The 57671-nt window shown below is 67.8% G+C and carries 44 protein-coding genes (1 of these 44 only partly in view); 18 read left to right on the plus strand and 26 right to left on the minus strand.

Going from position 1 to position 57671, the window contains the following annotated elements; genetic code table 11:
- Positions 1–66: 66 nt before the first annotated feature.
- The 7 genes from PV764_RS07835 to betA all read left to right on the plus strand — a co-directional run bounded on the left by PV764_RS07835 (position 67) and on the right by betA (position 8681).
- The gene (locus tag PV764_RS07835) at positions 67–864 is read left to right on the plus strand and encodes a c-type cytochrome (RefSeq protein ID WP_019183738.1); all 798 of its coding nucleotides are present in this window, start codon (positions 67–69) and stop codon (positions 862–864) included.
- Between the two features lie 129 nt (positions 865–993).
- The gene (locus PV764_RS07840; RefSeq protein WP_019183737.1) at positions 994–1638 is read left to right on the plus strand and encodes a thiol:disulfide interchange protein DsbA/DsbL; all 645 of its coding nucleotides are present in this window, start codon (positions 994–996) and stop codon (positions 1636–1638) included.
- A 122-nt stretch (positions 1639–1760) separates the two neighbouring features.
- Positions 1761–2588 (plus strand): thiol:disulfide interchange protein DsbA/DsbL, encoded by an 828-nt coding sequence (locus tag PV764_RS07845; protein ID WP_070425927.1) that lies wholly within the window; start codon positions 1761–1763, stop codon positions 2586–2588.
- A 50-nt stretch (positions 2589–2638) separates the two neighbouring features.
- Positions 2639–3376: an endonuclease/exonuclease/phosphatase family protein gene (locus PV764_RS07850; protein WP_026069860.1), complete on the plus strand. Its 738-nt coding sequence runs from the start codon at positions 2639–2641 to the stop codon at positions 3374–3376.
- Between the two features lie 122 nt (positions 3377–3498).
- Positions 3499–5478, plus strand: coding sequence for a choline BCCT transporter BetT (gene betT / locus PV764_RS07855; RefSeq protein ID WP_421116406.1), 1980 nt, complete (start codon positions 3499–3501; stop codon positions 5476–5478).
- A 34-nt stretch (positions 5479–5512) separates the two neighbouring features.
- Entirely contained in the window at positions 5513–6985 is a 1473-nt protein-coding gene (gene betB, locus PV764_RS07860; protein WP_421116407.1) for a betaine-aldehyde dehydrogenase, read from the plus strand.
- A 25-nt stretch (positions 6986–7010) separates the two neighbouring features.
- On the plus strand, positions 7011–8681 hold the full coding sequence (gene betA / locus PV764_RS07865; RefSeq protein ID WP_019183732.1) for a choline dehydrogenase: 1671 nt from the start codon (positions 7011–7013) through the stop codon (positions 8679–8681).
- Between the two features lie 167 nt (positions 8682–8848).
- Here the strand turns inward: betA and PV764_RS07870 are convergent, their stop codons facing one another.
- A complete protein-coding gene (locus PV764_RS07870) occupies positions 8849–9727 on the minus strand; it encodes an EamA family transporter (protein WP_046274420.1) in 879 nt (292 codons plus the stop codon).
- 72 nt (positions 9728–9799) lie between these two features.
- Between PV764_RS07870 and PV764_RS07875 the strand changes: the two genes are divergently transcribed.
- Positions 9800–10279 carry an Lrp/AsnC family transcriptional regulator gene (locus tag PV764_RS07875; RefSeq protein ID WP_019186256.1) on the plus strand — a complete coding sequence of 160 codons (480 nt, stop codon included), beginning with the start codon at positions 9800–9802 and terminating at the stop codon, positions 10277–10279.
- Between the two features lie 6 nt (positions 10280–10285).
- On the opposite strand, the gene PV764_RS07880 is transcribed toward PV764_RS07875, so the two are convergent.
- From PV764_RS07880 to PV764_RS07890, 3 genes are all read right to left on the minus strand, one after another.
- The gene (locus PV764_RS07880; protein ID WP_421116408.1) at positions 10286–11374 is read right to left on the minus strand and encodes an alpha/beta hydrolase family protein; all 1089 of its coding nucleotides are present in this window, start codon (positions 11372–11374) and stop codon (positions 10286–10288) included.
- Positions 11365–12216, minus strand: coding sequence for an AraC family transcriptional regulator (locus PV764_RS07885; RefSeq protein WP_319624726.1), 852 nt, complete (start codon positions 12214–12216; stop codon positions 11365–11367). Before PV764_RS07885 ends, PV764_RS07880 begins: the two co-directional genes overlap by 10 nt.
- Before the next feature lie 103 nt (positions 12217–12319).
- Positions 12320–12799, minus strand: a complete 480-nt coding sequence (locus PV764_RS07890; RefSeq protein ID WP_046274407.1) for a VOC family protein — start codon at positions 12797–12799, stop codon at positions 12320–12322.
- A 374-nt stretch (positions 12800–13173) separates the two neighbouring features.
- Between PV764_RS07890 and fhuE the strand changes: the two genes are divergently transcribed.
- The gene (gene fhuE, locus PV764_RS07895; RefSeq protein WP_399616968.1) at positions 13174–15339 is read left to right on the plus strand and encodes a ferric-rhodotorulic acid/ferric-coprogen receptor FhuE; all 2166 of its coding nucleotides are present in this window, start codon (positions 13174–13176) and stop codon (positions 15337–15339) included.
- A gap of 133 nt (positions 15340–15472) precedes the next feature.
- Here the strand turns inward: fhuE and PV764_RS07900 are convergent, their stop codons facing one another.
- From PV764_RS07900 to PV764_RS07910, 3 genes are all read right to left on the minus strand, one after another.
- A complete protein-coding gene (locus PV764_RS07900; RefSeq protein WP_046274409.1) occupies positions 15473–16099 on the minus strand; it encodes a LysE family translocator in 627 nt (208 codons plus the stop codon).
- Positions 16100–16313: 214 nt separating this feature from the next.
- Complete coding sequence (locus tag PV764_RS07905; RefSeq protein ID WP_421116409.1) at positions 16314–19187, minus strand: TonB-dependent receptor; 2874 nt, start codon at positions 19185–19187, stop codon at positions 16314–16316.
- 135 nt (positions 19188–19322) lie between these two features.
- Complete coding sequence (locus PV764_RS07910) at positions 19323–19547, minus strand: hypothetical protein (RefSeq protein ID WP_421116410.1); 225 nt, start codon at positions 19545–19547, stop codon at positions 19323–19325.
- A gap of 43 nt (positions 19548–19590) precedes the next feature.
- Here PV764_RS07910 and PV764_RS07915 point away from each other — a divergent pair, with 43 nt between their 5' ends.
- Together PV764_RS07915 and PV764_RS07920 are read left to right on the plus strand one after the other, a co-directional pair.
- Positions 19591–21579: a transglycosylase SLT domain-containing protein gene (locus PV764_RS07915; RefSeq protein WP_019186230.1), complete on the plus strand. Its 1989-nt coding sequence runs from the start codon at positions 19591–19593 to the stop codon at positions 21577–21579.
- 59 nt (positions 21580–21638) lie between these two features.
- The gene (locus PV764_RS07920) at positions 21639–22859 is read left to right on the plus strand and encodes a multifunctional CCA addition/repair protein (RefSeq protein WP_070471859.1); all 1221 of its coding nucleotides are present in this window, start codon (positions 21639–21641) and stop codon (positions 22857–22859) included.
- Positions 22860–22962: 103 nt separating this feature from the next.
- On the opposite strand, the gene PV764_RS07925 is transcribed toward PV764_RS07920, so the two are convergent.
- Genes PV764_RS07925 through PV764_RS07945 form a run of 5 tightly spaced genes read right to left on the minus strand, consistent with a single transcriptional unit; the run spans position 22963 to position 30706 of the window.
- On the minus strand, positions 22963–24897 hold the full coding sequence (locus PV764_RS07925) for a sialate O-acetylesterase (protein ID WP_421116412.1): 1935 nt from the start codon (positions 24895–24897) through the stop codon (positions 22963–22965).
- Entirely contained in the window at positions 24894–26345 is a 1452-nt protein-coding gene (locus PV764_RS07930; RefSeq protein WP_080341584.1) for a 2-dehydro-3-deoxy-6-phosphogalactonate aldolase, read from the minus strand. Before PV764_RS07930 ends, PV764_RS07925 begins: the two co-directional genes overlap by 4 nt.
- Positions 26342–27265, minus strand: coding sequence for a 2-dehydro-3-deoxygalactonokinase (locus tag PV764_RS07935; RefSeq protein ID WP_052727581.1), 924 nt, complete (start codon positions 27263–27265; stop codon positions 26342–26344). The genes PV764_RS07930 and PV764_RS07935 overlap by 4 nt, the downstream gene beginning before the upstream one ends.
- Entirely contained in the window at positions 27262–27999 is a 738-nt protein-coding gene (locus PV764_RS07940; protein WP_421116413.1) for an SDR family NAD(P)-dependent oxidoreductase, read from the minus strand. The genes PV764_RS07935 and PV764_RS07940 overlap by 4 nt, the downstream gene beginning before the upstream one ends.
- A 31-nt stretch (positions 28000–28030) precedes the next feature.
- On the minus strand, positions 28031–30706 hold the full coding sequence (locus PV764_RS07945; RefSeq protein WP_421116414.1) for a TonB-dependent receptor: 2676 nt from the start codon (positions 30704–30706) through the stop codon (positions 28031–28033).
- 290 nt (positions 30707–30996) lie between these two features.
- Here PV764_RS07945 and PV764_RS07950 point away from each other — a divergent pair, with 290 nt between their 5' ends.
- Together PV764_RS07950 and PV764_RS07955 are read left to right on the plus strand one after the other, a co-directional pair.
- Positions 30997–31929: a dihydrodipicolinate synthase family protein gene (locus tag PV764_RS07950; RefSeq protein WP_046274415.1), complete on the plus strand. Its 933-nt coding sequence runs from the start codon at positions 30997–30999 to the stop codon at positions 31927–31929.
- Complete coding sequence (locus PV764_RS07955) at positions 31926–33095, plus strand: mandelate racemase/muconate lactonizing enzyme family protein (RefSeq protein WP_046274416.1); 1170 nt, start codon at positions 31926–31928, stop codon at positions 33093–33095. Before PV764_RS07950 ends, PV764_RS07955 begins: the two co-directional genes overlap by 4 nt.
- Before the next feature lie 49 nt (positions 33096–33144).
- Here the strand turns inward: PV764_RS07955 and PV764_RS07960 are convergent, their stop codons facing one another.
- From PV764_RS07960 to PV764_RS07995, 8 genes are all read right to left on the minus strand, one after another.
- Complete coding sequence (locus PV764_RS07960) at positions 33145–34467, minus strand: MFS transporter (protein ID WP_421116415.1); 1323 nt, start codon at positions 34465–34467, stop codon at positions 33145–33147.
- Between the two features lie 96 nt (positions 34468–34563).
- The gene (locus PV764_RS07965; protein WP_046274418.1) at positions 34564–35283 is read right to left on the minus strand and encodes an IclR family transcriptional regulator domain-containing protein; all 720 of its coding nucleotides are present in this window, start codon (positions 35281–35283) and stop codon (positions 34564–34566) included.
- A 101-nt stretch (positions 35284–35384) separates the two neighbouring features.
- Positions 35385–38216 carry an autotransporter domain-containing protein gene (locus tag PV764_RS07970; RefSeq protein WP_421116416.1) on the minus strand — a complete coding sequence of 944 codons (2832 nt, stop codon included), beginning with the start codon at positions 38214–38216 and terminating at the stop codon, positions 35385–35387.
- 279 nt (positions 38217–38495) lie between these two features.
- Positions 38496–39563: an acyltransferase family protein gene (locus tag PV764_RS07975; RefSeq protein ID WP_421116417.1), complete on the minus strand. Its 1068-nt coding sequence runs from the start codon at positions 39561–39563 to the stop codon at positions 38496–38498.
- Entirely contained in the window at positions 39560–40708 is a 1149-nt protein-coding gene (nagA, locus tag PV764_RS07980) for an N-acetylglucosamine-6-phosphate deacetylase (protein WP_046274269.1), read from the minus strand. The genes PV764_RS07975 and nagA overlap by 4 nt, the downstream gene beginning before the upstream one ends.
- Positions 40708–41736 carry an SIS domain-containing protein gene (locus PV764_RS07985; protein ID WP_046274268.1) on the minus strand — a complete coding sequence of 343 codons (1029 nt, stop codon included), beginning with the start codon at positions 41734–41736 and terminating at the stop codon, positions 40708–40710. Before PV764_RS07985 ends, nagA begins: the two co-directional genes overlap by 1 nt.
- A gap of 6 nt (positions 41737–41742) precedes the next feature.
- Complete coding sequence (locus PV764_RS07990) at positions 41743–42810, minus strand: LacI family DNA-binding transcriptional regulator (RefSeq protein WP_019186013.1); 1068 nt, start codon at positions 42808–42810, stop codon at positions 41743–41745.
- Between the two features lie 42 nt (positions 42811–42852).
- Entirely contained in the window at positions 42853–44145 is a 1293-nt protein-coding gene (locus tag PV764_RS07995) for a sugar MFS transporter (protein ID WP_421116419.1), read from the minus strand.
- 414 nt (positions 44146–44559) lie between these two features.
- Between PV764_RS07995 and PV764_RS08000 the strand changes: the two genes are divergently transcribed.
- From PV764_RS08000 to PV764_RS08010, 3 genes are all read left to right on the plus strand, one after another.
- Positions 44560–45531: a glucokinase family protein gene (locus PV764_RS08000; RefSeq protein WP_421116434.1), complete on the plus strand. Its 972-nt coding sequence runs from the start codon at positions 44560–44562 to the stop codon at positions 45529–45531.
- A 155-nt stretch (positions 45532–45686) separates the two neighbouring features.
- Entirely contained in the window at positions 45687–48392 is a 2706-nt protein-coding gene (locus tag PV764_RS08005; protein WP_019186016.1) for a TonB-dependent receptor, read from the plus strand.
- A 93-nt stretch (positions 48393–48485) separates the two neighbouring features.
- Positions 48486–50822: a family 20 glycosylhydrolase gene (locus PV764_RS08010; protein WP_421116420.1), complete on the plus strand. Its 2337-nt coding sequence runs from the start codon at positions 48486–48488 to the stop codon at positions 50820–50822.
- Positions 50823–50976: 154 nt separating this feature from the next.
- On the opposite strand, the gene PV764_RS08015 is transcribed toward PV764_RS08010, so the two are convergent.
- Positions 50977–51366, minus strand: a complete 390-nt coding sequence (locus tag PV764_RS08015; RefSeq protein WP_019186018.1) for a VanZ family protein — start codon at positions 51364–51366, stop codon at positions 50977–50979.
- Between the two features lies 1 nt (position 51367).
- Entirely contained in the window at positions 51368–52552 is a 1185-nt protein-coding gene (locus PV764_RS08020) for a class I SAM-dependent methyltransferase (protein ID WP_046274279.1), read from the minus strand.
- A 56-nt stretch (positions 52553–52608) separates the two neighbouring features.
- On the opposite strand from PV764_RS08020, the gene PV764_RS08025 reads away from it, so the two are divergent.
- A complete protein-coding gene (locus tag PV764_RS08025; RefSeq protein WP_019186020.1) occupies positions 52609–53346 on the plus strand; it encodes a pteridine reductase in 738 nt (245 codons plus the stop codon).
- A gap of 31 nt (positions 53347–53377) precedes the next feature.
- Here the strand turns inward: PV764_RS08025 and folK are convergent, their stop codons facing one another.
- Complete coding sequence (folK, locus tag PV764_RS08030) at positions 53378–53869, minus strand: 2-amino-4-hydroxy-6-hydroxymethyldihydropteridine diphosphokinase (RefSeq protein ID WP_421116421.1); 492 nt, start codon at positions 53867–53869, stop codon at positions 53378–53380.
- A gap of 84 nt (positions 53870–53953) precedes the next feature.
- Between folK and PV764_RS08035 the strand changes: the two genes are divergently transcribed.
- On the plus strand, positions 53954–54688 hold the full coding sequence (locus PV764_RS08035; protein WP_019186022.1) for a proteasome-type protease: 735 nt from the start codon (positions 53954–53956) through the stop codon (positions 54686–54688).
- On the opposite strand, the gene PV764_RS08040 is transcribed toward PV764_RS08035, so the two are convergent.
- The 3 genes in view from PV764_RS08040 to PV764_RS08050 are tightly spaced (at most 4 nt apart) and all read right to left on the minus strand, a layout consistent with a single transcriptional unit that may run on beyond the window.
- On the minus strand, positions 54689–56203 hold the full coding sequence (locus PV764_RS08040; RefSeq protein WP_019186023.1) for an ATP-binding protein: 1515 nt from the start codon (positions 56201–56203) through the stop codon (positions 54689–54691).
- A gap of 4 nt (positions 56204–56207) precedes the next feature.
- Positions 56208–56648: a response regulator gene (locus PV764_RS08045; protein ID WP_019186024.1), complete on the minus strand. Its 441-nt coding sequence runs from the start codon at positions 56646–56648 to the stop codon at positions 56208–56210.
- A protein-coding gene (locus PV764_RS08050) for a sensor histidine kinase (protein WP_046274260.1) crosses the window boundary here: on the minus strand, positions 56645–57671 show its 3' portion. 794 nt of this gene lie beyond the right edge of the window; only the last 1027 of its 1821 coding nucleotides appear in the window; its start codon lies off the right edge, out of view — the gene reads right to left on this strand; the stop codon is at positions 56645–56647. Before PV764_RS08050 ends, PV764_RS08045 begins: the two co-directional genes overlap by 4 nt.

Below are 57671 nucleotides of genomic sequence, written 5' to 3' on the forward strand. Positions count from 1 at the left end.
GATAATCGGGCGATCCCCGTGGTTGCGGTCCCGCAACCGCCAGGCCGGTCCACACGGAGCTTCCGCATGCGCCATGCTCGCGTTCTTGCCGTTTCCGCACTTGCTGTCTCGCTGCTCGCCGCCGTTGCCGTTGCCCAGACCTCGATCACCCCGTTGCCGGACAACGGGCCGATCAGGACCGCCTCGCTGGAGGTCGATTTCAGCAAAACCACCTGGGGCGATCCCAAGGCCGGGCAGACCAAGGCCGCGGCCTGCGCAGCCTGCCACTCGGCCGATGGCAACTCCACGGTGGAGATGTACCCGAGCATCGCCGGCCAGAGCGAGCGTTACAGCGCCCAGCAGATGGCCCTGATCGCCAATGGCCAGCGCACCTCCGGCGCGTCGGCGGCAATGGTGCCGTTCGTGCAGGACCTCACCCCGCAGGACATGCGCGACATCGGCGCCTATTTCGCCACGCAGAAGGCCACGGCCGGCATCGCCGACGATGGCGCGGTCACCGAAGGCCCGTATGCCGGCAAGAAGTTCTATGAGATAGGCCAGCAGCTGTATCGCGGGGGTGATGCCGAGCGTGGCATCCCTGCCTGCATGGCCTGCCACGGCCCCACCGGCGCCGGCAACCCGGGCCCGGCCTACCCGCATATCAGTGGCCAGCACGCGGCCTATGTCGCGCGTCGCCTGCAGGAGTACCAGGCCGGGACCACCCAGGAAACCGACAAGGCCCACTTCCAGATCATGGCCACGATCGCCAAGTCATTGACCGAGCAGGAAATCCAGGCCTTGGCCAGTTACCTGCAGGGCCTGCACAACCGGGCCGATGACGTGGCTGCGGCAACGCCGGTCGCGGGGGGCGCGCAGGCACCCTGACCACCGCCCACACCGCAGCGCATCCCCTTGGTCGGATGACAGATGCGGCCGCCTTGGCTGGCGGGGTATGTTCACTGCCACGCCGGCGACTGGGCCGGCGTCGTTTTTTCTGTATGGAGATGGATGTAGATGACGTTGATGCCCCGCCTGATGCTGTTGCTGCTGGCCCTGAGCCCGTTGAGCACCCTCGCTGCCCCCCCGGCCCCGCTGGTGGAGGGCAAGGATTACGACCGCATCGCCGACGCCGGACCGTTCGCGCCGCTGGCCGGCAAGATCGAAGTCGTGGAGATGTTCGGCTACACCTGCCCGCACTGCGCGCATTTCGAGCCGCAGTTGGAAGCCTGGGCCGCCAAGCTGCCCAAGGACGTCCGTTTCACCCCGGTGCCGGCCGCCTTCGGCGGTGTGTGGGATTCGTTTGCCCGCGCCTACTACGCCGCCGATCAGCTGGGCGTGGCCAAGCGCAGCCACCGCGCGATGTTCGATGCCCTGCATGAGAAGGGCTCGCTGCCGATGCAGAACGTCTCGCCGGACGAACTGGCCGCGTTCTACCAGGGCTTCGGCGTGGCGCCGCCGCAGTACATCGCCGCGCTCAGGAGCGATGCGGTGGATGCCAAGGTCAAGGCCGCCCGCGCCTTCGCCCTGCGCACCAAGGTGCCGGGTACGCCGACGCTGATCGTCAACGGCGTGTACCTGGTCAAAGGCGACTCGTTCGAGTCCATGCTGCGCAATGCAGATGCCCTGATCGCCCGCGCGCGCAGCGGCAAGGCGCTCTGACAGCGCTCGCTGAACCATCACGCACCGTGCACGCGGGACGCTCGTTTCCGCGTGTCATCATGCTTCCCTGGCCGACGCTCCCAGCGTCGGCCCCAACATGCTCATCCGCTGGAGATGCTTCGATGAAGACCCGTTTCGCCATTACGCTCATGGCCCTGCTGCCGATCCTGGCCGCCTGCAAGGCCCAGGACGGTACCGCCAACACCACCGCCCCGGCCGAACCGGCCGCCCCGAGCAGCACCCCGGCTACCGAAACGGCTACGCCGACCGAGCAGGCCCCGGCCGCCAGCGGTGAAACCGCCGCCGCCGAGACCGCCGCTGCCGAAGCCACCACCCCGGCGCCCGCCCCCGCCTCCTCGCGCCCGACCGGCCCGGAACCGGTCGCCGGCACCGACTACGTGGTGATCGAAAACGGCCAGCCGTTCCAGCCGGCCACCGGCAAGATCGAAGTCGCCGAGATCTTCGGTTACGTGTGCCCGGCCTGCGCCGCGTTCCAGCCGCTGATCGGACCGTGGAAGGCCGGCCTGCCGAGCGACGTCAGCTTCGTCTACGTGCCGGCCATGTTCGGCGGTACCTGGGATGACTACGGCCGTGCGTTCTATGCCGCGCAGGCCATGGGCCTGCAGGAAAAGACCCACGAAGCCATGTACGCGGCGATCCACGCCGAGCAGAGCCTGAAGGGCGAGCGCGGCCGTGATTCGGTCGAAGACATCGCCAACTTCTACGGCAAGCACGGCGCCGACCCGAAGCAGTTCGCCGCGATGATGGGCAGCTTCGCCATCAACGCCAAGACCAACTCGGCCAAGCAGTTCGCCCAGCGCAGCAAGATCAGCGGCACCCCGTCGGTGATCGTCAATGGCAAGTACCTGGTCAAGGGCAAGGGCTTCCCGGACATGCTGCGCATCGCCGATCACCTGATCGCGCGCGAACGCGCGGCCAAGGCCAACTGATCCTGCGATAGCCAACCGTCGTGACCTCCCCCCACACGCGGACCCTGCGCCTGCTGACGGCCAACATCCAGGCCGGTTCGAGCACCCGCCGTTACAGTGACTACGTGACCCGCAGCTGGTCGCACGCACTGCCGGCCGGGCGCAAGCGAACCAGCCTGGATGCCATCGCGCAGATGGCCCGCGAACACGACATCGTCGGCCTGCAGGAGGCCGACCCGGGCAGCCTGCGCTCGGGCTTCACCAACCAGACCCACTATCTGGCCGAGCGTGCCGGCTTCAATTACTGGAGCCACCAGCCCAACCGCCGCATGGGCGGGGTGGCCTCCAGCGCCAACGGCCTGCTCAGTAAGCTGGAGCCGGTCGAGGTGCAGGACCACGCCCTGCCCGGCCGGATCGGTGGGCGCGGCGTGTTGCTGGCCAAGTTCGGCGAAGGCAGCCAGGGCCTGGCGGTGGCGGTGGCGCATCTATCCCTGGGGACCAATTCGCGAATGTCGCAATTGGCCTTCATTGCCGATCTGCTGTCCGACCACCCCAACGCCGTGCTGATGGGCGATTTCAATTGCCTGGCCGAGCGGCCGGAAATGCAGGTGCTGTACCAGAAGACGACGCTGCAGCCGCCGGGCTGCGTGGTGCCGACCTTCCCCAGCTGGCGCCCGGACCGGGCGATCGACCACATCCTGCTCAGCGATGGCCTGCAGCAACGCAGCGCCGAAGCCGTGCCGGCCGCGTTCTCCGATCACCTCGCACTGGCGATGTCGATCGATGTGCCGACCAGCGCGCTGCGCTGACCCCCTGGTCACCCGCCGCCCTTGCGCGGCGGGCATCGTGAGCGTGTAAACAGGCTGTCCACAGCGCCTGTGCGATAAATCCCGCCGTCTGCCGCTCCGGCACCGGGAGTATCCCCCACCCCATGAGTACCGTGGAGCCGCCTCTGTCCGAGGTGCGCACGCTTCGACCCGTGTTCCTGCTTGCCGCCACGATCGTGGCGGCATTCGCCATTCTGGTCACCGTGTTTCCGATCGATGCCGGCGTGATGCTGCTCGATGCCCAGACCTGGGCCTCGCGCAATGTCGGCTGGTATTACCTGTTGGCGATGACCGTGTACCTGGTGTTCGTGGTCGGCGTGGCGTTGTCCGGCTATGGCAGCGTCAAGCTGGGCGCGGACCATGACGAACCGGAGTTCAGCTATCTGTCCTGGGCCGGCATGCTGTTCGCCGCCGGCATCAGCATCACCCTGTTCTTCTTCTGCGTCTCCGAGCCGCTCACCCATTACCTGCTGCCGCCGCAGGGCGGCACCGGCAGTGGCGAGGCCAGCGCGCGCCAGGCGATGCAGCTGCTGTTCCTGCACTGGGGCCTGCATGGCTGGGGCGTGTTCGCGCTGGCGGCGATGGCGCTGGCCTACTTCGCCTACCGCCACAACCTGCCGCTGGCACTGCGCTCGGCGCTGTATCCGCTGATCGGCAAGCGCATCAACGGGCCGATCGGCTACACCGTGGATGCGCTGGGGATCGTGGCCACCGTGTTCGGCCTCGGCGCGGATATGGGCTTTGGCGTGCTGCATCTCAACGCGGGCCTGAACACCTTGTTCCCGGTGCCGCACGCGGCCTGGGTGCAGGTCGGGCTGATCGTGCTGATGATGGGCGCGGCGATCACCGTGGCCGTCTCCGGGGTGGAGAAAGGCGTGCGCTGGATGTCCAACATCAACATGCTGCTGGCGATCTCGCTGCTGCTGTTCATGCTGTTCGCCGGACCCACCCAGTACCTGCTCAACGCCTTCATCCAGAACATGGGCGACTACCTGGGCAACGTGGTCGGCAAGAGTTTCGATGTGTACGCCTACGGCGGGCGCCCGGACTGGCTGGGCAACTGGACGGTGTTCTACTGGGCCTGGTGGATTGGCTGGGCGCCGTTCGTGGGCCTGTTCATCGCGCGCATCTCGCGCGGGCGCACCATCCGTGAGTTCGTGCTCGGCGTGCTGCTGATCCCGCTGGGGTTCACCCTGGCTTGGCTGTCGATCTTTGGCAACAGCGCGCTGGACCAGATCCTGCACCATGACCAGGTGCAACTGGCGCAGATGGCGGTGGAGAACCCACCGACCGTGCTGTACGCGCTGCTGGAAAGCTACCCGTGGAGCCGCGCCGTCATCGCCGTCACGGTGATCGTCAGCTTCATCTTCTTCGTCACCTCGGCCGATTCCGGCACGGTGGTGCTGTCCACGCTGTCCTCGCAGGGCGGCAATCCCGAAGACGACGGCCCGCGCTGGCTGCGCGTGTTCTGGGGGGTGATGACCGGTCTGGTCACCGCCGGGCTGCTGCTGGCCGGCAGCATGGACGCGCTCAAATCCGCCGTGGTGCTGGCTTCGCTACCGTTCTCGGTGGTGCTGCTGCTGATGCTGTGGGGGCTGACCCGTGCGCTGGGCGAGGAGTCGCAGCGCAAGAAGGCCTCGCAGTACTCCCCGATCCCGTTGATCGGGCAATCGCGGCATCAGCGCGGCTGGCGCCAGCGCATCACCCAGGCGGTGCATTTCCCGGTACGCGACGAGGTGTACCGGTTCATGGATACCGATGTGAAGCCGGCGATCGAAGCGGTTGCCGCGCAGCTGCTCGAACAGGGCCTGGACGTGCAGACGAAGTTCGAGCCGGGCCACATGGAACTGCTGGTGGACCATGGCGAACAGCAGGTGTTCACCTACCAGGTGATCATGCGCGGCTACCTCACGCCTTCGTTCGCCGCGCAGCGCTTCCGCAACCAGCGTTACTACCGCGCCGAAGTGCACCTCTATGAAGGTGGACAGGACTACGAGCTGTTCGGCTACAGCCGCCAGCAGATCATCAACGACATCATCGATCAGTACGAGCGTCACCTGCAGTTCCTGCATCTCACGCGTTGACGCACTGATCTCCCGCTGCAAAGGAGTCATCGACATGCCTACCCTCCCCGACCAGCTGCTGTACATCGGCGGCCGCTACGTTCCCTCACAGGGCGGAAAGACCTTCGAGGTCATCAACCCGGCCAATGGCGAGCTGCTCGCCAACGTCCACAGCGCCAACAGCGACGATCTCGACGCTGCCGTGGAGAGCGCCCAGGCCGGCCAGAAAGTGTGGGCCGCGCTGACCACGGTGGAGCGCTCACGCGTCCTGCTGCGTGCGGTGGCACTGCTGCGCGAGCGCAACGACGCGCTGGCCGAGCTGGAATCGCGCAACACTGGCAAGGCCCTGAGCGAGACGCTCAGCGTGGACGTGGTCACCGGCGCGGACGTGCTGGAGTACTACGCCGGCGTCATGCACGGGCTGGAAGGCAGCCAGGTGCCGCTGCGCGAGAGCAGCTTCTTCTACACCCGGCAGGAGCCGCTGGGCGTGGTCGGCGCGATCGGCGCCTGGAACTATCCGATCCAGATCGCACTGTGGAAGGCCGCCCCCGCGCTGGCCGCCGGCAACGCCATGATCTTCAAGCCCAGCGAAGTCACGCCGTTGACCGCGCTGAAGCTGGCAGAGATCTTCACCGAGGCCGGCCTGCCCGACGGCGTGTTCAACGTGTTGCCGGGCGATGGCGCCGGCGTCGGCTCGGCGCTGACCGAGCATCCCCTGATCGAGAAGATCTCCTTCACCGGCGGCACCGCCACCGGCCGCAAGGTCATGGCCAGTGCCTCCAGCTCCACGCTCAAGGACGTCACCATGGAGCTGGGAGGCAAGTCGCCGCTGATCATCTGCGCCGACGCCGATCTGGACCTGGCCGCCGACGTGGCGATGATGGCCAACTTCTACAGCTCCGGTCAGGTGTGCACCAACGGCACCCGCGTGTTCGTGCCACGCAGCACCCTGGCCGCGTTCGAAGCCAAACTGATGGAACGGGTCAAGCGCATCCGCATCGGCGACCCGCTGGCCAAGGACACCAACTTCGGCCCGCTGGTCAGCGCCGCGCACATGCAGCGCGTGCTTGAGCACATCGCCAGCGGCAAGGCCGAGGGGGCACGCCTGGTCTGCGGCGGCGAACGGCTGACCGACGGCGCGCTGGGCAAGGGCTGCTATGTGGCACCGACGATCTTCAGCGATTGCCTCGATGACATGCGCATCGTGCGCGAAGAGATTTTCGGACCGGTGATGAGCCTGTTGGCGTACGACGACGAAGACGAGGCCGTGCGCCGCGCCAACGACACCGATTACGGTCTCGCCGCCGGTGTGGTGACGCCGGACCTGGCGCGCGTGCATCGCCTGATCCATCTGCTCGAGGCCGGCATCTGCTGGGTCAACAGCTGGGGCGAATCGCCGGCGCAGATGCCGGTGGGCGGCTACAAGCAGTCCGGCGTCGGCCGCGAGAACGGGCTGGCCACGCTGCGCGCCTACACCCGCACCAAATCCATCCAGATCGAACTGGACCGCTACGCGTCGGTGTTCTGAACCGGCCTTACCAGGAGACACCGCGATGAAGCGTGAGTACGACTACATCATCATCGGCGCCGGTTCAGCCGGCAACACGCTGGCCGCTCGCCTCACCGAAGACGCCGGCGTCAGCGTGCTGCTGCTGGAAGCCGGTGGGCCGGATTACCGGATGGATTTCCGCACCCAGATGCCGGCCGCACTGGCTTATCCGCTGCAGGGCCGGCGCTACAACTGGGCCTATGAAACCGAGCCGGAACCCTACATGGACAACCGGCGCATGGAGTGCGGCCGCGGCAAGGGCCTGGGCGGGTCCTCGCTGATCAACGGCATGTGCTACATCCGCGGCAACGCGATGGACTTCGACCAGTGGGCCAGCTTCGACGGCCTGGAGGACTGGAGCTACCACGACGTGCTGCCCTACTTCCGCAAGGCGGAAACGCGCGACATCGGCGCCAACGATTATCACGGCGGCGACGGCCCGGTCAGCGTGGCCACGCCGAAGAACGGCAACAACGTGCTGTTCCACGCGATGGTCGAGGCCGGCGTGCAGGCCGGCTACCCACGTACCGATGACCTCAACGGCTACCAGCAGGAAGGCTTCGGCCCGATGGACCGCACGGTGACCCCGCGCGGGCGCCGCTCAAGTACCGCACGCGGTTACCTGGACATGGCCAAGGACCGCGAGGGGCTGGAGATCGTGGTGCATGCCACCACCGACCGCATCCTGTTCGCCGGCAAGCGCGCGGTCGGTGTGCGCTACCTGGCCGGCAACAGCGCCGAGCCGATCGACGCCACCGCCCGCCGCGAGGTGCTGCTGTGCGCCGGTGCGATCGCCTCGCCGCAGATCCTGCAGCGCTCCGGCGTGGGCGCACCGGCGTTGCTGGCCGCCCTCGGCGTACCGCTGGTGCACGACCTGCCCGGCGTGGGCGAGAACCTGCAGGATCACCTCGAGGTGTACATGCAGTACGCCTGCAAGAAGCCGGTCTCGCTGTACCCGGCTTTGCAGTGGTGGAACCAACCGGCGATCGGTGCGGAGTGGTTGTTCGCCGGCACCGGGATCGGTGCCAGCAACCAGTTCGAAGCCGGCGGCTTCATCCGTACCCGGGAGGAGTTCGACTGGCCGAACATCCAGTACCACTTCCTGCCGGTGGCGATCAATTACAACGGCACCAACGCGGTCAAGGAGCACGGTTTCCAGGCGCACGTCGGTTCGATGCGCACGCCCAGCCGCGGCCGCGTGCATGCGAAGTCGCTGGACCCGCGCGAGCACCCTTCCATCCTGTTCAACTACCAGTCCACCGACCAGGACTGGCAGGAGTTCCGCGACGCGATCCGCATCACCCGCGAGATCATCGCCCAGCCCGCGCTGGACGAATACCGTGGCCGCGAGATCAGCCCGAGCGCCGCGTGCCAGACCGATGCGGAACTCGACGCGTTCGTGCGCGCGCATGCCGAAACCGCCTACCACCCCTCCTGCTCGTGCGCGATGGGCACCGATGCGATGAGCGTGGTCGATGGCCAGGGCCGCGTACATGGCATGGAAAGCCTGCGCGTGGTGGATGCTTCGATCATGCCGCGCATCATCACCGGCAACCTCAACGCCACCACGATCATGATCGCCGAGAAGATCGCCGACCGGATCCGCGGGCGTGCCCCGCTGCCGCGCAGCACGGCGGCGTATTACGTCGCCGGGGACGCACCGGCACGGCGCTGAGGAATGGGTGATTGACCGGTGGGCGACGCCCGTTGGTCGGCGCGCGAACCCCGGCAATGCTGGCTCCGCGCGAATCCTGGTAGTGCCGGCCGCTGGCCGGCTCCGCAGCACCGTTGGATCATGAGGAGCCGGCCAGCGGCCGGCACTACCGATATCATCGCGCGCGATTACGCCGGCGCACCGGGCAACGGCACCACCGCCCGTTTCGCAGTCAACGTACTGCCCACCGACGCCACCACCGTGCAACCGATCGCCGCCCATTGCAGCGGGGTCAGGTGCTCGGCCAGCAGCCCCATCGCCAGCAGCGCGGCGACCGCCGGTTCCATGCTGATCAGGATGCCGAAGGTCTCTTTCGGCAGCCGCTTGAGCGCCATCATCTCCAGCGACATCGGGATCGCGCTGGAGACGATCGCCACTCCCAGGCCGAACAGCAGGATCCTCGGCTCCAGCAGCGCCATGCCCGCGTGCGCCACGCCGACCGGCACCACCACCAGCGCGGCCGCGCACAGCCCCAGCGAGACCGTATGCCCGGCCGGCAGATGCCCGGCGCGCTTGCCGAAGATGATGTACAGCGCCCAGCACACCGCCGCGCCCAGCGCGAACATCACCCCCACCGGGTCCAGCGGCTCGCCATGGCCCAGCGGCAGCAGCAGCAACAGACCGACCAGCGCGCAGCCGACCCACACAAAATCGACCGGCCGCCGCGACGACCACATCGCCACCGCCAGCGGCCCGCAGAATTCGATCGCCACGGCGATACCGAACGGGATCGTGCGCAGCGCCATGTAGAACAGCAGGTTCATTACCCCCAGCGTGATGCCATAGCGGAAGATCGCCCCCGCATCGGCGCGCGAGGTGGTCCAGCGCCACGGCCGGAACACCATCAGCAGCACCAGCGCCGAAAAGCCCACGCGCAACGCGCTGGTGCCCTGCGCGCCGATCAGCGGAAACAGCTGTTTGGCATACGAGGTGCCCACGGCCAGCGAGGTGACCGAGCCGAGCACGGCCAGGGCGGGGAAGAAGCTGGAGAGGCGGGAGGTCGACATCCGCACAGGATATTGCGCAACGACCGAAGGAGATGCTCAATTGCAGGGGCCTTCCTGCATGTTTCACTCGCCATGTCCGCCACGCCTTACCTCCCCGACAGCTTCGACCGCGCGATCCTGGCGATCCTGCAGCGCGACAACGCCACCCCGCAGCGCGAGATCGCCGAGGCGGTCAGCCTGTCCGCCCCGGCCGTGCAACGGCGGATCAAGCGTCTGGAAGACACGGGCGTGATCCGCGCCAATGTCGCCGTGCTGGACCAGGCACGCCTGGGACGGCCACTGACGATCATGGTCGAGGTCCGGGTCGCCAGCGAGCAGCCGCACCGGGTCGCGCCGTTCCGCCGGCGCGTGCAGGAAGACCCGGCCGTGCAGCAGTGCTACGCGATTACCGGCGACGCCGATTTCCTGTTGATCCTCACCGCCGCCTCGATGGAGGAATACGAGGCGATCAGCGAGCGGCTGTTCGGCAACGACGACAACATCGAGCGCTTCCGCACCGCGGTGGCACTGAGCACCCTCAAGCGTGGGCTGGACGTGCCCCTCGCGGAGTAATCCGCGTCAGCGCGTGGCCGACAACGCCGCGTCGAACAGCGCTTTCGCTTCCGTGATCGCAGCGCCGTGCGTGGCCTGCTGGTCTGCCGCCACCTGGCACAGTGCACCGATGCGCTTGCGGCCCAGCGCGGTACAGCTGGACAGGAAGTCGTAGTGGCCGACGGCCGGCAGGGTGGTCAACGTCGCCTTGGGCAGGGCCGCCGCCGCGATGTCGCTGTTGGTGGCCGGCGAGGCCACCGTGTCGGCCGCACCAACGATGATCGATACCGGCTGCGCTACCTTCTCCAGCGCCTCCGGCGCGAAGGCCTGGATCATGGCCGGCGCGATCAGGAAGACGGCGCCCACCCCTTCAATGGCGCGGTCGTCACCGGCCTGGGCGACCCACGGTGCCAGTGCCGGCGTCTGCGCGGCGGTCATGCGCTGCGCCAAGGTCAGTGTCGGGTTCTCCGCCTGCGGGACGCAGACTCCATCCGCAGGATGCGCGCGGCAGAACGCCAGCAGGCGCTGCAGTTGCGGGTCGGCCCCGGCCGCGACCAGGGCGGTGAACCCGCCGGCCGAGTAGCCCGCCACGCCCAGCCGCGTGGCATCCATCGCCTTGGCCAGCACGGGATCGGCCTGCACCGCGGCCAGCGCCGCCGCCAGATCGTCCGCGCGGTTCCACATCAGGATGCTGCCGGCCTCGGTCATCGGGTCCACGCCGTTGTTGCCCGGGTGATCCACCGCGATGACCACGTAGCCGGCCCGCGCCATGGCGATGCCGAACCAGCCCATCATCCGCGCACTGCCGCCATTGCCATGCGAGAGCAGCAGCACCGGCCAGTGTCCCTCCGCGATGGCCGCATCGGCGGCGGCGGTGCCGACCTCGAACAGCGGCGCACCGGGTGGCCCGATCGTCAGCGCAGCTTCCCGTGCGCCGGCCTGGGCCGGATACCACACGGTGTACCGCACGCTGTCGCGGTGCCCGGCATCGCGCACGGCGGCGCTGGGTGTGTGCGCAACGCCGTGCCGCTCGCCAACGGGCGGCACCGCCCCAACGGCAAACATCGGCAGGCACAGCGCGAGCAGCGCAGCACAACAACGGGCGGTCATTCGCATGGGTCAGTCTCCTTGAGGTGCAGCATGTCGGTCAGCGGCAGCCAGATCTCCACCCCACCGTGGCCGCTGCGGTCATCGAAGCGCGCATCGTAGCGCTCCAGGTCCGGCGCATCGGCCAGGGTCAGGCCGGAGGCCGGCAGATAGTCGTTCAACAACCAGAGCCAGGTGGAGCGGATCGCCGAGATGTGCCCGGCATGCCACGCCACCAGGTACTCGCGCGGCGGGATTGTGATCGCCTGCCAGCCTGGGGGCACGGGCGCGGAGGCACTGATCTCCACGCCGGCGATGTAATCAAAGCCTCCCTCGGCATCACTGTTGCCGCACACGCCATAGGCGATCTCCGCGCCGAGGCCATGCGCCTCCTCCAGGCGCTGCCATTGCGAGGGAATCGAGGCGACGCTCGCAGACGTGTGGCGCGCACCGATCCCGGCCACGCGCAGGCCGCCGCGGTGCTCGCGTCGGGGTTCGATCGTGCAGGGCGCCGAGGTGTCGATGAGTTTCAGCGCCTCGACCAGCACCACCCCCGCCAGCCCCCGCTCGCGCACCTGCTCGGGCGATCGCCCGAACTGCTCGGTGAACGCGCGGGTGAATGCGGCGTGCGAGGCGTAGCCGGCGGACAGTGCGACACCGAGAATGTCACCGGCGCCGCCCGCCAGTTGGCGCGCGGCCTCGGTCAGCCGGCGGCCGCGCAGATAACGCACCACCGAGGTACCGGTGCTGAGCTGGAACAGCCGCGAGAGATGGAACGGCGAGAGCCCCACCACGCCGGCGATATCGGCCAGCGACGGATTCCCGGCGAAGTGGCTTTCGATGTACCAGAGCGCCCTGCGTGCCGCACCCATACCGCCAGATCCATGCCGAAGAACGGGTGCGCAGCGTAACCCAGCCTGCAGCACGTCATTTGATCGTTCTTGCTGTCCGCTGCAACACGCCGCGCCTGTTGTCTCAGCCCCTCACCGCCGCTTCGATGGCCGCCACGTCGATCCTGCGCATGGTCATCATCGCCTCGAACGCGCGCCGGGCCACCGCGGGATCGGTACTGGTCACCGCCTCGGTCAGCACCCGCGGGGTGATCTGCCAGGACAGGCCCCACTTATCGCGGCACCAGCCGCAGGCGCTTTCCTCGCCTCCATTGCCGACGATCGCATTCCACAGCCGGTCCGTTTCGGCCTGGTCTTCGGTGGCGATCTGGAAGGAAAACGCTTCGCTGTGCTTGAACGCGGGGCCGCCATTGAGCCCGATGCAGTCAATGCCGGCCACGGTGAAGTCCACCGTCAGCACATCGCCCTGCTTGCCGGAGGGGAAGTCACCAGGGGCATGGTGGACGGCGCGTACCGCACTGTCCGGGAAGGTGGCGGCATAGAAGGTTGCCGCGTCCAGTGCGGTGCCATTGAACCAGAGGCAGACCGTGTTTTTGCTGGCCATGAGCGTCTCCTGCAAGGGATGGATAGCGCCTGCTCACGGTAGGCGCGGAGGTGTCAAGCCTGCGCGCGGGCATCGCGAGGGTGGCCGGCGCGCCGCCGTGCGGCCACGCGCCGTCAGGTCCCGAAGCTGAATACGCAGTTGCCTTGCGCGGCGTGGGGTACGGCCCGGACGCCTCGCAGGATGCGGTTGATGATGCGAATCATTGCCATTACCATAGTGTGATCCGGGTCGCGCAAGGGATGCGCACCCGTGAACAGTTATCGAGCCCGCGCCGGGTCACCGCCCCCGCCAGCCGCTTCCTGCCCCCACCCCCGCTCCGCCGCAGGCCACCCAGGACGCCGGCCATGCCCGTTGCCGCCCTTCTGGAAACGCCGATGACCCGCTCCGCCCACGTGCTGTCCCGCCCGTCGATGCTCCGTCGCCCGCTGCCGCAGGCATTGATGCTGGCGTTGTGCACCCTCGCCGCCGCCCCCGCATTCGCGCAGGACGCCGCCCCCGACGCCACCACCCTGGACAAGATCGTGGTCAAGGGCGAGCGCGCCGAAGGCTATTCGGTCCGCAAGACCTCGGCCGGTACCCGCTTCGATCTGGCCCCGCGCGAGATCCCGCAGTCGGTGAGCATCATCAGCCACCAGCGCATCGAGGATCAGAACCTGGATGACATCATCGACGTGCTGGGCAACACCACCGGCATCAGCAGCACCCAGTCCGATACCGAACGCACCGAGTTCTACGCGCGCGGGTTCTACATCGACAGCTACCAGTTCGACGGCCTGCCGACCCAGATGGTGCAGAACTGGAGCTACGGCGATTCCGGCCTGGACCTGGCCCTGTATGACCGCGTGGAAGTGGTGCGTGGCGCCACCGGCCTGCTCAGCGGCGCCGGCAACCCGTCCGCCTCGGTGAACCTGATCCGCAAGCATGCCGACAGTGCCGAACTGACCGGCAGCGTGTCGGTGAACGTGGGCAGCTGGGGCCGCACCCGCAGCACGGTGGATGTGACCACCCCGCTGAACGCCAGCGGCTCGGTGCGCGCGCGCGTGATCGGCAGCTACCTGGACACCGAATCACAGATGGACCGCTACGACCAGCACAAGACGCTGGGCTATGCGGTGATCGACGCCGACCTGACCCCGGACACGCAGCTGAGCGTGGGCTACGACTACCAGCAGAAGCGCGCCAACGGCGCGACCTGGGGTGGTTTCCCGATGCTGTTCTCCGATGGCAGCCCGACCCCGTTCGACGAATCGTTCAGCGCCAACCCGCGCTGGACCTACTGGGATACCACCAGCAAGCGCCTGTTCGCCACGCTGGAGCATGCGTTCGCCAACGACTGGAAGGTCAAGCTCGGCGCAACGCACGACACGACCAAGGCCGACGACAAGCTGTTCTACCCGGCCTACAACGACTGGACCAGCGGTGCATCGCTGCTGGACAAGACCACCGGTGCCGGCGTTACGCCCTCGGCAGGGTTCTACAATACCGAGCGCAAGGTCAATGCGGTGGACGGCTTCGTGGAAGGTCCGTTCCAGCTGTTCGGTCGGCAGCACCAGTTCATGGCCGGCCTGAGCTACAACAAGCGCGAGTTCGCCAACTACGGCGACTACCAGATGGGCTGGGCGCCGCTGGACAACTATCTGGCCGGTGTGGCCGATTTCCCCGAACCGAACTGGGTCGGCACCCTGCCGCTGCAGAGCGAAGGCACCATCACCCAGAAGGCTGGCTACGTCGCCACCCGCCTGTCGCTGGCCGATCCGCTGAAGCTGATCCTCGGCGCGCGCTACACCGACTGGAAGAGTGAAGGCGAAGGCGCCGACCGTTCGCACAAGGTCACCACGCCGTATGCCGGCCTGGTGTTCGACCTCAACGACACCTACTCCACCTACGCCAGCTACACGGAGATCTTCCAGCCGCAGACGGCGCGCGACCGCAGCGGCAGCTACCTCGATCCGGTGGACGGCAAGAGCTACGAAATCGGCGTCAAGGGCGCATGGTTCGACAACCGCCTGAACGCCTCCGTCGCTGCGTTCCGCATCGAGCAGGACAACGTGGCACAGGTCACCAGCGAGCTGATCCCCAGCCGCCCGGGTGAGTTCGCCTACATCGCCGCACGCGGCACGGTGAGCCGTGGGTTCGAGTTTGAGCTCAACGGCGAACTGGCGCCGGGCTGGAACGCGACCTTCGGTGCCTCGCGCTACGTGGCCAAGGACATCAACGATGCGGACATCAACACCAACCTGCCGCAGACCACCATCAAGCTGTTCACCAGCTACACCCCGCAGTCGCTGAGCGCGCTCACGGTCGGTGGCGGTGCCAACTGGCAGAACGGCATCTACTATCCGGTGCCGGCCTATGGCCGTATCGAGCAGGGTGGCTATGCGCTGGTCAGCGCGTTCGTGCGCTACCGCATCTCGCCGGAGTTCAGCGTGCAGGCCAACCTCAACAACCTGCTGGACAAGACGTACTTCTCGCAGATCAACGGCTACGGCGCGTACGGTGACGGCCGCAATGGCTCGATCACCTTCAACTGGTCGTTCTGACCGGTCTTTGATCGTATCGCTTCAACAACGGAGAGCCGGGCATTGCCCGGCTCTCTGCGTTCTGCACGCCGCGCATTGGACGCGCGGCGGCGCATCGCCGGGCCCCGGTAGTGCCGCGCGCGCAGCGCCATCATCACGGCCTGGCGCGCAGCAGCGCCAGTCCAAATCCGATGAAGATCGTGCCGACCACGCGGTCGAACACCCTGCGCAGCCCCGGCTTGGCCAGATGACCGGCCAGCCCGCGGCCACCGGCGGCATACACCGTGTACCAGAACATCTCCATCACCGCGAAGGTCGCCACCAGGATCACGAACTGCGGCAGCTGCGGCTGGGTCAGATCGACGAACTGCGGCAGGAACGCCGAGGCGAACAGCAGCAGCTTGGGGTTGCTGATCCCGATGATGAAGCCGTCGCGGAACAATACGGTACGCGAGCTCGGGACCAGCGCTGTAGTACTGCCGACGTCGATCGGCGCATCGCCACCGCGCCATGCCTTGATCCCCAGGTACACCAGATACGCCACACCGGCGTAGCGCAGCACATCGAACACCATCGGCGACGCCTTGAGCACCGCACCCAGCCCGGCGGCGGAGATCGCCAGGGCCAGCACCAGCGCGGTGAGGCAGCCGGCCATCGCCGCGATGCTGCGCCGGAAGCCGACGCGCACGCTGCGGGTCATCACGTGCAGCATGTTCGGGCCGGGCGTGCCGCACAGGACGAACACGGTGACGGCGAAGATCCACCAGGTATGCAGGTTCATGGCAATGCAGTTCAGGAGAGGTCGTGCCGGCCGCTGGCCGGCTCCCCATGATGCCTGACGCAGACAGCACCGGCATGCCAGGCACGCGCGACGGCCGGTGTGCGCAACGCATCTGTCCGTCCCCGCACGCAGCGGGGCCTGACCGGCGCGGCTGCAGGCCGCCACCGGGGCGCCTCACAGCGCCCCGGTGTGTCACCTCCTCATCAGCCTGCGATCAGAACCGCAGGTCCGCGCGCAGGTACCAGTAGCGCCCGCGCGGGATGTCGTAGGTCGAGGCGTCATACCCGTTGAGCGAGCACGACAGGCAGATCGGCGGATCCTTGTCGAACACGTTGTTCAGGCCGGCGCTGAGCTGCAGCCCCTTCATCCAGTCGAACCGGTAGCCCACCTGCATGTCGTGGAAGGTGGTCGCGGCCAGCTCGTTGGTGCCCTCGGCCTGGTTGCCGCAGATCGGGAAGGCGGCCACGTCGCCGCACTCTTCGGTGAGCTTGGAGATGTGGCGCACCGTCCAGGAGGCATTCCAGTTGGACAGGTTCCAGCTGAGCGTGGCATTGCTGGTCCACTCCGGAATCGAGCTGTCGGCCACCTCCACGCCGGGCCCCTGCGGCTGCTTCTGGCCCGCTGCACCAAGGGCCTCATAGCGGCCGACGAAGGTGTTCTGCCAACCCAGCTTGAACTGGCCGATCTCCGTCTGCGGCAGGGTCCAGAACAGGTCCACGTCCCAGCCATCGGTCTTGATCGACCCCAGGTTGGTCAGCCGGTTGTTGAAGCCGCTGACCGCACCGGTGCCGGCACGGGTGATGCCGTCGCAATACAGCGGGTCCAGCGTATCCACGCACAGGTCGAGCTGGGTCTGCGCGTTGATGGCCTGGATCGCACCTTCGATGTGGTGGCGGTAGAACGTCACCTCCACGTCGAATCGCTCCGACCAGGACGCATTGCTGCCGAACCACGGGCTCCACACGAAGCCGGCGCTGAAGCTGCGCGAGCGCTCCGGATCCAGCTCCGCGTTGCCGCCGGTGGTGACCGAGATCTGCGAGTTGGCCTGCTGGAAACCGTCCGGCACGCCCAGCGCGGCGCAGTTGGCGGCACTGCCGCGCGGCGGCGTACCGCCGAGCCCGACCGAGCAGGGATCGAACAGCTGCAGGTCGGCGCGCGCGGCCGAGCCGTACAGCTCGCCGATGGAGGGTGCGCGGAAGCCTTCGGCGTAGCTGGTGCGCAGCACGAAGTCATTGGTCACCTGCCAGCGCAGGCCGTACTTGGGGGTGAACTCGCCGCCAAAGGTGGAGTAGTCCGAGTAGCGACCGGCCAGGCTCAGGTCGAGCTTCTCGCCGAGCGCGCTCTTGGCGAAGATCGGCACGCTCAGCTCCAGGTAGGCCTCGTTGACATCGTAGGAACCGGAGGTGGGCAACGACGGCACGCCGTTGTAGTGGCCGATAACGGTCAGCGGATCCGGATCGTAGCGGCCCTCGTACTTGCGGTATTCATAGCCGGTGGCGAAGGAGACCGGGCCGGCCGGCAGGGTGAACAGTTCGCTGCTCAGGTTGGCGGTGAACAGGCTCAACTCGTTCTGGCTGCGGTCGCGCACCACCGGCTGGATCCAGCGCAGCATCTCCGGGGTGATCGAGCCGACGCCACCGAAGATGTTCAACGGTACGCAGCCGGGCGTGGCCGCACACAACGCGGGATCACCCAGCGCCATGTTGACCTTGTAGATGTCGTAGCTGCCGTAGTTGGTCTGCTCGGCCTTGTTCTTGCTGTACATGCCGTTGAGGTCCCAGAACCAGCTGCGGTCGGCGGCCTGGAACTGGCCGACCAGGCCGGTGGCGAAGTACTGGGTATTGACCTCCTGCTCGAACACGCGCGCGCCGCCTTCGACCGGGCGACGGCCGATCAGGCTCATGTTGCCCGAGGCGACCAGATCGAAGCCGAACGGGTTGTAGGGATTGAGCCCGGAGACGACGATGTTGTCCGCCAGCGGATTACCGGTGGCGCCATCGGGCCCGAAGAACAGCGGCTCCGGTGCGGCCTGGTTGGTGGACTCGCGACGGTTGCCCAGTGCCTTGATGTACCACTGGATGTCATCGGTGAGGTCGAAGCGGAACTGGCCGAAGATGCCCTTCCGCTCGGACGGCGTGAGCACCATGTTGTACTCGGCGAAGTTGAACCGGTCGGCCGAGGTGAAGCAGTGGTAGTCATCGCTGCGGGTGCAGCCGGCGCTGCCGTCGTAACGCGGGCTGCTTACGCCGGTATTGGGCACGATGTCCTGCTTCGCACCGGTGTTGGGGTCGACGAAAGAGAAGCGTCCCTGCGGAATGCCACCGCTGCCGAAGGCCAGCCCGGTGCCGGGAATCGGGAAGCGCGACTGCTCGCGATCGCGCGCATACACCGGGTCCTGCTTGGTCCAGCTCGCCCCCAGGAACAGGGTGTAGCGGTCACCGCTGGTGCCCCAGGCCAGGTCCACGCCCTTCTGGGTGCCATCGCCCTTGGTGTACTCGCCGTAATTCATCGTCACCTGCGCGCCGTCGAATTCTCGGCGGGTGATGATGTTGACCACACCGGCGATGGCGTCGGAGCCGTACAGCGACGACGCGCCGTCTTCGAGTACTTCGATGCGCTCGACGATGGCCAGCGGGATGGTGTTCAAGTCTGTCGCCGCGCCCACGCCGGAGGCGGACGATTCGTTGACCCAGCGGATGCCATCGACCAGCACCAGCACCCGCTTGGCACCCAGGTGACGCAGATCGACCTGGGCCGAGCCCGCACCCACACCGCTGCCATCGGGGGGGAAGCCGAAGTTGCCTGACGAGTTGAATTTCGCATTGAGCGCCGAACCGGAGCCGGTCAGCTGCTGCAGCACCTCGCCGATGGAGGTCAGGCCGGTGCGTTCGATCTCGGTACGGGTCAGGGTCTGGATCGGCACCTGCCCTTCCACTTCGGCCCGCTTGATGCGGCTGCCGGTCACTTCCACCCGGTCCAGATCGGTCTTACTGCGTGGCGCGTCCTGCGCGCTGGCCAGGGCGGGTGCAGCCAGCAGCAGGCACAGCGATACGGCAACCGCCAATGGGCGGTGATGCAGGTTGTTCATTCGCTCTCTCTCCAAAGGAATGGTGGGCGGGGCTGCCGCGTCCCCCTGCATGGCGGCAGTGTCTCCTTTGTAAACAACCTGTAAATGTGAAGGAGTGACGCGCGCCTCGCTTTCACACCGAATCGACAAAGCCGACTACGAAGCGGATGCCTCCCATGAGGCCCACGCTGCGCTCCACATCGAGGAACGCGCTTGTTTTTCCAAGGCGTTGGGCGCCGGCAAGGCGTCATCACACTGCGGGTGGAGGTAGGCGATCTGCGCCACGCCGGCGTCGGTCGCGGCCGCTGGAATTCTGGCCATGACGACACGATGCGCGTCGGGATCGGCCGCCATGCGCAGCATCGGCATGGATTCGTTCATCCTCGAGTCGGATTGCCATCACCGTGTTTCACCCGCCCCCGTTATGCTTTCCGGCATGACTCGACTTCCCCTGTATTTCTTCAGCGCGACCGTCCTGCTGGCCTGCTCCGGGGTCAGCCCGGTGGCCGATGCCCAGAACCTGGACGCACAGCGCGCGCAGCTCAAAGCCGTCATCGACAACGCCGAGCGCGGCCAGTTCGACCCGGCCCAGGCGGCCGCATTGAGTCGGCACCCGCTGTATGGCTGGGTCGAATTCGCCAACCTGCGGCGCAACATCGACACCGTCAGCAATACGCAGGCCCAGGACTTCCTGAAGCGCTACAACGGCCAGGCCGTGGCCACCAGCTTCCGCAATGTGTGGCTGCCCGCGGTGGCGCGACGCCAGGATTGGCCGACGCTGCTGGCCAACTGGACCGACACCTCCAACGTCGGCCTGCGCTGCGCGCAGCTCAACGCACGCCAGGCCACCGGCAAGGCCGACGCGCAGTGGGTCACCGAAGCACAGGCGATCTGGCGCAGCACCGGCAAGTCGTTGCCTGATGCCTGCGACCCGGTGTTCGCGGTCCTGGATGCCAAGGGCGGCATGAACGCCGAACTGCGCTGGGCACGCATCGACGCCGCCGCCGACGAGCAGCAGCCGGCGGTGATGCGCAGCGCCGCGCGCGGGTTGCCGGCCGCCGACCTCGCGCTGGCCAACACCTATGCCGCCTTCGTCGACAAACCCAACGCCAGCGCCTTGAACTGGCCGCGCAACGAGCGCAGCCGCCGCATCGCCACTGACGGCCTGGCCAAGCTGGCCAAGGCCGACCCGGGTGCGACCGAGCAGCAGCTGCCGCAGTACGCCGACGCCCTGCAGCTGAGCGCCGCCCAGCGCGCGCAGGTGCTGTATCAGATCGCGCTGTGGACGGTGGCTTCCTACGGTCCCGAATCCGCCCGCCGCCTCAATGCAGTGCCCGAGTCCGCCTACGACGAACGCCTGCACGAGTGGCGCGCGCGTGAGGCGCTGTCGCGCGGCGACTGGCCGGCGGCGCTGACCGCCATCCGCAAGATGGGCCCCACCCAGCGGGCCGACTCGCGCTGGCGTTATTTCGAAGCGCGCATGCTGGACAAGACCGGCAAGCGCAGCGAGGCGCAGGCCGCCTTCCGTGAGGCAGCCCGCGCGGCCACCTTCCATGGCTTCCTGGCGGCCGACCAGCTCGGCCAGAACTACACGCTGTGCCCGTGGGAACCCAATGACAGTGCCCAGGCGCAGGCGGCAGTCGCCCGTGACCCGGCGATCGTGCGGGCCATGGAACTGTTCAAGATCGAGCGTGCCGGCTGGGCCGTGGCCGAGTGGAACGACGCGCTGAGCCGCTACGACAACACGCAGCGTCGCCTGGCCGTGGAAGTGGCGCGCGACAACGGCTGGTTCGACCGTGCGGTGTTCTCGCTCGGCAAGACCCCGGACGAGCAGCGCCTGTATTCGCTGCGCTTCCCGCTGCACCACGATGACAGCATCCGCCGCGAATCGGCGCGCAACGCAATCGACCCGGCCTGGGTGGCCGCGGAGATCCGCGCCGAAAGCATCTTCAACCCGAAGGCGCGCTCGCCCGCCAACGCAATGGGCCTGATGCAGGTGCTGCCGGCGACCGGCGCGGCCGTGGCCAAGTCGATCGGCCTGACCAACTACGGTGGTGCCGCCAGCCTCTACGATCCGGACACCAACATCGCCATCGGCACCGCCTACCTGCGCCAGCTGATGAACAAGTACGAGGGCCTGCCCTACGTCACCATCGCCGCCTACAACGCCGGCCCGACCCCGACCGCCCGCTGGCAGTCGCAGCGCCCAGGGTTCGATCCGGACATCTGGATCGAGACCATCAGCTACAAGGAGACCCGGGAGTATGTCGCGCGCATCCTGGCCTTCAGCGTGATCTACGACTGGCGCTTGAACGGCGATGCGCTGCCGGTGACCGACCGCATGAACGGCCGCCTGCAGGTCAAGCGCAAGACCTTCGCCTGCGCGGCCAATGCCGACAAGGGTGGCGACTGACCGGCACCGGTAAGCCAACCGGTTGGCGTGGCCTTGGTCCACTGCGGCATCATGGGCACATGAAAATCTATCTGGTTGGCGGCGCCGTGCGCGACCGCCTCTTGCAGCGTTCCCCCGGCGACCGCGACTGGGTTGTCGTCGGGGCCACCCAGGCGCAGATGGAAGCGCAGGGCTACAAGGCCGTGGGCCGTGATTTCCCGGTGTTCCTGCATCCGGACAGCGGTGAGGAATACGCACTGGCCCGGACCGAGCGCAAATCCGGACGCGGCTACCGCGGTTTCGTGGTCGATGCGGACCCGTCGGTGACGCTGGAAGAAGACCTGCAGCGCCGCGATTTCACCATCAACGCCATCGCCTGCGATGAGGCCACCGGCACGTTGGTGGATCCCTATGGCGGCGTGCGCGATATCGAGCAACGCGTGCTGCGCCACGTCGGCCCGGCCTTCATCGAAGATCCGCTGCGCGTGCTGCGTGCGGCCCGCTTCATGGCGCGCTTCGCCCCGCTCGGCTTCACCGTGGCCGAGGAGACGATGGCCCTGATGCAGCAGATCGCCGCCAGCGGTGAGCTTGAGGCACTGGTGCCCGAACGTGTCTGGCAGGAGCTGCGACGCGCCCTCGCCTCCGCGCGGCCGTCCGCCTTCCTGCGCACGCTGCATGATGCCCATGCACTGGGCCCGATCCTGCCCGAGCTGGAAGCACTGTATGGGGTGCCGCAGCGCGCGGAGTTCCACCCCGAAGTGGATACCGGCGTGCACCAGGAAATGGTCAGCGACATGGCCGCGCAGCTGGCACCGGGCGATGACCTGATCGGCTTCGCCGCGCTGACCCACGACCTCGGCAAGGGCCTGACCCCGCCAGAGGAATGGCCGCGCCACATCATGCATGAGCAGCGCGGGGTGGCCCCGCTGCGTGCCTTGGCCGAGCGCTTGAAGGTGCCGGTCGATCACCGCCAGTTGGCCGAAGCGGTCTGCCGCGATCATCTCAACGTGCACCGCATCGACGAACTGCGCGATGCCACCGTGCTGGAACTGCTGGCCCGCTGCGACGGCTTCCGCCGCCCGGAGCGGATCGCGCAGATCGCGCTGTGCTGCGAGGCCGACAAGCGGGGCCGGCTGGGGTTTGAAGACAGCGATTATCCGCAGGGCGAAACGCTCACGCGCCTGCACCAGGCGGCGCTGGCGATCCAAGCGCGCGACCTGGACCTCACCCACCTGAAGGGACCGGCTGTGGGTGAAGCGCTGGCCAAAGCGCGTACGCGGGCGATTGCGGCGGTGCGTTGACCTATGGGATCAGCCGGCCGCGGCGACACGCCACGGCGGCTGCAGAAACCGTTCGAGCACATCAGAGAGGGTTATCTTCTCAAGGCCATATGCAACGCGGGCGCTACCGGATGGGCACCTCGAACGGCCCGGCGGGCAACCCGTTGCGGTCGTAGAGCGTAATGACCGGGCTGCCCGCCCATCCATACCGTACCCGAGTGGCCTGCCCTGCGCCATCGGCCGCAAGCACCACATCATTGCCGTCGATACGCGCCTGCGCGTAGCGACAGCTGGTCTGGGTATCCCCACAGAGTTCGAAACCGACCGGCGACAGCCCTCCGTGGGCGACCAGTCCGTTCTCGATGTCGGCAAAGGCGACACGCACGCCGTTACCGTCACGGCGTACGTGCACCGGCACCGGTCCGGACCCTGGCGCAGGATCGGCATAGGCAAGATGCAGCGCGGCACGCGCCAGGCGTTGCCCCACTGCCTGCTTGTTGGCCGGGTGCAGGTCGTCGTGCTCGCCGATATCCAGCGCCACCACCAGCGCCGCGTGCGGATCGGTCGCCACGACCCTGCGCTGCGCCTCCCGCAGTTGCGCCCAGTCACTGGCCTCTGGTTGCAGCGGCGCCGGGCCGAAGCCGGCCAGCTGCACTACCAGCAGCGGCAGCGCGCTACCGAAGCTGGCGCGCAGGCTGGCACGATAGGCGGCCAATTTCGCGGCATAGGCCCCAGCCTCGAACGTATTGGATTCCCCCTGGTACCACAGCGCGCCCCGCAGGCGATACCCGGCCAGCGGCGCCACCATGCCGTTGTGGAGGGTGCCCATGCCCCACGACGACAGCCACGGCGCGGTCGGTGGCATGCGCTGGGCTGCCGGTACTGTCTGGTAGTCCCACGGGCCGGCAAGCGGCAGGCGTGACCCGTCAGCCAACCGCCGTGCGCGCGGCTCCGCCGGCAGGCCCCCTTCGCGATACGTATTGAGCACGTTGACCACCAGCGTGTTCGCACCGGCGTGCAGCGTGCCGGCCGGCAGCACATAACGTCGCGCCAGCCCGGCGCCGAAGCTGCTGCCCACGATGCGACCGTTGATCCAGGTGGTGTCCAGTTCGTCGATCCGCCCCAACTCCAGCACGCTGGGCTGCCCGGCCTGCGCGGCGTCGAGCTGCAGCGTGGTGCGGTACCAGCCCATGCCGAGGTGGTCGGCCAAGGCCGGCGCAACCCACGCCGTCGTGGGGGACGCCCTCTGCCAGGGACCGGTATCGTCAACGTGCCATGGCTGGCGCACATCGGCACTATCGCGCTGCCAAGCCTGTTCCCACTGCGCGCCCCAGGCCACCAGTGCCGCCGCCGGGTCCTGCGCGTACTGGTCGAGCACGACCAAGGCCGGCGCCTGCCCATCGACCCGGTGCAGCGCATCGGCGCGTGTCCAGGCCTCGATGCGCGACCCGTTCCACGACGCATTGATCAGCCCCATCGGCACATCCACGTCGCGTTGAAGCGCGCGCGCAAAGTAGTAACACGTGGCCGAAAACCCCCGCACGGCGTCGGGCGTGGCGGGCTGCCACTGCGGTGCATCGGCGAAGCGCTGCGTCGGCACCGCACTGTCCTGGGCGGGAATCTGCAGCAGGCGGATGCGATCGTGGGTCGCTGCCGCCACTTCGGCGCGAGCGTCCAGCGTGCGCTCCACCGGCAGGGCCATGTTGGATTGGCCACTGCACAGCCACACGTCACCGATGAGCACGTCGTCCACGCGCTGGTGCCGCCCCTGCGAGGCCACGTTCAACACATGCGGGCCGCCGGCCGGCAACGCGGGCAGGGTCGCCTGCCAGCGGCCGCTGCGATTGGCGCGCACGCGTTGCGCATGCCCGGCCAGCTGCAGATCCACCCGTGCGCCGGGTGCCGCCGCGCCCCATACGGCAATCGGGCGGTCGCGCTGTACCACCATGTGGTCGGTGAACGGCGCGTCCAGCAGGGCCGGCGCTGCGTGGGTCGCCGCCACCGCAAAAAGCGCAATGAGCAGCACGCCGACCCGCCCGTCAGGCCGCTGAAGGCTCACGGCTGGACCGCGAACAATCCGCCGGAACCGGGCCACTGCGCCAACGCCTGCTCGCCCAGTCGTGCACGCGCGGTGGTGATGAACAGCCGTCCGTCGGGCGCGAAGCACAGGCTGCCCACGTGCGGCGCCGGTACCGCGAGCGTGCGCAGGACGGCGCCGTTGGCGGCCAACTCCACCACCGAATGGCCGCCCCACATCGCCACCCACAGGTGGCCATCGCGCGCCATCGCCATACCGTCGGGCTTGCCCGGCACGCCCAGAAAATCGGTGACCACCTTCGGCTCGCCCAACGTGCCTGCCACCACATCGGCCGGGTAGGCCAGCAGGGTGCGGGCCAAGGTGTCGATCACGAACAGGGTGGTTTCGTCAGCCGAGAACGCCATGCCGTTGGCCACGCCCAGGCCGTCGGCCACGCGCCGCGCCGGCGCATCCACGGCCCGCGCATGGAACAGTGCGCCGCGTCCAGTGAGCAGGCCTCGATGCATCGACCCGCCCCACAACCCGCCGCGGCTGTCGGTAACCAGATCATTGAGCCGGCACCCTGCGCCCACGTCCACTTCGGGGCCCGCCTGCAGCGGCCCGTCGGGTGCAAACGCGACAAAGTGCGTCTCGCCGTTGCCCACCAGCGTGCCGTCGGCCATGGCCAGCGACCAGACCGGCTCGGACAGCGGCACCCGTTCGCACTGCGTCCCGTCCCAACGCAACAGGCAGGGCGCAGTCGGATCGACCCAGCGCAGGACACCGTCGGCACCGAACACGGGCGATTCGCCCACGGTGGTGCGCGCGTCGCACAGCAGGGCGGCCCGCGCCGGTGCCGCCGCCTGCACGGCGTGCATCCAGCGGGATGCACGCTCCCCCACCGCCTCGGCGCTGCGGCCGGGCCGGTACAGGTCGGTGCCCACGCCGAAGGCGTTTACCCCGGCCTCGCGGAACTCAGGAACCTGTGCGGGAGCGACGCCGCCGACGGCGATCAAGGTGACCCCGGCCGGCAACACCGCCGACAACGCCTGCAGGCGCGGCTGCGCACCGTTGGCCGGGAACGCTTTCAGATGGCGCGCACCGGCGGCGATTGCGGCGAAAGCTTCGGAGGCCGTGGCAAACCCCGGCACCGGCACCATGCCGTGCGCGATCGACGCGGCGATCACCGCTGCATCGGTGTTGGGGGCCACGCAGAAGGCGCAGCCGGTGACGGCCAACTGCTCGACCGCTGCGGTGCTGACCACCGTGCCCGCACCGATCAGCATGCGCCCTTGGAAATGCGCCGCCAGGGTGCGGATGGTGCGCAGCGGGTCGGGTGAGTTCAGCGGCACTTCGGCCACCCGCACGCCGGCGGCGTACAGCGCCTCGACCACCGCGATCGCCTCGTCACCAGGCAGCCCGCGCAGGATCGCGATGATGCCGGTGCGCGCCAGCGCGGCGTCGAATGTATCTGCCTGTTCGTCGTTCATGCCAACGCTCCGGCTGCCTGATGCAATGCAAGGAAGCCCCGGGTAGAGGCGTCCTGCGAGGGAATGGAGCGGCTGCCGCCGCCCAGTTCGACCAATGCGCGTGCATACAGCGCGCAGACCGGGGCGGCCCCCACCAGCGGCACGGCGTGCAGGGCCTGCGGCCACTGCCGGCGCACATCTGACAGCTCGGCGCCGATCAGCAGCCCGCGCAGATAGGCCGCGCCATCACGCCGCGGCAGGTCACCGCGGATCACCTTCGCCCGCGCACCAAACAGCAACGTACCCAAGCCCATGCCGCCGTCGTGCGCGGCATGCAGGCCATCGATGAAGGCCGCCCCGTCGTGCGCCGGCCCATCGACCACCGAGGCAAGCAGGCCGGCGGCGGTGAGGCGATCGAATATTTCACCGGACATCGCGGTCATGAAGGCCACCACCGTGCCGCCCGCCAGCTGCACCCATTTGCTATGCGTGCCCGGCAGCGCGACCACGCCGGTGTCGGGCACCGCACCGGCGGCGACCAGGCCGAGCAGTTCGGTTTCCTCGCCGCGCATGATGTCCGGCGCGCCATCCTGCCGCCGACAGGCCAGGCCGGGCACGATCGCCACGGTATGCGCCCCAATCTGGACCGGGTGCAGTTGGCCAGCCAACGCGTCCAGCGTGGCCGGACATTCCACATAGCCCGCATCGCTCCAGCCGATGTTGGAGCCCACCATGCCGCTGGCGTAGATGCGCGTGGCTTGCGGCCATTGCGCCACCACATCCTCCAGTAGCGCCTGCATCTGTGCCCGCTCCAGCCCGGCAATGCCGCGCGGCTGTTCGATCGCGCCGGTCACCTGGCCGTCGTGGCCGATGCGGAACGCGCGGAAATTGGTGCTGCCCCAGTTGATGCCGATGATGTACGGCGTGGCTGCCTCACTCATTGCCGGGTCACTCCTGCGCCACCGTCCAGGGGAAACACCGCGCCGGTGATCCAGCTGCTGCGCGGCGACGCCAGGAACAGCGCCAGCTCGGCCGCATCGGCCGGCGTGCCCAGGCGCCCCAGCGGATGCCGCAGCACGTTGGCGTGGCGGGCGCCAGCCGGGTCGGCCGCACGTGCGAACGAGGCCTGCAGCATCGGCGTATCCACCGACGCCGGGGCGATGGTATTGACCCGGATGCCGTCGGCGGCAAACTCCAGCGCGGCCGTGCGCGCCAGTTCCTCCAGCGCGGCCTTGGAGGCCGCGTAGGCCGCCAGTCCGGGGGTGGCAAAGCGCGCGTTGATCGAGGACACCAGCACGATGCTGCCATCACGACCGCGCATGTCCGGCACCACCTGCCGGATCACCCGCAGCGCGCCCAGCACGTTGACCGAATAGACATCCAGCCACACCGCATCATCGTGCGCCAGGGTGCCACCGGCGGGGCAGATACCGGCGCAATGCACCAGTGCATCAAACGGGCCTACCGCAGCACGCAGCTGTCCAATGGCGGTCGTCACCGCCTCGGCCGACCGCAGGTCGGCGATCGCGCTGGCGTACCCGCCCTCGCTGGCCATCTGGTCCAGCGTGGCCACCGTCGCGCCGTCGGCGCGCAGCCGCGTCACCGCCGCCGCGCCGATACCACTGGCCGCGCCGGTCACCAGCGCCACGCGCCCGTGCATTGCCGTATCGCTCATGCCCTGCCCTTTCCTTCCAGAAGATCCATGCTCAGAACCGATAGGTCAGGCTGGCCTTGTAGGACCGGCCGAACACCACGTTGGTGCGCAGCCCTTCGGCATAGCCATCAAAGGTGCGCTGCTCGCTGTCCAGCAGGTTGTTGCCTTCCACCTTCAAGGACAGGCGGTCGCTGAAATCGTAGCTCATCGATGCCGACAGATCCTTGTAGGTGTCGTTGTAGATACCGGTGGACGCGGCCGACAGGCCGACCAGGTACTCGTCGCGCCAGTTGTAGGCCACGCGGATGCCGAACGGACCGTTCTCGTAGTAGCCGATCAGGTTGGCGTTGTTCTTGGACAGGCCCGGGAAGGTCAACGCGCTGCCGTTGATGTCGGTGATCGGAGTTTCCGAATCGATCCACGTGTAGGTGGCGACCACCCCAAAGCCGTCGAACATGCCGCTGAAGGGTACCTGCGCCAACAGCTCCACGCCTTTTACCTTGGCCTTGTCGCCGTTGATCTTTCGCAGCACCAGGTAATTGATGTTGTTGTAGGTTTCCGCGCTCTGGCGCTGCACGATGAAGGTGGAAACATCCTTGTAGAACAGCCCGGCCGAGAGCACGCCCTGGCCGCCGTAGTACCACTCCAGCGACAGGTCGTACTGGGTGGCCTTGAACGGATCCAGGTCCGGGGCGCCGCCGCTGCCGGTGCCCGGCGAGGTCTGCACGCCGTTGCTGTCGAACACCGCGTTGTTGTTGAGGGTGACGCCGTTGTTGAGGTCTTCGGTGTTGGGGAAGGCCACCACCTTGGCCGCGCCGCCGCGCAGTATCAGGCGGTCGGTGATCTGCAGCTTGGCCACCGCCGAGGGCAGCACCTCGCGATCGTCGCGCTCGAACCGCGAGGGGCTCAATGCGCCGCTGCCGCTGATCAGGTTGCCGCGCGAGGTCAGGTCGCGGCCGACGAAACGCACGCCCAGGTTGCCGCCCAGTGGCATGCCGGCCACGTCGGTGTCCCAGTTGAGCTTGGTGTAGGCCTCCAGGAAATCCTCGTCAACGCTGAAGGTGGCCGCGTAGGCCAGCGCGTTGTTGCGCGGGTCCAGGCACTGCGCGTTCTGTGAGATCTGCGGCAGCGTGGTGAAGCTTTCACAGCCCCCGAAGGTGCTGCGGAACGGCCCGAGGTAGGCACGCGGCAGACCACTGAACTCGCCCGGCAGGAAATCGTTGTTGCTGTACACGCGGATGTACGGCGCCATCTGCGTGACCGGCACCCCGCCAACCGGCCGGATATCGGCGCGGCGCGGATCCTGCAGGCTTTCCAGGCGGCTGAAGCGTGCACCGAAGTCCAGCGAGCGCAACGGCCCCTCGCCGAAGGCCAGGCTCCAGTCGGTGCGCAGCGCGCGCGAATCGGTCTGTGCGCGCCAGTCGTTGTCGAACATGATGGTCATGCGCCACTGCGATGGATCGGTCAGGTCGATGCCGCTGACGTTGAAGCTGCCGAAGCTGCCGCTACGCAGGTCGAAGTCGGTGACCGAACTGCGCCCGGCCATCGGCGCCAGGCGCATATAGCGCTGGTTGTAGTTGGCGGTGGAGCGGCCCCAGTCCAGCTCGGCCGAGCCATCCAGGCGATCACCGACCCGGAAGCCCGCACGCAGCGCGGTAGACAGCGTGTCCGAATCGATATCAGCCGATTCGGCATTGAGCAGCACCGTGCCGGTGGAGCGCCCCGCCAGCAGGATGTCGTGGTCGGAGTAGACCGCGTTGCTCAACCCCGCCGAGGGATTGAAGGCGATCCAGTAGCGGTCACGCTCGGCCTTCTGGCGCGAGTAGAACGTATCCCAGGTGAGCTCCACCCCGTCGGTCGGCCGCCACTGCAGCACCGCGCTGACGCCGACCTTGGTGCGGTCATCGTCGATGTTCTGTGCACGCATGTCGGTGCTGCCGAAGCGGGTGCGGGTAGGGTCGGCGGGGTCAGCATAGCGGGCATACCCGGAGAAGGTGTCCAGGCCCTGCTGCACCACGTTGCGGCGACCGTAGGTGGCCGACAGCAGCGCACCGAAGCGACGGTCGTCGCTGCGCCGTGAGATCAGCCCGAACGCGTTGTGCCCCCAGGCATCGGACATTTCATCGTAGGTGCCGGCCAGGCTCACTACGTTCTGGTCGCTGTCGCCGGACAACGGCTGGCGGGTGTGGATGTCCACGATGCCGCCCAGCCCACCGGAGAGCTGGTCGGCGCCAGCCAGCTTGGTCACCTCCAGCCGCGAGATCAGCTCGGAAGGCACCAGCGAGAGCAGGCCGTAGGTGGAGGTGGCCAACTGGTCCAGGCCGTTGCCGCCGCGCCCGGTGGCGTCGACGATCTGGCGGCCGTTGTAGAGCAGCACGTTTTCTTTCAGGCCGCGCACCAGGATGTCGCTGCCCTCGCCCATGCCGCGCTCGAGCTGCACGCCGGCCACGCGCCCGAGTGACTCGGCCACGTTGGTGTCGGGCAACTTGCCGATGTCATCGGCCACGATCGCGTCGACGATCTGCGCCGAGTCGCGTTTGAGATCCCGCGAGGCTTCCAAGCTGCCGCGGATGCCCACGACGCTGACCGCGTCCAGGGTCTGCGCCTGCTGTTCGGCGGCGGGGGTGGAAGCAGCTGGCGCAGGTGCGTCCTGTGCAGCGGCCAATGCTGGCGCCAGCAGGCAGGTGCCCAGCGCGGTGAACAAGGTTGAACGTCGAAAGCGATGCATGGATCGGGCCCTCTCCCAAGGTTGGGACCCAACCGCCGGTCGTCGGGATCCGGTGCCGGCCAATGCCTGCCACCCCTCCCACCCCATGTGCCGACCTGCGCCTGGATCCAGCTTTTCCGTCATTGCTGCTGCGCTGCGGCTTGGCAGCGTGTAGCTAATATAGCAATATGATTTCGCCGCGCACGCTGCAATGCAGCGAAAACTTACGGTTCCTTTGCGGCCATTGCGGGAACCTCTCTCCAATAGTGTTGCTATCCATGGCACACACAGATCAACAAGGACCCGGCGCGATGGCCGTTCTTCAAGGTGTCTTCCCCATCCTCCCCACGATCTTCGACGCGCGCGGCGTCATCGACGAGCGCGGCACCGAGGCGGTATTCGAGTACATCCTGGGTGCCGGCGCGGCCGGGGTGGTGTTTCCGGGCCTGGCCAGCGAGTACGACATGCTCTCGCTGGAGGAGCGGCTGCACCTCACCGCCTGTATCGGCCGCTGGAACCGTGGCCGCGTGCCGTTCATTGTGGGCGCCAGCGCCAGCACGCTGGAGGATGCGGTGCGGCTGGCACGCGCCGGCGCCGAGGCCGGTGCGGGGGCGGCGATGGTGCTGACCCCGCATGCGCTGGCCGGAGATGCTGCCGGGATGGCCGACTTTTTCCAGCGCTTGGGCAATGCATCGGGCGTGGCGGTGATGCTGCAGAACGCGCCGGCGCCGATGGGCGTGGGGCTGGACGTGGAGGCGGTGGTGGCGCTGGCCGCGCAGGTGCCGGCCATTACCTACGTGAAGGAAGAAACCATGCCCTCCGGGCACCGCATCACTGCGCTGTCCGAACGTGCCGGTGCCAACGTGCGCGCGGTGTTCGGCGGCGCCGGCGCGCGCTACGTGCTCGATGAACTGGCGCGCGGCGCGGTCGGCACGATGCCGGCCTGCGAGATCACCGAAGTGCACGTGGCGATGCTGGCCGCATGGGCAACCGGCGATCACCTCCGCGCGCGCGACCTGTTCGAACGCACACTGCCGCTGTTGAGCATGCAGGCAGTGTTCCGCTGGCGCCTGACCAAAGCGATCCTGCTTCGCCGCGGGTTGATCGACTGCGACCACGCGCGCGCGCCCGGCCCGGCGCTGGACCGCTATGACCAGCGCGAACTGGCTATCCTGCTGGACCGCATCGGCGACCTGTTGCCGCTGGACACCGTTCCCGGCCAGGCCAGGAGAGCATCTGCATGAGCCTTGTCAGCACGATCGAGACCTTCATTCTCACCGTGCCGCGCAGCACCCCCTACCTGGGCCCGCTCGGGCCGGGCGAGCGGGTCAACGCGCGCGGCTACCTGGTGCGACGCGGCAACGGCACGCTCTACCCCACCGTGGACCGCTCGGTGCTGGTGCGCATCACCACCGCCGACGGCGCGGTGGGCTGGGGCGAGACGTATGGCATCTGCGCGCCGCGCGCCACCTGCGAAATCATCAACGACCTGCTTGCCCCGGAACTGATCGGACGCGATCCGCAGGAGGTGGAAACGATCTGGGACGATCTGTATGGCCTGATGCGGGTGCGTGGCTGCGGCAGCGGTTTCCACACCGACGCCATCGCCGCCCTGGATATCGCGCTGTGGGACCTGCGCGCACGCGCGGCGGGGCAACCGTTGTGGGCACTGCTGGGACCGCGTCGCAACGAGCACATCGCCGGCTATGTTTCCGGACTACCGGCCAGCCGCATTGAAGAAAAGGTAGCGATGGCCCGTGCGTTTGCCGCGCAGGGCCACGATGCGTTCAAGGTGCACGCAGTGGTCAGCCACGAGGGCATCGCGGAGGAAATGGCCGCGCTGCGTGCCGCGCTCGGCGCGCAGGTGCACTTGATGGTGGACCTGCACTGGAAGTTCGACCATGCCCAGGCGCTGGCACTGGCGCAACAACTGCAGCCCAGCGGGCTTACCTTCATCGAGGCGCCGCTGAAGCCCGAGGACGTGGGCGGATTGATTGCCCTCGGTCGCGCCAGCCCGATCCCGCTGGCGGCCGGCGAGGAATGGCCGACCGACCACGTAGCCCGGCTGCGGCTGGAAGGCGGCACGCTGGCCTATGTGCAGCCGGAGATGGGCCATACCGGCATCACCCAGTTCCTGCGCATCGCGCGCCTGGCAGCCGCGCAGGGGGTGCGTGTGGCGCCGCACGCCACCATCGGCGGCGGCATCTTCATGGCCGCCAGCCTGCATGCCTCCAGCGTGATCGAGGGGCTGTGGCGGCACGAGTGGCAGCACTCGATCTTCTCGCGCTCGGTGGAGATGCTGGACACCGACATGGGTTACGGCACGCACGGTTACACCCTGCCCAGCGGCCCCGGCCTGGGCGCGATGCCGAACGCGCGCTTCTGGGACCACGTCGAGGCTGTGGCCTGACACCAGACACCGGAGACCAGCGCCGGGCCATGCCCGGCGCTGCGCCGTCTCACCCAGCCGCGACCGCTGCAGCCTGCGGGCCGATCAAGGTCATCTTCGAGCGGCGCGCCTGCTTCAACGCGGTCCACGCCAACAGCACCGCGATGGGATGCAGGAAAGCCATCAGCACGAAGGCGCGATCGAAGTTGCCGTCGGCCACCAGGTGCCCCACCACCTGCGCCGACACCATGCCGCCCAGCGCGCTGCCGCAGCCGACCAGGCCGGCGACCGAGGCGATGTAGCGCGAGGGGAACAGATCCACTGTCATCGTGGTCAGGTTGATCTGGTAGGTGAGGTGGGCGAAGGTCACCACGCAGGCCAGGGCCAGCAGCAGCGGAATCGGGGGATGCATCGCCACGAACAGCCCGACCGGTGCCAGGCACGCCGCGCCCACCATGGTGGTCAGGCGCGCACGCACCGGGTGCATGCCGCGCTTCACCAGCCGACCAGAAATCAGCCCGCCGCCCACGCTGCCGATATCCGCGGCCACGTACACGATCCACGCCACCGACGCGATCATCGCCAGGCTCATGCCGCGGGCATCGCCCAGGTATTTGGGGAACCAGAACAGGTAGAAGTACCAGACCGGGTCGGCGACCGCGCGCGACGCCACCAGTGCCCACACAGTCCGGTCGCGCGCCAATCGCCCCCACACGCCTTTCATCGAGATGGGCGGCGCAACCGGCACCGGCGGTTCCAGTCCCGGCGCCGCACTGGCCCCGGCTGCAGCGGCGGCTTCGGCCTGCGGCGTCCCGGCCGGCACCTGGGCCGTGCGCGGATAGGCCCACCACCACGCCAGCATCCACAGCAGGCCGGCCACGCCGGTGATCCAGAACGCACTGCGCCAGCCGTAGGTCAGCGCGATGCCGCCAATCAGCGGCGGCGCCAGCGTGGCGCCGATCATTGCGCCGGCCGTGTACAACCCCAGTGCCAGGCCACGTTGCGGCGCGGGAAACTGTTCGGACACCACCTTGGTGCCCACCGTGTAGTTGCCTGGTTCACCAAGCCCGAGGGCGAAACGCGCCGCACCCAGTTCCACCGCACTACGCACGAAACCGGTGGCGATGTTGGCCAGCGACCACCAGCCCACGAACAACAACAGCGCCACCCGCGCGCCCAGCCAGTCGGTCACGCGCCCGGCCATCACATAGGCGGCCGCATAGGCGAAGAGGAACACCTGCACCACGCGTGCATATTCCAGGTCGGTCATCTTGAGATCGGCCTGGATGGTGGTGGCCAGAATCGACAGCGCCTGCCGATCCAGATAGTTGATGACCGTGGAGAAGAACAGCAGCGCCAGCAGCACCCACTTGGTTTTTCCGGTCCCGCTCACGTGCCTGCACGCTTGGACATCGCTGATGCCTCCCCATCGGAAGGCTGCAACGTATTGCTATTGTAGCAACATGTCAAACCGCAGTGCGGCAAAGCGTCAGCCGATCTCGGCAGCCGCCGCGCGCAGTGCCGCCACCAATTCTTCGGTGGCCGATTCAGGAATCCAGCCGGACATCGCAATGCCCGCATGCACCGGGTCGCCCATCGCGATGGCCACGATATGGTGGTCACGTTCATCAGCCACGTGCACTCGCGCATGGCCCTGCGCACGGGTGGTGGCCAGGGTCGTCAGCAACTGCTCGATGCCCTCGGGGAACATCGGGATCGAGCGCCCTTCGTACAGCTCGCGCACCTCCTCGTCAGAGAGCTGCGCCAGCAGCGCGATGCCGATGCCGCTAGTGGAGGCGGGCAACAGCCCGATACGGCCCAGCCCGCGTGCCGCCTCGATGCCAGGCGGTGCATGGAACAGGTAGCTGACGCTGTCGTTCCAGAGCACGCCCAAGGCCACGGTGTGGCCGAACCGGCGCAGGTGCTCCAGCACCGGCAGTGCGCGCCGGATCAACCCGGAGGCAAACAGACTCTGTGCGGCCAGCACGTGCATGCCGGGGCCGGCGGTGTACTTGCGATCGGCGGTCTGCCGCGCAATGCCGAGATAGGCCAGGGTCTTGAGCAGCCGGTTGACCCGGGTGGGGTTGGCGTCCAGCTGCCGGGCCAGTTCACGGCAGCCGACCGGCTCGGGGGAAGAGGCCAGCGCCTGCAGCGTGGCGATGCCGTCGATCAGGCTCTGGTTGGGCTGTGCATTGGGCTTGGTTCGCATCGGGAAAGCGTACTTCCCCCCCGCAGGTAATGCCACCAATAGCAACACGCCAGACCGGCGGCGGCGCTCAGCGGCACGCCGCCGACCCACTTAAGGTCGCCCTACCAGTCCAACCGCAACCCGATATTGCCTTCGATCACCTTGCGCTCCTTCTGCGCACTGCTTTCCAGGTCGCGCGTGTAATCGGCCACCGCAAACGCGCTGACGGTGCTGTTGAAGCGCGCAACGACGCCCACGCCCACTTCCAGCGCGCGTGAATCCTGCTGGTTGAAGATGCGGTTGGTATCGAAATCGATGCGGTCTTCCCCGTCCAGGGTCTGCCAGTAGTTGAGCTTGACGTAAGGCTGCCAGCCGTTACCGGCGATGTCGTAGTCGGCGGCCAGGCGCAGGCCCACGCGTCCGGTCCAGGCGTTGTCGTTGTTGAAGCGCAGCGAGGACACCGCGTCGCCGGCGTCGTCGACCGAGGTGCGCTGCCAGATCACCTGCAGCTGTGGCTCCAGCCACCACGCACTCTGCCCGAACCGCAGCAGCGGCTTGCCTACTTCCAGCGAAGCGGTAGTGCCATCGCCACGCACGTCGATGCCCAGCCCGCGCGAGGAGATGGCGTCGCCGTCGTAGCGGCTCTGCATCACCACCGCGTCCAGGTAGCCGCCGGCGCTGCCGGCGCGGGTCCAGTACACACCCACGTGCTTGTCATCCAGCCGGGTGCGGCCCACCGCCACGTTTTCCCAGCCAATCGCAAATCCGCTCACGTTGCCCTGTGCGCGGGTGCGGCCGACGAACACGCCGAACTGGTCGCGGTGCTCCTCTGCCGCGTTGGCGTACAGGTCCAGGCCGGCCTGGATGCCCTGGATGTCGCCGTCGAAGCCCGGTTGCGCGTCGCCTTCCCAGTGCTGTTCGTGGCTCTGCCCGACCATCCGCGCCCATGCCGCGCGCACGCCGCCCTGCCCGGCCAGCAGCCGCTGCTCACCCTGGCGTTCGTGGAAGGTGCCCAGGCTGGCCAGGCTGGTTTCGCGCAGCAGCGGCGGCACCACGGAATACAGGCCGGTCTCGAAGCGGTACAGCGGAATGATGTCGCCCTGCGCCGGGCGCGCACCCGGCGTGGGCGGCACCGCCAGCGGCCCGGGCACCGCCGCCACGTCGGTGGGCACCGGCGGCGGGGTATCGATGGTGGGCGGCGCCACGTCGGCCGGATCAGCCGGCTCCGGCGGTGGCGCCGGCTCGGGCGCGGCCGGGTTGGGATCATCCGGCGGATTGACGTCCGGCGGCGGTGGCGGCGCCGGTGGCAGCTCCGCCGGCGGGGTCCCGGCGCCCTCCGGCGGCGGGGGCGGCGGCGTGGTGACTCCACCCGGCGGCGGTGTGGGCGCCGGGGTCACGCTGGCCACCAGGGTCGAGCGCAGATACCAGTTCTCGCTGGTGCCGCCGCTGACGCCGCCCTTGAATAGGAAATACTCGTAGGCACCAACAGCGACCGGGTTGTACAACGCGAACGCGGTGGGCGCGGTGGTCGCACCGTTGATCGCCTGCACCACCAGGATGCCGTCAGCCACCGTGGACGCGCCGGTGCCGCCGGCGTTGAGGATGCCCACGCCGGTGGTGCCAGTGGCGCTGCCGGTGGAGATCACCAGTTTGTCCGACAGCGAACTGTCGTCGCCCAGCACCGTGTTGAGGTACAGCGCGCCACCGTTGCCGACATAGTTGCCCACCACGGTGAAGGTATCGCCGACGCCGCCCCCATTGCTGAGGTCGATGCGGCCGGCATTGGTGAGCGTGGCCAGCTGCCCGGCCACGAACGGGGCGAGGACGCCGTTGCTGCCGCCCCCGAACACCGCGCTGGTGGCATCGATGTCCAGGCTGCCCGTGCCGCTGCCGCTGTCGCCCAGCACCCACGTGCCATCGAACGTCAGCTGGGTATCGTCGCGCAGCGCCACCTGTTCCCAGTTGGTGAAGCGCGCCACGCCACTGGTCTTGACGTTGTCCAGGCCGAGCACATCGTTGCCCAGCCCGCCATCGAAAGACGGCAGCGCGCCCAGGTGGGCGTTGTTGAGGTTGCTCAGCTGCGCGACATCATCGCCTTCGCCGAAGTCGATCGCTCCGTGCACCACGCCGCCGCCGTTCCACGTGAGGCTGTCGTTGCCGAAGCTCAGGCGGATCTCGCCGCGCACGGTGCCGCCGGTGATGGTGACCGCATCGTCGCCACCGCTGACGCTGATGTTGCCGCCGATGTACCCGTCCGACAGCACGATGGTGTCGCGGCCGAAACCGGTGACGAGGTTGCCGTCGATGGTGCCGCCGGACATCAGGAAGGTGTTGTCGTCGAGCTTCATGTTGACCCGGCCGATGCGGCCGCCGGTCATCTCGGCGTAGTCGCCATCGTCGAATGCACCGACGATGCGCCCGCCGGTCATGCGGAAGCGATCCAGCGCGTCGCCCTGCAGCAGCGCGCCGATGCTGCCGCCGGTCATCAGGAAGGTGTCGATGCCCGAGCCCTGCTGCACCGTGCCGGTGACGCTGCCGCCGCTGATCTCCAGGCTGTCCTCGCCATCGCCCTGGTCGACGCTGTCGATCACGCCGTCGCGGATCACCAGCGCGTCGTTGCCCGCGCCCTGCAGCACGCCGCCCTGGATGCTGCCGCCAAGCATGTCGATGCGGTCGTTGCCCGCACCGGACACGACGCCGCCGGTACTGCCTCGGATCGTGCCGCGGTTGACCAGGTAAGTGGCGCCGTTGAGCTGCAGGGCGCGGCCGGCGTTGGCGATGATGCTGCCTGTGTTGTTGATGACGTGGCCGCTGCCGGCCTGCACGGTGATCGCGTTGCCGCTGGCGACCGCGAGCTGCGCGTTGGCCAGCACGTTGATGGTGGCGTTGGACGCACCGGCAGCGGTGACGATCGCGACCGGGTCCGGATTGGGCGCTGCGGTCGAGCAGGTCACCGTCTGGTCCTGGCCGGGAGCGGGGTTGTCGCACCCCGCCCAGGCTGGCGCGGCACCGGCCATCAGGACCGTGCCCAGTGCCCCTCCACAGCCTCGGCGCAACCACTGCGAAATACGGACGGCCAGCACAGTGCGTGACGGCGAAGCGGGCATGGGGCGCATACACCTTTCCTGTTCAACAAGAGGGGAGTAAGGCAACGGCCCAGTGCTTCTACGCAGACCGGCGACCGTACTCTTACTGCTGCAACGTGATGGCAGGGTAAAAGGTGAGCGTCGGCGCTAGATTTTCAGGTAGATGCGGCGGCTGTCCAATGCCCACACCACGAACCACCACACCGTCACGAACAACAGCGCGCACAGCAGCGAGGCCAGCGCGGGTGCGGCCGGCAGCAGCGCCGAAATGCCCTGGTACAACCACGCCCATGCCCCGCTGGCGATCAGCAGCAGGGCCATCACCGAGGACCCGACGTAGGCGGCGATGGCGTTGACACCGAAGCGCCGGCCCAGTGCCGGCAGGCCGGCACGATCGACCAGTTGATGCGCCAGCAGCAATGCCGCCACCGACAGCCCACCGCTCCACAGCACGAAGCTGGGGGTCCACAACTGCTTGTTCAACGGCAGCAACGGGGTGCAGAGCAGGCCCAGCAGCAGGCAGGCCAGCGCCAGGCCGCCCAGCGCGCACAACCTGCCGGCGCGCAGCCAGCCCCCCGCGATCAACCCCAGCAAGGTGGTGGCGATCGCCCCTGCGCTGCTGAGCAGGCCTTCGGGATCATGGCCCAGGCCGGTCAGCGCGTCGTACCGGTACAGGAACGGTGCGAACAGCACGGTATCCAGGCGACTGGCCGGGTTCTGCCACGGGGCCAGCGACCCGGCTCCCAGCAGGACCAGTGCATAGCCCGCCAACACGCCCAGCAGCACCATCCACTGCGTGCGTGCGCGGGTGCCGATGGCCAGCACACCGACCACGGCCACGCACAGGGCGATCCGCTGCAGCACACCCCACAGGCGATACGCCGGCAGCTCGAACAACCACCACGCCAGCAGGTGCAGCAACGCGCCGGCGATCAGGATGCGCAGCGCGCGCTGCAGCACGCCACGCACCAGCGCCGGGCGCGCGGCCGAGCCGGACGCGCGTGGGGCCAGGCTGAAGGCCATCGAGACGCCGGCGATGAACAGGAACAACGGGAAGATCATGTCGGTCGGGGTGAAGCCATGCCACTGCGCATGCAGCAGCGGCGCGTAAACGTGGCTCCAGTCACCGGGGTTGTTGACCAGCAGCATCGCTGCGACGGTCAGGCCGCGCAGCGCGTCGATCGAGCCCATCCGTCCCGGCGGCGCGGCACTCATGCGTCTTCGCGCTGCCCGGCGATCCAGGTGCTCCGCACCTGCAGGGCATCATCGAGCAGGACCAGATCGGCGTGATGACCTTCGGCGATGTGTCCGTAGCGGTCATCCAGATTCAGGAACTGCGCAGGATAGGTCGAGGCCATGCGCGCGGCTTCCGCCAGCGACACGCCCAGCAGCTGCACGCTGTTGCGCACCGCCGTGGCCATGTCCAGCGCCGAGCCGGCCAGCGAGCCGGCCGCATTGCGCACCACGCCGTCGATGGCGGTGATGACCTCGCCATACAGTTCGTAGCTGGGGTCTTCCGCACCCACCGGCGGCATCGCATCGGTGACCAGCATGACCTTGCCGCGGGGCTTGGTCGCCAGCGCCACGCGCAGGCTGGCCGGGTGCACGTGCACGCCGTCGGCGATGATGCCGACCCAGCTGTCGCGATCTTCCAGTGCCGCACCCACCGCGCCCGGCTCGCGACCGGTCAGCGGTGACATCGCGTTGTACAGATGGGTGAACCCACGGATGCCGGCCTCCAGGCCCGCACGCGCTTCTTCGTAACTGGCCGCGGTGTGGCCGGCCGCCACGACCACGCCACGCTCGACCAGCGCGCGAATGCTCTCTAGCGGCACGCGCTCGGGTGCCAGCGTCAGCAGGGTGACGCCGTTGTCCAGCGAGGCGGCCAGCGCGATCTCCGCAGCATCGGGCACGCGGAACTTGTTCGCATCGTGCGTGCCCTTGCGGGCCGGCGCGATGTACGGGCCTTCCAGATGGATACCGAGCACGCCCGGTACGCCTTCGCTGATGGCCTGGCGGGTCGCGGCGATCGCCGCACGCATCACCTGCACATCGTCGCTGATCAGCGTCGGCAGCAGGCCGGTGGTGCCGAAACGGCGGTGCGCCTGGGCCAGCGTGCGCAACGTGGCGACATCGGGGCTGTTGTTGAACAGCACGCCGCCGCCGCCGTTGACCTGGGCATCGATGAAGCCTGGTAGCAGCCAGCCACCGCCCAGGTCCACCTGCTCGTCGGCCTGGCCGAGCATCGGTGCGGCATCGGATACCAGCGCGGTGATCCGGCCACTCTCGATCACCACCGCCAGGTCGTCGCGGAAGTCGTCGCCAGCCAGGATGCGCGCGTTGCGCAGGACAGTTTTCATCAGACGGTTTCCGTCACCTTGTTCAGATGCGGCGGCAGGTCGGGGTTGTGGCCGCGGCGCAGCGCCAGCGCGTTGATCGCGCGGTAGAAGCTCTGGATGGTCAGCAGTGGCGCGCACGCCGGGTGCGGGGCGACCGGCAGCGGCAGATCGCCGCCGACATCGGCCAGCCACACCTGTGCATCGCGCGCAGCGAACTCGCTCAGCACCGCGCGGGTACCGGCGCCGGTTTCATCCGGCTGGGCAAAGGCCAGCACCGGGAAGCCCGGGCCGACCAGTGCCATCGGCCCGTGCTTGACCTCGGCCGAGCTGTAGGCCTCGGCGTGCAGGCCGCAGGTTTCCTTGAACTTCAGCGCTGCTTCCTGCGCGGCGGCCAGGCCCAGGCCACGCCCCAGCACGAACAGATTGTGGGCCGGCACCAGGCCCTCGGTCAGCGACGACCAATCGTTGTTCCAGGCCTCGCGCAGGGCATCGGGCAGCGCACGCAGCGAAGCGATCAGGCCCACGTCCTGGGTCCAGTACGCGACCAGTTGCAGAATGGCCGACAGCGAGGCCAGGTAGCTCTTGGTCGCTGCCACGCTGCGCTCGGCACCGGCGCCCAGCGGGATCACCGTCTCGGCCAGCTGCGCCAGCGGCGAATCTTCGACATTGACCAGTGCCACCACGCGCGCGCCGGCCGCACGTGCGGCTTCGGCATTGCGCAGCAGGTCCGGGCTCTTGCCCGACTGCGAAATCACGATGTACAGCGCGCCGCGCAGCTTCAATGGCGCTTCGTAGACCGAGCCGACCGACGGCGAGGCCGAGGCGGTCACCAGCCCGAGGCGCGTTTCCAGCAGGTACTTGGCGTAGGTGGCGGCGTGGTCGGAGCTGCCACGTGCGCAGGTCACCACGAACGGCGGCGGCGCCGCGCGCAGGCTGGCGGCCAGCGTCTCCACGGCCACCTGGTTGCGTGCGAACTGCGCGGCGATCACATCGGCAGCCTCGGCGGCTTCGCGGTACATCAGGGTGTCGTGGGGAGCAGGCAGGGACATGGGGACTCAGGTCGTTTCAGGAGAGGGAAGCCGTGCCCCCTGCGGGCGCATCGGCGCGGTGGAGCCGCGCACCACCAGCTGCGGCACGAAGCCCTGGTTCTGCAGCTGCAGTGGCGCGTCGTCGTAGGCATCGCTGCGCAACTGCGCGATCAGCAGGCGCGCGGCATGCCGGGCGATGTCTTCGGTGGCCTGCTTGGCGGTGGTCAGCGGCGGCCAGGACTGGCGCGAGAACGGACTGTCCTCGAAGCCGGCGATGGACAGGTCGTAGGGCACGTTCATGCCGGTGGACTTGGCGGCGGCCAGCACGCCGGCGGCGATTTCATCGTTGGAGCCGAAGATGGCGGTGGGCGGTTCGCGCAGCGCCAGCAGGCGGCGCGCCCCACGGAAGCCGTCATCGAAGGTGTAATCGCCCTGCACCACCAGGTGCTTGTCGATGGTCATGCCGTAATCGCGCAGCGCCGCTTCATAGCCGGCATAGCGCTCGCCACTGGAGCGGTGCGAAGTGCCGCCCCAGAGGAAACCGATGCGCTGGTGACCGAGCTGGATCAGGTGCTCGGTGATTTCATAGGCGGCCTCGCGGTCGTCAACGAACACGCAGGCACCATCTTCGGGATCGGCGGTGGCGGCGATGATGCGCACCAGCTTGATCCCGCGCGCGGTGAGCGCAGCCACCAGGTCCTTGCGCTCGGACATCGGTGCGGTCAGCACCAGCCCGGCAAGGCGCGAGCGCTGCACCCAGTCGGCCAGCTCTTCGGCCAGCATCGGCGAGCTGGAGTCGCAGGGGTGGATCTGCAGCCCGAACCCGGTTTCACGGCACGCGGCGAGCACGCCGTTCTGCACGCCGATGATGTGGTACGGGTTGGGGTTGTCGTAGACCAGCCCGACCACCAGCGTAGTGCCGGTGCGCAGGTTGCGCGCGGCCGGATCGGGCTCGTAATCCAGCTCGGCGATCGCGCGCAGCACCCGGGCGCGGGTGGCCTGCATCACCGAGGGCTCGTTGTTGATCACCCGCGAGACCGTCTTCAGCGATACCTTGGCCCGTTCGGCGACATCCTTGATGGTCGCTCTGCGCATCGTTTTTTCCTGGCTGACCGGTTGAGCGTCCATGATCGCCGATCACTGCCCGTCGCGGGACAGCCCGACGCGGTGGCCGCGCATCGAATAGAACAGGATGTACAGGTAGCAGGGCACCATCAGGCCGGCGAACACCCACTGGAAGTCGAAGTGCTGTTTGAGCACCGCAAACAGCTGGGGAATGATCGCGCCACCGGCGATGGCCATCACCAGCAGGGCCGAGCCGGTCTCGGTGAAACGGCCCAGCCCGCGGATGGCCAGCGGGAAGATGGCCGGCCACATCATCGCGTTGGCAAAGCCCAGGGCCGCCACGAAGCCCACCGACACGTAGCCGTGGGTGAACAGCGCGCCGATGCAGAACACCACGCCGAGTACGGCGGAAATGCTCAGGTAGCGCGACTGCGAAACCAGGTGCGGGATCAAGGCCAGGCCGGCCAGATAACCGATGAGCATCGCGCCCAGGGTGATCGAGGTGAACATCTTGGTCTGGTCCAGCGGCAGGTCGAAGCCATGGCCGTAAGTGCCGATCGCATCGCCGGCCATCACTTCCACGCCGACATAGACGAACAGGCACAGCACGCCCAGCCACAGGTGCGGGAACTGGAAGATGCTGGTGCGCTCGGCCACCCCCGGCACGCGGGCCGGCGTGGCGTTGGCTTCGGAGGTCTTCAACTCGGGCAGCGGCGAGAACAGCACGCCCACCGCCAGCACCACCAGCAGCCCGGCCATGGCCATGTACGGCAGCTGGATCTTGGCGGCGAAGTCGTTGAGCAGGACGGTCTTGGCCGCTGCGTCGGCGACCTTCACCTGGGCATCCAGATCGCCGATGCCGTGCAGCACCAGCGTACCGATCAGCACCGGCGCGAGCATGCCGGCGATCTTGTTGCAGATACCCATCAGCGCGATGCGCCGGGCCGCGGTCTCGATCGGGCCAAGGATGCTGATATACGGATTGACCGCCGTCTGCAGCAGGGCCAGGCCACTGCCGATGACGAACAGGCCGCTGAGTGCGCCTGGATACCAGCGCTGCTGCGCGAAGTGGGCGAACACCACCGCGCCGGCCGCCATCACCAGCAGGCTCAGGCTCAGGCCCTTCTTCATGCCGGTGCGCTTGAGGATCCACGAGGCCGGCAGCGCCAGGAAGAAGTACGACAGGTAGAAGACCATCAGCACCAGGAAGGCGCCGACCTCGTCCAGCTCGAAGGCCAGCTTGACGAAGGTGATCAACGGCCCGTTGAGCCAGGTGAAAAAGCCGATCAGGAAGAACAGCACGCCGATGATCAGGATCGAGGTAAGCACGCTCGAACGCGCGGAGGCAGCAGGCACGGCAGACATCAAGGAGGCTCCTGCATCGACGGCACCGGAGCGGCGTCGGAAGAGTGGCTGGGAACAACGTTGTCACATTTATTCGTTGCCGCCGCCGGGTTTGTCAACAACTGGTTCACGCCGGGACCGCGCATTTTCTTTTGCTGCACCTGCGCAATCTGGCGGCAGCGCTGGCCGTTACCGGACCCGAGGCCCTATTCACGGCAGTTTGCGAAAACATGACGGCAGCGTGATGAAAACGTTTTCCCGCGCAAACCCGCGTTGCGGCGCAGCATCGAAAGTGTGAGGTTATCGTTGACATCGTTGTCAGAACGATTACAGACTCCGCCTCAATCGCCGGGTCAGCCCTGGCCACGCCCAACCGATGGAGTCCGTGTGACCATAGCCGCCCACGCTGTTCCGGCCCATGCCCCGCCCGCCGCGATGCCACCGTTCCTGGCCGCCGACGTGGGTGGCACGCATGTGCGGGTTGGCCGGGTCCAGGCCAGTGCCGATCCGGCCCATCCGGTCCAGCTGCTGGACTACCGCAAATTCCGCAATGCCGATTACGCCGGCCTCAGCGCGATCCTGTCCGACTTCCTGGCCGATGGCCCGCGTCCGTCCCATTGCGTGGTCGCCACCGCCGGCTATGCCCGCGAAGACGGCACGGTGATCACCGCCAACCTGCCCTGGCCACTGTCGGCACGTCAGATCGAACGTGATGTCGGCCTGGACCAGGTCTATATCGTCAACGACTTCGAGGCCGTGGCCTACGCCGCCGCGCAGGTCGATGCCAGCGGCGTGCTGCAGCTGACCGGCCCGGCCACCGCGCCGCGCGGCCCGACCCTGGTGGTCGGCCCCGGTACCGGCCTCGGCGCGGCCGTGTGGATCCCGACCGCCCACGGCGCCGTGGTCCTGGCGACCGAAGCCGGCCAGCCGACCCTGGCCACCACCACCGAACTGGAGATGGCGATCGTGCGGCAGATGCTGCGCGACCGCTCGCACGTCTCGGTCGAGCAGGCGCTGTCCGGTCCCGGCCTGATGAACCTGTACCGCGCTTTGTGCGCATTGAACGGCCAGACCCCCGCGCTGACCACTCCGGATGCGATCACCGCTGCTGCGATGGCCGACCAGGATGCGCTCGCACGGCAGAGCCTGGATGTGTTCTGCGGCCTGCTCGGCAGCACGATCGGCGACATGGCGCTGCAGTACGGCGTCACCGGCGGTGTCTACCTGGCCGGCGGCATCCTGCCGCAGATCCGCGACTTCCTGTTGAACAGCACCTTCGTCGAGCGGTACCTCAACAAGGGGCCGATGCGCGAGGCACTGGAACGTATTCCCGTGAAGGTGGTCGAGCACGGGCAGCTGGGCGTCATCGGCGCCGCCAGCTGGTACCTCGGCCGCTCGGAAACCTGACCTGCCACGGCGCCGGAATCGGCGCTGCGGACACCGCACCACGCAGTACGTAGCACCCAAGGCGCACCCGGACAACAGGCGCGCGGCACAGTCGTACCAGACGCAAGCAAACCGACGCCGTCGCCGGCGACCATCGAGTGATGAGGAGAGACATCATGAACACCCGCAAGACCCTGCTTTCCGCAGCCATCGTCAGCTGCCTGGCCTTCAGCGCCCACGCGCAGCAAGCCGCCCCCACCGCCACCGATCTGGACACCGTGCAGGTCACCGGCATCCGTGGCTCGATGGAAAAGTCGCTGGATACCAAGCGCGATGCCAATGCGCGCCTGGAAGTGGTCACCGCCGAAGACGTGGGCAAGCTGCCCGCCCACAACGTCGCCGACACCCTGCAGCGCCTGCCCGGTGTGAACATCAGCTCGTCCAGCGCCGACGAAGGCGGCTTCGATGAAGCCGACCGTGTCAGCCTGCGCGGCACCAGCCCGAGCCTGACCCAGACCCTCATCAACGGTCACAGCGTCGGCTCGGCGGACTGGTTCGTGCTCAGCCAGGGCAACAACGTCGGCCGCAGCGTGAGCTATTCGCTGCTGCCGTCCGAGCTGGTCAGCTCGGTGGAAGTGAACAAGTCCTCGCAGGCCAAGCTGCAGGACGGCGGCACCACCGGCACCGTCAACATCATCACCCGTACCCCGCTGCAGTTCGCCAAGCAGTTCACGGCGGAGGCCTCGGTGGGCGCCGTGCGTTCGGACCAGGCCGACTCGACCGATCCGCAGTACTCGGCGCTGTTCAACTACAAGAATGACGCCAACACGTTCGGTGTGCTGGTGCAGGGCTTCTACCAGGAGCGCGAACTGCGCCGTGAAGCGCAGGAAATCCCCGGCGGCTTCTTCGCACTCAAGGCCACCGATCCGGTCGTGGCCGGCATCCCCGACCCGGCCAATCCGGGCCAGTTCCTGCAGGCGCCGCGCCCGGACCTGGAAGGCCTGTCCATTCCCGGCCTGCTGGGTTCGACCCTGTTCGAGCAGACCCGCAAGCGCAAGGGTGGCATGGTCACCCTGCAGTGGAAGCCGATCGACACGCTGACCCTGGGCCTGAGCGGCTTCACCTCCGAACTGGAAGCGAACAACTACAACCGCAACTTCATGATGTTCGGCAGCGGCTTCGGCCGGAGCCAGGCCCCGGATCCGGGTTACACCGTGGTCGATGGCGTAATCACCAACGCGACGTACACCGGCGTTCCCGGTACGAACTACGGCGTGTACGACATGATCTACCGCGAGGCCACCGCCAAGAGCAGCTACGTCACCTTCGACGCGGACTGGCAGATCAACGACAACCTGAACGCAAAGTTCCAGGCCGGCACCACCAAGGGCACCGGCGAAACCCCGCGCCAGTTCATCGCCGAAGTCACCGTCGGCCAGGGTGGCGGCGCGTCCTACGCCAGCCACGGCGCCGGCTCCCCGGTCGACTGGAACATCGGCGGCGACCTGAGCGAAGCAGGCGTTACCAGCTTCGGTACCTGGGGCAACCAGCTGGTCAAGGCCGAAGACAAGGAAGACTGGGCGTCGGTGGATTTCAATCAGTACTTCAGCGACGGTGGCGCGCTGAGCTCGATCGACTTCGGCCTGCGTTTCGCCGACCACGAACGTGAGGCCCTGTCGCCGGAAGGCGCCTCCCCGGGCGACATCTGGTCGGCGCTGCGCGGCAGCGCCACCGGGCAGTACCCGGGCAACTTCGCCAGCGGCGTGGGCGGCACCTTCCCGCGCAACATCTGGTACTACACCCCGGATGCGCTGAAGAACGCCATCATCAACAACTCGACCTGGCTGGCCGGCAATGACGGTCCCGACGGCCGCCACAACTACGGCGCCGAGTGGAAGGTGAAGGAAAAGAACTTCGCCGGTTACGTGCAGGCCAACTTCGCCGGTGACTGGTGGAGCGGCAACCTCGGCCTGCGCTACGTCAACATCAAGCAGGACATCGATACCTACCTGGCCGTCAGCGACCCGGCCCGCGCCGACGTGCGCAGCCTGTTCGGCATGTGGCAGCGCCAGGCCTTCGAGAACAAGCACGACCGCGTGCTGCCGAGCGCCAACATCAAGTTCGACCTGGACGACGACCTCGTGCTGCGCGTGGCCGCATCGCAGACCCAGACGCTGCCGGACTACTCAGCACTGGGTGCGTCCTCGTGGGGTTCGGATCTGAACAAGACCGGCGGTGGCGGCAACCCCGACCTGAAGCCGACCCTGTCCAGCAACCTGGACGCCAACCTGGAGTGGTACTTCATGCCGCGCGGCCTGGTGTCGGTGGGCGCGTACCATATGCGCCTGAAGGACTACATCGCCTTCGACGTGGTCCAGCGCCAGCTGTTCAGCGAACTGACCAACCAGCTTGAAACCTACGACATCTCCACCCCGATCAATGCCGACGGGCAGGTCACCGGCGTGGAAGTGGCTTACGAGCAGCCGATCGGCGAGTACTTCGGCGTCAATGCCAACTACACCTACGCCAACGGCAAGACCGACCACACCTGGGCCGATGGCACCAACAACCTGCTGGGCACGTCGAAGAACACCTACAACGTGGGTGCCTACTTCGAGAACGAGCGCTTCGGCGCCCGCGTCAGCTACACCCGCCGCTCTTCGTTCCTGATCAGCCTGTCCGGTACCAACCCGTACTACCAGGATGACTTCGGCACGCTGTCGGCGTCGCTCAGCTACAAGGCGACGGACTGGCTGAGCATCAGCCTGGATGGCCTGAACCTCAACAACCCGACCTACAAGTACTACCAGAGCGCGTTGATTCCGACCTCGTTCTACTCCAACGGCCGCCAGTACTATCTGAACTTCCGCTTCAAGTACTGATCGCCGCGGTAACACGCTGCACACCTGAAACGGGCCCGGATTTCCGGGCCCGTTTCGCAGGTGGAACCCGATTCGCTACAAAGGAATGACCCGATGCACACCCGCACCCGTCGTACCTCGCTGTCGCTGCTGTCCTTCGCACTGGCACTTTCCCTCGCCCCGCTGGCCCAGGCCACCGACGCACAGGCACCGAACGGCCCGCAGGCCCTGCCCGGCTCGCTGATGCTGATTCCCGCACCGGCCAGGGTCGACCGCCTCGACGGCGCCGGCTACACGGTGAGCGCGGCCACCCCGGTGCATGCGCAGGGCCAGGCCGCCGGCCGCGTTGCCGCCCAGTTCGCCACCCTGCTGCGCAACAGCGGTGGCCCGGCGGTGACGGTCAGCGAAGGACGCGGCAAGGACGGCATCCGCTTCGTACTCGACGCCACGCTCAAGACCGGCGCCGAGGGCTACCAGCTGCGTTCGGACGCGCGCGGCGCAACGGTGCAGGCCGCAACCGAAGCCGGGCTGTTCTACGGTGCGGCCACGCTCTCGCAGCTGCTCACCGGTGGCAGCCAGGGGCAACTCCCGGCGCTGCGCATCGACGATGCCCCCCGTTTCAGCTGGCGCGGCCTGATGCTCGATTCGGCCCGCCACTTCCAGAGCCTGGATGAGATCAAGCAGGTTCTCGATGCGATGGCCGAGCAGAAGCTCAACACCTTCCATTGGCATCTCACCGATGACCAGGGCTGGCGCATGGAGATCAAGCGCTACCCGAAACTGACCGGCGTCGGCAGCTGCCGCATTCCGGCCGGCGATGGCGGCCGCGATCCGGTCACCGGCGCCGAGCGCCCGTACTGCGGCTTCTACACGCAGGCGCAGATCCGCGAGGTGATCGCGTATGCGGCTGCACGCCACATCCAGGTCATTCCGGAGATCGACGTCCCGGGCCACGCGACCGCGGCGATCGCGGCCTATCCCGAGCTTGGCACCCTCGACACGCCGCTCAAGCCGTTGAGCGAATGGGGCGTGTTCCCGAACCTGTTCAATACCGAAGACAGCACCTTCGCGTTTCTCGAGAACGTGCTGGAAGAGGTCATCGCGCTGTTCCCGGCCAAGTACGTACACGTGGGCGGCGACGAAGCGGTCAAGGACCAGTGGGAAGCCTCCGCGCGGGTGCAGGCGCGCATGCGCGAGCTGGGCGCCGGTGATGAGATGGAAATGCAGAGCCACATCATCAAACGCCTGGAGACCTTCCTGGAAAAGCACGACAGGCGGCTGATCGGTTGGGACGAGATCCTTGAGGGCGGTTTGCCGCCGGAGGCCACGGTGATGTCCTGGCGCGGCACCGAAGGCGGCCTCAAGGCGGCCAGCGAGGGCCATGACGTGGTGATGTCGCCGGTGACGGACATGTACATGGATTACCTGCAGACCAACTCGCCGAACGAGCCGCCGGGCCGCCCGGCGACGATTCCGCTGGCGCGCGTGTACGGCTTCGAGCCGGTGCCCGATGCACTGGCCAAGGACAAGCAGCACCACATCCTCGGCCTGCAGGCCAACATGTTCACCGAGCACACCCGCAGCTACGCCCGCCTGCAGCACAACCTGTTCCCGCGCCTGGCCGCCGTGGCCGAGACCGGCTGGTCGCCGCGCGAACGACGCGACTACGCCGATTTCCTGGCGCGCCTGCCGGCGCAGCTGCAGCGATACCAGGCCATGGGCATTGCGTACGCACAGACCCCGTTCCAGGTGGAGCTGGACAGCCGCGATGACCGTAGCGCCGGCACCGCGACGCTGGCCCTGCGCAGCCCCCTCGGCTACGACATCCACTACAGCGTGGACGGCAGCGCGGTCACCGCCCGCTCACCGCGCTACACCGCCCCGCTGCAGCAGCCGCTGCCGGTGGCGCTGCAGGCGGCCACGTTCTTCAATGGCCAGGCACTGGCCAAGGCGGCCAGCCGTTTCGACATCACCGCTACCTCGCTGCTGTCGCGCACCGACGAGCAGCTCGCGCAGTGCCCGGGCGAAGGCCAGCTGCTGCTGCGCCTGGAAGACGACGGCCCGGCCGAGGGCGAGCGGGCGATCTTCAACGTGGACATCTTCAACCCGTGCTGGCTGTGGAAGGATGCAGACGTGGACGGCATCGCCAAGCTGCACGTGCGTGCCGGACAGATTCCGTACTACTTCCAGCTGGCCCACGATGAGCCGAACCGCCGCTTCGCGCCCAAGCGCAGCGCACACGGGGAGATGGACATCCTCGGCGGGCAGTGCGATGGCAAGCCGCTGGCCAGCGTGACGCTGCCGGCCGCCCCGGGCGCCGATGGCTTCATCACCCTGGAGGCTGCATTGCCGCGGTCGCTGAAGGGCACGCAGAACCTGTGCGTGCGCTTCACCGGCGATACCCGGCCGACGATGTGGGTGCTGGATGAGATGACCTTGCTGCCGCGGTGACGCCGCAGCCGCAGGCGGTCGTGCCGGCCGCTGGCCGGCACCTCATGAATCCGGCATCGCCAGGTTGCCGGCCAGCGGCCGGCACTACCCGTCATGCGTCGCACGGGCAGCAGTACCCGTCCTGCGTCGTACGGGCGGCAGTACCGGTGCCGCATTACCCGCGCAGGCGTACCAGCAGGTCGCGCAACGGGGTCAACACGATCGCCATGCCGGCCAGCACGCCAACGCTGTTGGCGAGCGCATCCATCGGGTCGGCCATGCGGTTGGCGGTCAAGGCGCCCTGCGCGAATTCGATGCCAATGCCCAGCGCGACCAGGCCGACCGCAGCCCAGATCAGGGCCGCGCGTCGCTGGTAGATCTGCACTGCCGACGAGGCCAGCAGGAAGTACGCGAGGAAGTGTTCGATTTTGTCGCTGTTCTCCGGCAACGTGAGCGGCGGCGGCGGGATCAGGCAGACCACGATCGTGCCCAACACCGCCCCCCACCACAGCGCCAGCCAGAACCGCGGCCAGCGCAGCGGCTTCAACAGGTTCGTGGCGGCCACGTTACAGGCGCCAGGTCAGATCGCCGAGCGCGAACGCCGGTTCGAAATCGACATCGCGCTGGAAGCCCATGACCTGGAAGCGCTCGCCCATCCCGGTCGGCAACGTCAGCTTTTTCACCTGGTCGCGCAGCCGCACACGGCCGATCTCGTCGGTGCGCGCATCGGCTTTTTCCAACAGCGCATCCAGCCCGTTGCCGAGCAGGAAACTGGCCTGGGTGCAGTAACCGGCCAGCTCGAAACCGGCGCCCGTGCCGGCTTCGGCCAGCGCGGTGAAGTCCACCGAGGCGGTGAGGTCCTGAAGGCCCGGCCAGCGATACAGGTCGTTGTGCACGTGGTGGCGGTAGAACGCGCGCACGGTGCCGTCGTCGCGGTCGTCCTGGTAATACTCGTTGCGCGGGTAGCCGTAATCGACGAACAGCATCGCGCCGCGCTTCAAGCCGCCGGCAATGGCCTGGATCCAGTACGGCAGTTGCGGCAGCAGTTCGGAACGGTAGCCGTCGGCGAAGGGCTTTTCGCGGTAATGCTCGACGTGGCGGACCGCGGCACTGAGCATCGCATCGGCCGGCTGCGCGCCACGCACGAAGGCGCCGTCGGCATCCAGTTCGACGGTCTCTTCATAGACCATGCCGTCGCGCGCCAGGAAGCGCGGCGTCGGCAGCGCGTCGATCACTTCGTTGGCGAAGACCATGCCGTCCCAGTCGTCATCGAACGGGCCGTTCAGCCATTCCACCAAGGCGAACACCGGTGGAATCAGCGCCTTTTCCAGGCGCTCGCGCTGGCGCTGCCGCAGGTCCGCGCTGGGTTCCAGGATCGCGTAGCGCTCGGGCAGCGCGTCCAGTTCCAGCATGCGCTTGAGCATCACTTCGGCAAACGCGCCGCTGCCGCCACCGACCTCCATGAAGCGCGCCTGCGGCCCGAGCTGCTGCATCACCGGGGCGATCGCGTTGGCCAGCGTGGCGGCGAACAGCGCGCCGATTTCCGGCGAGGTGGTGAAATCGCCGGCGGCGCCGAACTTGCTGGCACCGGCGCTGTAGTAGCCCCAACCGGGCGCGTACAGGCTCAGCTCCATGAAGCGGGAGAACGGCATCGCGCCGCCGTTGGCAAGGATTTCAGCGCGCAGCGCCGCAGCCAGCTCGTCGCTGTGGGCCAGGGCGTCGGATTCGGGGAGGGGCAGTGGGGAATGCATGGCGCGGGCGATTGCGGTGACAATGCACAGCATAGCCTGAGCAGGGAGTACCCCCGATGACCGATACCGCGCCCGTGGCGCTGATCACCGGCAGCGCGCGCCGGATCGGCGCGGCCATCGCCCGCCAGTTCCACGCCTGTGGCTGGTCGGTGGTGCTGCACGCCCACACCTCCACCACCGAGCTGCAGCAGATGGCCTTCGACATGGACATGCTGCGCCCGGGCAGCGTGCTGGCGCTGCAGGCCGACCTGCGCGATGCCGAGGCCCTGCCCGATCTGATCGACCAGACCGTGGCCCAGTTCGGCCGGCTGGACACGCTGGTCAACAATGCCTCCAACTTCTACCCCACCCTGCTTGGCCAGATCACCGCCGCCCAGTGGGATGACCTGTTCGCGGTCAATGCGCGTGCCCCGCTGCTACTGGCCCAGGCCGCCGCGCCGCACCTGCGCCGCCAGCAGGGCAGCATCGTCAACCTGACCGATCTGCATGGCACCCAGCCGATGCGCGACCACCCGGTGTACGCGGCCGCCAAGGCGGCGCTGGAAATGGTGACCCGCTCGCTGGCGCTGGAACTGGCGCCCAAGGTACGGGTCAACGCGGTCGCGCCCGGGGCGATCCTGTGGCCGGAACAGGGCAAGGATGATTTCGCCCAGCAGGCGCTGCTGGCGCGTACCCCGCTGGCCCGCACCGGCACCGTGGAGGAGATCGCCGAGGCGGTGTACTGGCTGGCCACGGATGCGGCGTTCGTGACCGGGCACACCCTGCGCGTTGATGGCGGGCGGACGTTGTCCTGAACACCCGTTGGACCGCCCCGGTAGTGCATGATTACTCGGGCAGCAGGTCCATCGTGTCGAACGGCTCGCCGAACTGCCGGTGGGCACGCCACAGCGCCTCCAGGGTCAACCCGCTGACCGGATCGCGGAACGCCGGGGCGATATCGGCCAGCGGCTTGAGCACGAAAGCATGCTTGAGTTCGGGGCGCGGAATGCGCAGATGGCCGGGGCCCTCCACGATCAGGTCGCCGTAGAACACCACATCGATGTCCAGGGTGCGGTCGCTGAAGCGCGGGCCGCTGCGGTCGCGCCCGTGGGCGTCTTCCAGCGCATGCAGCCAATCATCCAGCGTCTGCAATGGCAGGTCGGTCTCGATCGCCACCGCATTGTTGAGGAAATCCGGGCCATCGAAGCCCACCGCGGCGGTGCGGTAGGCCGGCGAGACCGCGATCGTGCCGAAGCGCGCGCGCAGGGCCTCCACCGCGGCGTGAAGGTGCTGTTGCGGCTGCAGGTTGCTGCCCAGGCTCAGGAGCGCAGTGGTCATGGTATTCAGCGTGCGTGGGGCGATTCCACACCGGGCCAACAGGGCCAGCGCATAGAATCGGGGTGCACATCATAGGACACCGACATGACCTATTGCGTCGGCATCGAGGTGGACGAAGGCCTGGTCTTCGCCGCCGATACCCGTACCAACGCGTCGCTGGACGACGTGCGCGTGCACCGCAAGCTGCACGAGTTCGAGTTCCCCGGGGAGGCGGCCTTCGTGATCATGGCCGCCGGCAACCTGGCGACCACCCAGCTGCTGATCTCGCGGCTGCGCCGTGACGTGGAAGAGCAGCGGCCGCAAAACCTGCGCGCCTACCGGCATCTGTTCGAAGTGGCCGAGTACGTGGGCCGGGTCCTGCTCGACAGCCAGGTCAAATCCAGCACGCATGAGGCGGGCCAGGACGGCATCGTGACCCAGGCGACGCTGATCCTCGGTGGCCAGATCGGCGGCGAGCACCCCGGGCTGTACATGATCTATCCACTCGGCAATGCCATCGCGGCCTCGCCGGAAACCCCGTTCCTGCAGATCGGCGAATCCAAGTACGGCAAGCCGATCCTGGACAGGATCCTGCGCCCTCAGACCCGCCTGGAAGATGCCGCGCGCACCGCCATCGTCTCGCTGGACTCCACGATCCGGTCCAATCTCTCGGTGGGCTTGCCGGTGGATCTGGTGCTGATCCGCAAGGATGACCTGCGCATCACCCAGCGCATGCGCCTGGCCGGCGACAGCCCGCTGTATGCCGAGATCCACGGCAACTGGTCGTACAAACTCGAACAGGCCGTGGCCAGCCTCCCACGCTTTCCGTGGGAAGGCTGATCAGGCGGTTTCCAGCGCCTCGGCCACTGAACGGAATACCTGCTGCATTTCCAGCGGCTTGCGCAGTACGTGCACGTTGATGCCGGGCGGGAACACCGCCAGCGGCACGGTGACATCGGCTTCTTCCAGCACCAGCGCCGGACCGCGATAGCCCAGCGTGGCCATCTCGCCCAGCAGGTGGCTGGCCGAGAGCAGCTTGGAACCGGCATCGGCGATCACCAGCGCGGGCATGCTTTCCTGCTGCATCCAGCGCAGCGCGGCCGCGCCATCGGAGGCCAGCTGCAGGTGGTAACCCTGGCTGGAGAGCGCGTTGCCCAGCAGCGACAGGCGCGTCGCCTCACCATCCACGACCAGGATCGACTGGCCGGCACCGGCGGCGATCGGCCCATCCACGGCGTCGGCGGTGTCGGTGATCTCGCGCATCGGCAGCAGCAGATCGAAGCGCGTGCCCACACCGGGTTGGCTGTCGACGTGGATGCTGCCGTGCGCGCCCTCGATGATGCGCTTGCACGAGATCAGGCCCAGGCCGGTGCCGGTCGCCTTGGTGGTGAAGAAGGGATTGAACAGGTGCGACAGCGTGTCCGCATCCATGCCGATGCCCTCGTCGGTCACCGAGATGCGCAGCCAGTCGTCGCCATGGGTATCGGCCGCAGGGGCGGCACGCAGGGTCAGACGGCCGCCATTGGGCATGGCCTGGATGGCATTCAGGGACAGGTTGAGCAGTACCTGCTGCAGCTCGGTGTAATTGGCATCCACCGCCAGGCCGTCGGCCACCTCCAGGTGCAGGGTGACCTTGGCCGGCAGGTTGCTGCGCAGGAGCAGCTCCACGCCTTCGAACAGGTGGACCAGGCAGATGTGTTCGCTGGGCTTGCGCGACCCGCGCACGAAGGACAGCATCGACTCGGCCATCTCATGACCACGCCGGCCGCACTCGGCGATGATGTCGGCCAGGTGGTGCAGCTGCGGGTCTTCGGTCCGCGCCTTCATCAGGTCGGGCATGATCAGCAGCGGCTGCAGGATGTTGCGCAGGTCGTGGCTGAGCCCGGCCGCCAGCAGCGACAGGCTTTCCAGCCGCTGGGCACGCATCAGCTCGGCTTCCACGCGCTGGCGGTCGATCGCGCTGCGCGCTTCGCGCACCGCACGGGCCACCGCCGAGGGCAGGCGCGCCGGCTGGTGTTTGATGATGTAGTCGTTGGCTCCCTGGTGCAGGGCCGCCACGGCGTTTTCCTCACCCATCGTGCCGGACACGAAGATGAAGGGCACCTCGGGCAAGGCAGCGCGCACGATCTGCAGCGCCTCGTTGCCGGAGAAGCCGGGCATGCTCAGGTCGGAGAGCACGATGTCCGGCGCGGCGCGCTCGAGCGCCTCACGCAGTTCCTGCGCGCTCTCCACCCGCTCGAAGCTGGCTTCCAGGCCAGCGTCGAGCATCTGTTCGCACATCAGTTCGGCGTCTTCCGGCGAATCCTCGATCAGCAGGATCCGCAGGGCACCCAACGCAGGGCCGGTCAGCGGCATGGGCTTACTCGATCTCCGGTGCCTGGTTGATCAGGCCCCAGAACTTGCCCAGGGTCTGCACGGCGCCGAAGAACTGGTCCACGTCCACCGGCTTGACCACGTACGCGTTCACGCCCATGTCCCAGCTGCGCGCCAGATCGCTTTCTTCGCGCGAGGAGGACAGGATCACCACCGGCAGCCGCTTGAGCTCCTCGGTGTTGCGGATTTCCTTGAGCACTTCCAGGCCGTCCATGCGCGGCATCTTGATGTCCAGCAGCAGCACCGCCGGCAGGCCTTCGTCGCGGTTGGCGAAGGCGCCACGGCGCAGCAGGTAGTCCATCGCTTCCACGCCGTCTTCGACGTGCACGATCGGGTTGGCCAGGCGGGCCTCCTTCAGGGCGTCGATGGCCATCTCGGCGTCGGCGGGGCTGTCCTCGGCAAGGAGGATGGTACGGAGAGCGGTCATGCGGCGGAGCCCTTGTTGATTGCGTCGAGCGCGGGTGGAAGAACGAAGTGGAACGTGGCGCCTTGATCGACCGCCGATTCGGCCCAGATGCGACCGCCGTGGCGGGTCAGCACCCGGCGGACACTGGCCAGGCCGATGCCCGTGCCCGGGTAGTCGCTGGCCTTGTGCAGCCGCTGGAACACCCCGAACAGCTTGCCGGCATAGGCCATGTCGAACCCGGCGCCGTTGTCGCGCACCGTGAACAGATGGCTGCCGTCAGGCTGCAGCTTGTAGTCGACCTCGATCCGGGCCGGCTCGCGGTTGGAAGAATACTTGATCGCGTTGCCGAGCAGATTCAGCCAGACCTGGCGCATCATGTTTTCATCGGAAACGATGATCGGCAGCGGCGCGATCTTCCAGTCGACATGGTGCGGCACGCCGGTGCTCTCGGCCTCGCTCTGCTGGTTGGCATCGAGCATGGCGCGGGTATCGGCGACCAGCGACTGCATGTCCACCGCCTGCAGCCGCATCGCCGCCCGGCCCAGGCGCGAATAGACCAGCAGATCGTCGATCAGCGCGGCCATGCGCCGGGCGGAATTGGAAATCACGCCCAGGTAATGCAGGGACTTCTCGTCGGCCTCTTCGCCCAGGTGGCGGGTGAGCTTGTCGGAGAAGCCGGCCACGTGGCGCAACGGCGCGCGCAGATCGTGCGAGACCGAGTAACTGAAGGCTTCCAGTTCGCGATTCACCTCCGAGACCTGCTCGACCTTGCCTTCCAGCTGGCGGTTCAGTTCCTCCACCCGCAGCTGTACGGCGCGCTGCACGGTGACATCGCTGACCGTCATCAGCACCACTTCATCATCCTTGTCCGGCAGCGGCATGCGCCGCGCGTTGATCAGCATGATCCGCACCACGTCATCGGCGGTGCGCTGTTCGTGTTCGTAATCCCACAGCTCGCGGCCGCGCAGCAGCACGTCGGTCAGCCGCTGGCGGACCACTGCATCGGCCCAGGCCCCGTCGCCGATGCTGTCCAGCGGCAGCCCT

This window comes from Stenotrophomonas sp. AS1 (assembly GCF_048957655.1).
GTDB lineage: Bacteria > Pseudomonadota > Gammaproteobacteria > Xanthomonadales > Xanthomonadaceae > Stenotrophomonas > Stenotrophomonas bentonitica_A.

Coding starts and splice junctions, on each gene's coding strand:
- PV764_RS07955 (WP_046274416.1), top strand. CDS start 31,926: ATGAGCCTTGTCAGCACGATCGAGACCTTCATTCTCACCGTGCCGCGC.
- PV764_RS08000 (WP_421116434.1), top strand. CDS start 44,560: ATGCCACCGTTCCTGGCCGCCGACGTGGGTGGCACGCATGTGCGGGTT.
- PV764_RS07905 (WP_421116409.1), bottom strand. CDS start 19,187: ATGAACAACCTGCATCACCGCCCATTGGCGGTTGCCGTATCGCTGTGC.
- PV764_RS07880 (WP_421116408.1), bottom strand. CDS start 11,374: ATGCGAATGACCGCCCGTTGTTGTGCTGCGCTGCTCGCGCTGTGCCTG.
- PV764_RS07940 (WP_421116413.1), bottom strand. CDS start 27,999: ATGAGCGATACGGCAATGCACGGGCGCGTGGCGCTGGTGACCGGCGCG.
- nagA (WP_046274269.1), bottom strand. CDS start 40,708: ATGAAAACTGTCCTGCGCAACGCGCGCATCCTGGCTGGCGACGACTTC.
- PV764_RS07965 (WP_046274418.1), bottom strand. CDS start 35,283: ATGCGAACCAAGCCCAATGCACAGCCCAACCAGAGCCTGATCGACGGC.
- PV764_RS07840 (WP_019183737.1), top strand. CDS start 994: ATGACGTTGATGCCCCGCCTGATGCTGTTGCTGCTGGCCCTGAGCCCG.
- PV764_RS07990 (WP_019186013.1), bottom strand. CDS start 42,810: ATGCGCAGAGCGACCATCAAGGATGTCGCCGAACGGGCCAAGGTATCG.
- PV764_RS08005 (WP_019186016.1), top strand. CDS start 45,687: ATGAACACCCGCAAGACCCTGCTTTCCGCAGCCATCGTCAGCTGCCTG.
- PV764_RS07975 (WP_421116417.1), bottom strand. CDS start 39,563: ATGAGTGCCGCGCCGCCGGGACGGATGGGCTCGATCGACGCGCTGCGC.
- PV764_RS07945 (WP_421116414.1), bottom strand. CDS start 30,706: ATGCATCGCTTTCGACGTTCAACCTTGTTCACCGCGCTGGGCACCTGC.
- PV764_RS07890 (WP_046274407.1), bottom strand. CDS start 12,799: ATGGCCAGCAAAAACACGGTCTGCCTCTGGTTCAATGGCACCGCACTG.
- PV764_RS07930 (WP_080341584.1), bottom strand. CDS start 26,345: ATGAACGACGAACAGGCAGATACATTCGACGCCGCGCTGGCGCGCACC.
- PV764_RS08025 (WP_019186020.1), top strand. CDS start 52,609: ATGACCGATACCGCGCCCGTGGCGCTGATCACCGGCAGCGCGCGCCGG.
- PV764_RS07835 (WP_019183738.1), top strand. CDS start 67: ATGCGCCATGCTCGCGTTCTTGCCGTTTCCGCACTTGCTGTCTCGCTG.
- PV764_RS08010 (WP_421116420.1), top strand. CDS start 48,486: ATGCACACCCGCACCCGTCGTACCTCGCTGTCGCTGCTGTCCTTCGCA.
- PV764_RS07920 (WP_070471859.1), top strand. CDS start 21,639: ATGAAAATCTATCTGGTTGGCGGCGCCGTGCGCGACCGCCTCTTGCAG.
- PV764_RS08020 (WP_046274279.1), bottom strand. CDS start 52,552: ATGCATTCCCCACTGCCCCTCCCCGAATCCGACGCCCTGGCCCACAGC.
- PV764_RS07870 (WP_046274420.1), bottom strand. CDS start 9,727: ATGTCGACCTCCCGCCTCTCCAGCTTCTTCCCCGCCCTGGCCGTGCTC.
- betB (WP_421116407.1), top strand. CDS start 5,513: ATGCCTACCCTCCCCGACCAGCTGCTGTACATCGGCGGCCGCTACGTT.
- PV764_RS07995 (WP_421116419.1), bottom strand. CDS start 44,145: ATGTCTGCCGTGCCTGCTGCCTCCGCGCGTTCGAGCGTGCTTACCTCG.
- PV764_RS07910 (WP_421116410.1), bottom strand. CDS start 19,547: ATGAACGAATCCATGCCGATGCTGCGCATGGCGGCCGATCCCGACGCG.
- PV764_RS07935 (WP_052727581.1), bottom strand. CDS start 27,265: ATGAGTGAGGCAGCCACGCCGTACATCATCGGCATCAACTGGGGCAGC.
- PV764_RS07885 (WP_319624726.1), bottom strand. CDS start 12,216: ATGGGTGCGGCACGCAGGGCGCTCTGGTACATCGAAAGCCACTTCGCC.
- PV764_RS08040 (WP_019186023.1), bottom strand. CDS start 56,203: ATGCCGCTGACCGGCCCTGCGTTGGGTGCCCTGCGGATCCTGCTGATC.
- fhuE (WP_399616968.1), top strand. CDS start 13,174: ATGACCCGCTCCGCCCACGTGCTGTCCCGCCCGTCGATGCTCCGTCGC.
- PV764_RS07915 (WP_019186230.1), top strand. CDS start 19,591: ATGCTTTCCGGCATGACTCGACTTCCCCTGTATTTCTTCAGCGCGACC.
- PV764_RS07950 (WP_046274415.1), top strand. CDS start 30,997: ATGGCCGTTCTTCAAGGTGTCTTCCCCATCCTCCCCACGATCTTCGAC.
- betT (WP_421116406.1), top strand. CDS start 3,499: ATGAGTACCGTGGAGCCGCCTCTGTCCGAGGTGCGCACGCTTCGACCC.
- PV764_RS07875 (WP_019186256.1), top strand. CDS start 9,800: ATGTCCGCCACGCCTTACCTCCCCGACAGCTTCGACCGCGCGATCCTG.
- betA (WP_019183732.1), top strand. CDS start 7,011: ATGAAGCGTGAGTACGACTACATCATCATCGGCGCCGGTTCAGCCGGC.
- folK (WP_421116421.1), bottom strand. CDS start 53,869: ATGACCACTGCGCTCCTGAGCCTGGGCAGCAACCTGCAGCCGCAACAG.
- PV764_RS07900 (WP_046274409.1), bottom strand. CDS start 16,099: ATGAACCTGCATACCTGGTGGATCTTCGCCGTCACCGTGTTCGTCCTG.
- PV764_RS08045 (WP_019186024.1), bottom strand. CDS start 56,648: ATGACCGCTCTCCGTACCATCCTCCTTGCCGAGGACAGCCCCGCCGAC.
- PV764_RS08035 (WP_019186022.1), top strand. CDS start 53,954: ATGACCTATTGCGTCGGCATCGAGGTGGACGAAGGCCTGGTCTTCGCC.
- PV764_RS07985 (WP_046274268.1), bottom strand. CDS start 41,736: ATGTCCCTGCCTGCTCCCCACGACACCCTGATGTACCGCGAAGCCGCC.
- PV764_RS07845 (WP_070425927.1), top strand. CDS start 1,761: ATGAAGACCCGTTTCGCCATTACGCTCATGGCCCTGCTGCCGATCCTG.